Annotated in this window: 42 protein-coding genes, 2 rRNA genes and 2 pseudogenes (2 of these 46 running past the window's edge); 32 read left to right on the plus strand and 14 right to left on the minus strand. The window is 46.9% G+C overall.

Features of this window, described 5'->3' with window-relative positions; translation table 11 throughout:
• From ACRRS0_RS02965 to ACRRS0_RS02990, 6 genes are all read left to right on the plus strand, one after another.
• Positions 1-1,071 (plus strand): 23S ribosomal RNA (locus ACRRS0_RS02965) (it extends 1,817 nt beyond the left edge of the window).
• A gap of 110 nt (positions 1,072-1,181) precedes the next feature.
• Positions 1,182-1,297, plus strand: a 5S ribosomal RNA gene (gene rrf / locus ACRRS0_RS02970).
• A 990-nt stretch (positions 1,298-2,287) separates the two neighbouring features.
• Positions 2,288-3,154, plus strand: a complete 867-nt coding sequence (locus ACRRS0_RS02975) for a DUF2608 domain-containing protein (RefSeq protein ID WP_432454704.1) — start codon at positions 2,288-2,290, stop codon at positions 3,152-3,154.
• 139 nt (positions 3,155-3,293) lie between these two features.
• On the plus strand, positions 3,294-4,283 hold the full coding sequence (locus ACRRS0_RS02980) for a hypothetical protein (protein WP_432454703.1): 990 nt from the start codon (positions 3,294-3,296) through the stop codon (positions 4,281-4,283).
• Positions 4,284-4,386: 103 nt separating this feature from the next.
• Entirely contained in the window at positions 4,387-7,440 is a 3,054-nt protein-coding gene (locus tag ACRRS0_RS02985) for an ExeM/NucH family extracellular endonuclease (RefSeq protein ID WP_432454702.1), read from the plus strand.
• A 49-nt stretch (positions 7,441-7,489) separates the two neighbouring features.
• A complete protein-coding gene (locus tag ACRRS0_RS02990; protein ID WP_432454701.1) occupies positions 7,490-8,734 on the plus strand; it encodes an endonuclease in 1,245 nt (414 codons plus the stop codon).
• Positions 8,735-8,946: 212 nt separating this feature from the next.
• Here the strand turns inward: ACRRS0_RS02990 and ACRRS0_RS02995 are convergent, their stop codons facing one another.
• Both ACRRS0_RS02995 and uvrA read right to left on the minus strand, forming a co-directional pair.
• Positions 8,947-10,854, minus strand: coding sequence for a Wzy polymerase domain-containing protein (locus ACRRS0_RS02995; RefSeq protein WP_432454700.1), 1,908 nt, complete (start codon positions 10,852-10,854; stop codon positions 8,947-8,949).
• Between the two features lie 40 nt (positions 10,855-10,894).
• Complete coding sequence (gene uvrA / locus ACRRS0_RS03000; protein WP_432454699.1) at positions 10,895-13,726, minus strand: excinuclease ABC subunit UvrA; 2,832 nt, start codon at positions 13,724-13,726, stop codon at positions 10,895-10,897.
• A gap of 170 nt (positions 13,727-13,896) precedes the next feature.
• Here uvrA and ACRRS0_RS03005 point away from each other — a divergent pair, with 170 nt between their 5' ends.
• Complete coding sequence (locus ACRRS0_RS03005; RefSeq protein ID WP_432456106.1) at positions 13,897-15,261, plus strand: MFS transporter; 1,365 nt, start codon at positions 13,897-13,899, stop codon at positions 15,259-15,261.
• 53 nt (positions 15,262-15,314) lie between these two features.
• Complete coding sequence (locus ACRRS0_RS03010) at positions 15,315-15,944, plus strand: single-stranded DNA-binding protein (protein ID WP_432454698.1); 630 nt, start codon at positions 15,315-15,317, stop codon at positions 15,942-15,944.
• 198 nt (positions 15,945-16,142) lie between these two features.
• Here the strand turns inward: ACRRS0_RS03010 and ACRRS0_RS03015 are convergent.
• Positions 16,143-16,276 (minus strand): annotated as a pseudogene (locus tag ACRRS0_RS03015) (transposase); the annotation flags it as partial.
• A 500-nt stretch (positions 16,277-16,776) separates the two neighbouring features.
• Here ACRRS0_RS03015 and ACRRS0_RS03020 point away from each other — a divergent pair.
• From ACRRS0_RS03020 to ACRRS0_RS03030, 3 genes are all read left to right on the plus strand, one after another.
• Positions 16,777-18,018, plus strand: coding sequence for a TRAFs-binding domain-containing protein (locus tag ACRRS0_RS03020; protein ID WP_432454697.1), 1,242 nt, complete (start codon positions 16,777-16,779; stop codon positions 18,016-18,018).
• Positions 18,019-18,020: 2 nt separating this feature from the next.
• Complete coding sequence (locus ACRRS0_RS03025) at positions 18,021-18,425, plus strand: TIR domain-containing protein (protein ID WP_432454696.1); 405 nt, start codon at positions 18,021-18,023, stop codon at positions 18,423-18,425.
• 120 nt (positions 18,426-18,545) lie between these two features.
• Positions 18,546-18,935: a TIR domain-containing protein gene (locus ACRRS0_RS03030; protein ID WP_432454695.1), complete on the plus strand. Its 390-nt coding sequence runs from the start codon at positions 18,546-18,548 to the stop codon at positions 18,933-18,935.
• Between the two features lie 359 nt (positions 18,936-19,294).
• On the opposite strand, the gene ACRRS0_RS03035 is transcribed toward ACRRS0_RS03030, so the two are convergent.
• A complete protein-coding gene (locus ACRRS0_RS03035) occupies positions 19,295-20,335 on the minus strand; it encodes an IS91 family transposase (protein WP_432451860.1) in 1,041 nt (346 codons plus the stop codon).
• Positions 20,336-20,337: 2 nt separating this feature from the next.
• Positions 20,338-21,219, minus strand: coding sequence for a site-specific integrase (locus ACRRS0_RS03040; protein ID WP_432454067.1), 882 nt, complete (start codon positions 21,217-21,219; stop codon positions 20,338-20,340).
• A 209-nt stretch (positions 21,220-21,428) separates the two neighbouring features.
• Between ACRRS0_RS03040 and ACRRS0_RS03045 the strand changes: the two genes are divergently transcribed.
• Entirely contained in the window at positions 21,429-22,439 is a 1,011-nt protein-coding gene (locus ACRRS0_RS03045) for a hypothetical protein (RefSeq protein ID WP_432454694.1), read from the plus strand.
• 78 nt (positions 22,440-22,517) lie between these two features.
• Here ACRRS0_RS03045 and ltrA read toward each other — a convergent pair.
• Positions 22,518-23,847 (minus strand): annotated as a pseudogene (gene ltrA / locus ACRRS0_RS03050) (group II intron reverse transcriptase/maturase).
• Between the two features lie 648 nt (positions 23,848-24,495).
• Here ltrA and ACRRS0_RS03055 point away from each other — a divergent pair.
• The 8 genes from ACRRS0_RS03055 (at position 24,496) to ACRRS0_RS03090 (ending at position 34,128) form a co-directional block, all read left to right on the plus strand.
• Positions 24,496-24,816: a hypothetical protein gene (locus ACRRS0_RS03055; protein WP_432454693.1), complete on the plus strand. Its 321-nt coding sequence runs from the start codon at positions 24,496-24,498 to the stop codon at positions 24,814-24,816.
• Between the two features lie 786 nt (positions 24,817-25,602).
• Complete coding sequence (sseB, locus tag ACRRS0_RS03060) at positions 25,603-26,400, plus strand: enhanced serine sensitivity protein SseB (RefSeq protein WP_432454692.1); 798 nt, start codon at positions 25,603-25,605, stop codon at positions 26,398-26,400.
• A gap of 79 nt (positions 26,401-26,479) precedes the next feature.
• Positions 26,480-26,968, plus strand: coding sequence for a GNAT family N-acetyltransferase (locus tag ACRRS0_RS03065; protein WP_432454691.1), 489 nt, complete (start codon positions 26,480-26,482; stop codon positions 26,966-26,968).
• Positions 26,969-27,885: 917 nt separating this feature from the next.
• Entirely contained in the window at positions 27,886-28,599 is a 714-nt protein-coding gene (locus tag ACRRS0_RS03070) for a substrate-binding periplasmic protein (protein ID WP_432454690.1), read from the plus strand.
• 808 nt (positions 28,600-29,407) lie between these two features.
• Positions 29,408-31,000 carry an ABC transporter substrate-binding protein gene (locus ACRRS0_RS03075; protein ID WP_432454689.1) on the plus strand — a complete coding sequence of 531 codons (1,593 nt, stop codon included), beginning with the start codon at positions 29,408-29,410 and terminating at the stop codon, positions 30,998-31,000.
• Positions 31,001-31,011: 11 nt separating this feature from the next.
• Positions 31,012-31,965: an ABC transporter permease gene (locus ACRRS0_RS03080; protein WP_432454688.1), complete on the plus strand. Its 954-nt coding sequence runs from the start codon at positions 31,012-31,014 to the stop codon at positions 31,963-31,965.
• Entirely contained in the window at positions 31,962-32,771 is an 810-nt protein-coding gene (locus ACRRS0_RS03085; RefSeq protein WP_432454687.1) for an ABC transporter permease, read from the plus strand. Before ACRRS0_RS03080 ends, ACRRS0_RS03085 begins: the two co-directional genes overlap by 4 nt.
• On the plus strand, positions 32,746-34,128 hold the full coding sequence (locus ACRRS0_RS03090; RefSeq protein ID WP_432454686.1) for an ABC transporter ATP-binding protein: 1,383 nt from the start codon (positions 32,746-32,748) through the stop codon (positions 34,126-34,128). The genes ACRRS0_RS03085 and ACRRS0_RS03090 overlap by 26 nt, the downstream gene beginning before the upstream one ends.
• A gap of 420 nt (positions 34,129-34,548) precedes the next feature.
• On the opposite strand, the gene ACRRS0_RS03095 is transcribed toward ACRRS0_RS03090, so the two are convergent.
• Positions 34,549-35,166: a TetR/AcrR family transcriptional regulator gene (locus ACRRS0_RS03095; protein ID WP_432454685.1), complete on the minus strand. Its 618-nt coding sequence runs from the start codon at positions 35,164-35,166 to the stop codon at positions 34,549-34,551.
• 228 nt (positions 35,167-35,394) lie between these two features.
• On the opposite strand from ACRRS0_RS03095, the gene ACRRS0_RS03100 reads away from it, so the two are divergent.
• The 7 genes from ACRRS0_RS03100 to ACRRS0_RS03130 all read left to right on the plus strand — a co-directional run bounded on the left by ACRRS0_RS03100 (position 35,395) and on the right by ACRRS0_RS03130 (position 45,045).
• Positions 35,395-37,239, plus strand: coding sequence for an ABC transporter ATP-binding protein (locus ACRRS0_RS03100; protein WP_432454684.1), 1,845 nt, complete (start codon positions 35,395-35,397; stop codon positions 37,237-37,239).
• A gap of 92 nt (positions 37,240-37,331) precedes the next feature.
• Positions 37,332-38,999, plus strand: a complete 1,668-nt coding sequence (locus ACRRS0_RS03105; protein ID WP_432454683.1) for an ABC transporter ATP-binding protein — start codon at positions 37,332-37,334, stop codon at positions 38,997-38,999.
• On the plus strand, positions 38,999-39,940 hold the full coding sequence (locus tag ACRRS0_RS03110; RefSeq protein ID WP_432454682.1) for an ABC transporter permease: 942 nt from the start codon (positions 38,999-39,001) through the stop codon (positions 39,938-39,940). The genes ACRRS0_RS03105 and ACRRS0_RS03110 overlap by 1 nt, the downstream gene beginning before the upstream one ends.
• Complete coding sequence (locus ACRRS0_RS03115; RefSeq protein ID WP_432454681.1) at positions 39,937-40,887, plus strand: iron chelate uptake ABC transporter family permease subunit; 951 nt, start codon at positions 39,937-39,939, stop codon at positions 40,885-40,887. Before ACRRS0_RS03110 ends, ACRRS0_RS03115 begins: the two co-directional genes overlap by 4 nt.
• A complete protein-coding gene (locus ACRRS0_RS03120) occupies positions 40,884-41,660 on the plus strand; it encodes an iron ABC transporter ATP-binding protein (protein ID WP_432454680.1) in 777 nt (258 codons plus the stop codon). Before ACRRS0_RS03115 ends, ACRRS0_RS03120 begins: the two co-directional genes overlap by 4 nt.
• Positions 41,657-42,664, plus strand: coding sequence for a siderophore ABC transporter substrate-binding protein (locus ACRRS0_RS03125; protein WP_432454679.1), 1,008 nt, complete (start codon positions 41,657-41,659; stop codon positions 42,662-42,664). The genes ACRRS0_RS03120 and ACRRS0_RS03125 overlap by 4 nt, the downstream gene beginning before the upstream one ends.
• Before the next feature lie 113 nt (positions 42,665-42,777).
• Positions 42,778-45,045 (plus strand): TonB-dependent receptor, encoded by a 2,268-nt coding sequence (locus ACRRS0_RS03130; RefSeq protein ID WP_432454678.1) that lies wholly within the window; start codon positions 42,778-42,780, stop codon positions 45,043-45,045.
• A gap of 389 nt (positions 45,046-45,434) precedes the next feature.
• Here the strand turns inward: ACRRS0_RS03130 and ACRRS0_RS03135 are convergent, their stop codons facing one another.
• Positions 45,435-45,908 carry a GNAT family N-acetyltransferase gene (locus tag ACRRS0_RS03135; protein ID WP_432454677.1) on the minus strand — a complete coding sequence of 158 codons (474 nt, stop codon included), beginning with the start codon at positions 45,906-45,908 and terminating at the stop codon, positions 45,435-45,437.
• Between the two features lie 589 nt (positions 45,909-46,497).
• On the opposite strand from ACRRS0_RS03135, the gene ACRRS0_RS03140 reads away from it, so the two are divergent.
• A complete protein-coding gene (locus tag ACRRS0_RS03140) occupies positions 46,498-47,391 on the plus strand; it encodes a LysR substrate-binding domain-containing protein (RefSeq protein WP_432454676.1) in 894 nt (297 codons plus the stop codon).
• 525 nt (positions 47,392-47,916) lie between these two features.
• Positions 47,917-48,804, plus strand: a complete 888-nt coding sequence (locus ACRRS0_RS03145) for a LysR family transcriptional regulator (RefSeq protein WP_432454675.1) — start codon at positions 47,917-47,919, stop codon at positions 48,802-48,804.
• Positions 48,805-49,030: 226 nt separating this feature from the next.
• Here the strand turns inward: ACRRS0_RS03145 and ACRRS0_RS03150 are convergent, their stop codons facing one another.
• The 5 genes from ACRRS0_RS03150 to ACRRS0_RS03170 all read right to left on the minus strand — a co-directional run bounded on the left by ACRRS0_RS03150 (position 49,031) and on the right by ACRRS0_RS03170 (position 54,485).
• Positions 49,031-50,836: an ABC transporter ATP-binding protein/permease gene (locus tag ACRRS0_RS03150; protein WP_432454674.1), complete on the minus strand. Its 1,806-nt coding sequence runs from the start codon at positions 50,834-50,836 to the stop codon at positions 49,031-49,033.
• A gap of 417 nt (positions 50,837-51,253) precedes the next feature.
• A complete protein-coding gene (locus ACRRS0_RS03155) occupies positions 51,254-51,679 on the minus strand; it encodes an NUDIX hydrolase (protein ID WP_432454673.1) in 426 nt (141 codons plus the stop codon).
• 320 nt (positions 51,680-51,999) lie between these two features.
• Entirely contained in the window at positions 52,000-52,407 is a 408-nt protein-coding gene (locus ACRRS0_RS03160) for a cytidine deaminase (RefSeq protein WP_432454672.1), read from the minus strand.
• Between the two features lie 973 nt (positions 52,408-53,380).
• Positions 53,381-53,848: a Fur family transcriptional regulator gene (locus ACRRS0_RS03165; RefSeq protein ID WP_432454671.1), complete on the minus strand. Its 468-nt coding sequence runs from the start codon at positions 53,846-53,848 to the stop codon at positions 53,381-53,383.
• A gap of 28 nt (positions 53,849-53,876) precedes the next feature.
• The gene (locus ACRRS0_RS03170) at positions 53,877-54,485 is read right to left on the minus strand and encodes a DUF1826 domain-containing protein (protein ID WP_432454670.1); all 609 of its coding nucleotides are present in this window, start codon (positions 54,483-54,485) and stop codon (positions 53,877-53,879) included.
• 312 nt (positions 54,486-54,797) lie between these two features.
• On the opposite strand from ACRRS0_RS03170, the gene ACRRS0_RS03175 reads away from it, so the two are divergent.
• Genes ACRRS0_RS03175 through ACRRS0_RS03185 form a run of 3 tightly spaced genes read left to right on the plus strand, consistent with a single transcriptional unit; the run spans position 54,798 to position 57,332 of the window.
• A complete protein-coding gene (locus ACRRS0_RS03175) occupies positions 54,798-55,532 on the plus strand; it encodes an ATP-binding cassette domain-containing protein (protein WP_439025079.1) in 735 nt (244 codons plus the stop codon).
• On the plus strand, positions 55,525-56,421 hold the full coding sequence (locus ACRRS0_RS03180) for a metal ABC transporter permease (RefSeq protein ID WP_432454668.1): 897 nt from the start codon (positions 55,525-55,527) through the stop codon (positions 56,419-56,421). Before ACRRS0_RS03175 ends, ACRRS0_RS03180 begins: the two co-directional genes overlap by 8 nt.
• Positions 56,418-57,332, plus strand: coding sequence for a metal ABC transporter substrate-binding protein (locus ACRRS0_RS03185; RefSeq protein WP_432454667.1), 915 nt, complete (start codon positions 56,418-56,420; stop codon positions 57,330-57,332). Before ACRRS0_RS03180 ends, ACRRS0_RS03185 begins: the two co-directional genes overlap by 4 nt.
• Before the next feature lie 171 nt (positions 57,333-57,503).
• On the opposite strand, the gene ACRRS0_RS03190 is transcribed toward ACRRS0_RS03185, so the two are convergent.
• A protein-coding gene (locus ACRRS0_RS03190) for a helix-turn-helix domain-containing protein (protein ID WP_432454666.1) crosses the window boundary here: on the minus strand, positions 57,504-57,671 show its final stretch. It continues 789 nt past the right edge of the window; the window shows 168 of its 957 coding nt (coding positions 790-957); its start codon lies off the right edge, out of view; it ends in the stop codon at positions 57,504-57,506.

A 57,671-nucleotide genomic window follows, 5' to 3' on the forward strand; every position in this document is an offset into this window, starting at 1 on the left:
TGCCCGGTGCCGGAAGGTTAATTGATGTGGTTAGCGCAAGCGAAGCTATTGATCGAAGCCCCGGTAAACGGCGGCCGTAACTATAACGGTCCTAAGGTAGCGAAATTCCTTGTCGGGTAAGTTCCGACCTGCACGAATGGCGTAATGATGGCCAAGCTGTCTCCACCCGAGACTCAGTGAAATTGAAATTGCCGTGAAGATGCGGTGTACCCGCGGCTAGACGGAAAGACCCCGTGAACCTTTACTACAGCTTGACACTGAACATTGACCCTACATGTGTAGGATAGGTGGGAGGCTTTGAAGCGTTGTCGCTAGATGATGTGGAGCCGACCTTGAAATACCACCCTTGTAGTGTTGATGTTCTAACGTTGTCCCGTTATCCGGGATGCGGACAGTGTCTGGTGGGTAGTTTGACTGGGGCGGTCTCCTCCCAAAGAGTAACGGAGGAGCACGAAGGTTGGCTAAGTACGGTCGGACATCGTACGGTTAGTGCAATGGCATAAGCCAGCTTAACTGCGAGACAGACACGTCGAGCAGGTACGAAAGTAGGTCATAGTGATCCGGTGGTTCTGTATGGAAGGGCCATCGCTCAACGGATAAAAGGTACTCCGGGGATAACAGGCTGATACCGCCCAAGAGTTCATATCGACGGCGGTGTTTGGCACCTCGATGTCGGCTCATCACATCCTGGGGCTGAAGTCGGTCCCAAGGGTATGGCTGTTCGCCATTTAAAGTGGTACGCGAGCTGGGTTTAGAACGTCGTGAGACAGTTCGGTCCCTATCTGCCGTGGGCGTTTGAGAATTGAAGGGAGCTGCTCCTAGTACGAGAGGACCGGAGTGGACGAACCGCTGGTGTTTGGGTTGTTATGCCAATAGCATTGCCCAGTAGCTACGTTCGGAACTGATAACCGCTGAAAGCATCTAAGCGGGAAGCAGGCCTTGAGATTAATTCTCACTAGGACTTTAAGTCCTCTGAAGGGCCGTTGGAGACTACAACGTTGATAGGCAAGGTGTGTAAGTGCTGTGAGGCATTGAGCTAACTTGTACTAATTACCCGTGAGGCTTAACCATACAACACCTAAAGGGTGTTGCTTATAGATACTTTATTTTAGAACCAAGAGTGCTTGTTATACTCGTGGGATATATCAGTTTTTTCGAATGTTAAAGACAACAAGTTTTTGCCTGGTGGCAATAGCGTTGTGGAACCACCTGAACCCATGCCGAACTCAGAAGTGAAACGCAACTGCGCCGATGATAGTGTGGGGTCTCCCCATGTGAAAGTAGGTCACTGCCAGGCACCTATACTAAGCCCTCGTCTGACGACGAGGGCTTTTTTATTGCCTGAGATTTAGCAAGGGCAGTCAAGGCGAACCGATGTTCATGAACAAACCATGTGAAAGTCGGCTGGATATTGCCAGACGTCTATTGAGAGAAAGCCTATCCTTACGGATAGGCTTTTTTTATGCCTAAAATTGCCTATGTGAAAGTCGGTTTGATATTGTCAGGTGCCTATTGAGAGAAAGCCTATCTTTACGGGTAGGCTTTTTTTATGCCTGAAATTGCCTATGTGAAAGTCGGTTCGATATTGTCAGGTGCCTATTGAGAGAAAGCCTATCCTCACGGATAGGCTTATTTATGCGTTTCGTTATGGCGTTCTTATAACAGACAAACCACATCGATGAGTGAGCCTATTTTGTTAGTCATATCGCCAAGTGAATTTGACTAAATTGTGCATCAAATTTCACCGAGGATTCTGATCTTGAGGATTGGGTATTTAGATCCTGAATGATTTTTGAAATGCTTTGACTCTAAAGTAAGTTGAATATTTTGTAGGGCTGGGCTGCTTAGAAATTACGCCTGAAAAGAAAATCTTGATTCAGCCGCTAGTTCAGCTAAGCAGCAACTTTTATTTTTATGGACTTATATCGTTCATAAGGGAATAAAACGAATATAATTCAATATCAACATTATTGGTGATGATTGGTTGTAAATTTGACCGTGAGCTTAATTTTTATATTAAATCGCTTTACATTTTTTGCTTGCTGTATCTGGTGATTAAGATGCTCTATATCAAAATATACGTAAGCTCAGCTTAATGTTAGAAGTGTGATCTATATCACGTTAATGGGTGGTATTGCTTACTTTTCATTAACAAGAAGGAGATATAGGATAGTTGTATAAAAGCTCTAAACATAATATTGACTTGAGTTTTTATGCATTTGGTTAGTAATGGATGTACGGGTGTTTGACTAAACAATCACTCCAAAATTTTAGGGAAATCGAACAAATGAACAGCAAATTGTGTTTAATTGGTGCGGCATTGTTATTTTCTTCAGGAGTGACAGTCGCAGCCACTGAAGTTATCGATTTAAATAGTTATGCAGATATCACTTCTAAAGTTGCAAGCGAACTAAAGCAGTACCCGGTCGACAAGACGCTTATCGTGATGGATATCGATAACACGATTTTAACCAGTAGTGTCGATCTCGGTGGCGATATTTGGTATCAATGGCAGCGTGGTAAATTAGCGGTCAAACCTGCGGCGGAGCAAAAGGTGGCTTGTCTTTTTGAAGACACCATTGGTCTGTTATATGAATTGAACCCTCAGGTGTTGACCGAAGAGTCTGTCCCTAGTCTTATTAGTCAGTGGCAAAAAGACGGTTATACCATGATGGCTTTGACTTCTCGCTCACCAAAGTATCGTGCGGCCACCGAGCGCGAATTACTCAATAAGGGAATTGACTTCAATGTGACCGCCTTAGCACCAGCAGGGCAAACGTCTCCGGTCTATCGAGAAGTCACTAAGCGTGAACTGAGTTATGCCAAGGGTGTGATGATGACCACCGGGATGAACAAAGGCACCATGCTTGAATACATCCTCAAAAAGACAGGCCGCAGCTTCGATAAGATTATATTTATTGATGACTCCGCGAAAAACATAAAAAATGTTGATGCTGCCTATAAAGACAGCAAAGACGTTGACGTGAGTTTATTTCATTACACCCGTGTTGAACATCTACGTGAACAACAATTCGGCAGCGTACTTACCCAAGCTCAGGCCGACAAAATGGCTGCAGACTGGGAACAGTTAAACACCACTCTCAATACTGTGTTTCCCGCTCGTGACTCCGGCAAGTGTCTCAGCGTTAACTAAAGCCTCTTTACATTTAGCTTGGGCGGTTTAACTCCCGCCCTCAAATCAGTCTTTTATTCATACTCGCGCTTCCTTGTTTACTCAAGGTAGTCGGGCTTGCTCGTCCATTCAAAGGACAACTTTATAACAGGAAGTTACTATGAAACGTTCAAATCTATCTTTACTTATTTGCTCACTATTTGCGGCGGGCAGCTTAAATGCGGCCACCATTTATCAGGGAGAAGATGGTGATTCCATTGATCTTATTGGCAGCTTTGAAGTCGGCGGCTACTTAGGGAAGGACTACAACGATAACGGTGAAAAGTGGGACTACGATAGCTTTTATTCCGATGATACGTTTATGTCTTTTGGCTTCGTGGTTAAAACCGGGCAGATTTTCGCTCATATTGATTTCGATTATGAGCGTACGCCTTGGACGACCAAAAACGAATTCCAGCAGGTGTTAGATAAGGCCTATGTTGGCTGGGAGTTTGAAAACGGCGATAAAATAGAATTTGGCCGCACTGATACTGCCTATGACCATTACGATCAAATGGGTGATTTCTCAGTGGATGGTGCCGCAGAAGTTCGCGAAGCCGGTGATCAGGACAGTACCGCTAAATACCGCGGCAGTATTAATAACTTTAAATACGGTATTTCTTATTCAACTCAAGGCTGGGATAACTACAAAACAGACTCTCGCGAAGGCGAAGTGATTAATGGTTACCTCGGTTACTTTAATGACACGGTTGACGTATTGCTTGGCGCAGAAACCGTTGACCAACGTGGTGAGATCTATTCAGTACACGCAAGAGGCTGGGTTGGTCCAGTTCGACTCGGTGGTTTGGTATCTTTATCCGACCGTGAAGAAGAGCAAGGTTATGATTCGAAAGATGCGCTTACTTATGTTGCATCAATTGGTTATGACATCACCGATAAAATTGAAACCAATCTGGTTTACTCCATCGTTGATGTTGATACCGAGAACAGAGATATGGGCGATGACGGCTTTCGTACCTGGGTTGATGACTCTTGGGTTGCGATCAGTCTGAATTATAAGTACCGCCGCAATATCGTGCTGAAAACCGAGTTTGTGACTGGTGGCGAGCAAGGTAGCTACGGCTACGGCAAAGTGTATTACTGGTTCTAGTCTGTCACTTGTCCCTGCTTGTATCAGGCAGCAGGACGTTAGTTGAGGAAGGATGCGTCATAAGTTAAGCATTCTTTAAGTCATATCTCTTGCGGAGAGAAACATGAAGAAGTTTTATTATCCTGCAATGATGGCGGCTTTGTTACCCATGCTATCCCACGCCGATATTTATATATCTGAAGTGGTAGAAGGCTCGAGTAACAATAAGGCCATTGAAATTGCTAACAGCGGAACCAGTGCTGTCACACTTACCGGTTATGAGTTAGCCAGCGAGTTCCAAAATAAATGGCAAAATCGCTACGACTTAAGTGGTGTTACCCTACAGCCGAATGCAGTCTGGGTAATTGCGAATAAAGATGCCGGTGATGCTTTGCTCAGCTTAGCTGACGTAACATCGACTTCATACTTAGTGAAATATAACGGTGATGATGGTGTTGCACTGCTGCATAACGATGTTGCCATCGATGTTGTGGGCGATCTGTACGATTTAGCATACAACAAAGACGTCACCCTACAACGCTGTGATCTTACGCCGAGCGCGACTTATGTCGATTGGCAGTGGAAGGTCTTAGCAAAAGACGATATTAGTAATATTGGCCAATTTAATGCGGCCGACGATAGCTGTGTCGCGCCGCCAGCACCGACAGCACCAGCTGCAGGTGACTTTACCGCTAGTACAATTATGGCCTTGCAAGGGACGGGTAGCCGTTCGCCCATGATTGAAGACGGGAGTTTTACCTCACAAGATGTGTATCTAGTCAAAGGAGTTGTGACCGCTGTTCAGGTTGGAGCCTTGGGGAATGACTTACCGAAGGGGTATTTCATTCAAGATGAGAGCGGAGACAGTGATCCTCTAAGCTCTGACGGTATTTTTGTGAAAGGTTCCGTTTCGGCCTTAATTAATAGTGGTAGTGCGGAGAGTCAGGATCTGAGTGTGGGTGACGAAGTCGAAGTATACGCCAAAGTCACCGAGTCTTATGGTTGGACTATGCTGCTTCCCGAGCAGTCTGAAGGCTACGATCTGAGCTTTGTCACTGGTGCTACAGGTGAGATTGCAGCGACGCCTTTGCGAATGCTGGATAGTGATGTGTCGGTACAGGATACTTACGAGCGTTACGAAGGGATGTTGACCAAGCTTGACCAAGAGTCAGATATTGTTGTGGCACGAACCTTCGGTTTTGACTACGACTCCTATCGTAACAATATGATTGCCGCGCATAGTGGGTTGCTGTTCCAGCCAACCCAGAAATATACGCCAGGAAGTGCGGACGCAGAGGCGGAAGTAAAGAGTAATGCGCAGCGCCAATTGTATATCGAAAGTTTTCAGAGCGCGCCGAATGGCGTGGTGCCTTGGTTCCCCAATTTTGGTCGCGATGATGGCACTGGTACCAGTGACAGCTATCTACGAATTGGAGCTAATCTAGATGGTTTTGAGGGAGTCATTACCTATTCTTATAGCGCTTATCGCTTCTTTGTCACCAATCAGCTTGATAACAGCAACTTTACCTATAGCCATATTCCTGACCGAACACCGGCTCCCGATGTGGAACGCGGTGACTTAAGCATTGCCACCATGAACGTGCTCAACTACTTCAACTCGCCGTTCGGTGGTGACGAAAATCCCTTGAAAGATAATCGTGGTGCAACCGAGCTAGAGGAGTTTGAAGTTCAACGCGCTAAGATTGTGGCTGCAATTCTAGGTTTAGATGCGGATATCGTTGGTTTGATGGAAATCGAAAACAACGGTTTTGACAGCGACTCGGCGGTGGTTGATTTGGTAAAAGCACTGAATGAGAAGCTACCGGCAGCGAAACAATACGTGATAGCCAAGCCTGAAGGTGCTAAATATGTCGGTACCGATGCGATTACCAGCATGGTTATTTATCGCAAAGCGAAAGTAGGTCTAGATAAGATCGACATTTTGAATATGCCTCGTCAGGCTGTTCCAGCTGAAGATTATCCGGTGTATTTTGATGGCGATTTTGAAGACTTCCGTCCAACCACCAAGTATATGCGTGACAGCTTGATCCCAACCTTCCAAATTAATGGTCCAAGGGAAAAAACTTTGTCGGTTGCGGTCAACCATTTCAAATCGAAAGGCAGTACTTGCTGGGAAGATTTGCAGGCTAAGTCGGTGGATGAAAATGGCCATACGGTGTACGCCGTAGAAGATGATGATCTGCAGGGTAACTGTGAGCACTTCCGTACGGCAGCGGCAGACTATTTAGGTCGTCAGTTAGAGAACTATGATGGTTACAAGGTGATTATTGGTGACTTAAATGCCTATGCCAAAGAAGACCCGTTGTTAGTACTCACTAATCGTAATAGCGCCCCTGCGGGTTACGCTGTTGAGGCTGGACGTAATGTGAAGGTGGGGAGTGAGGAACTTACCGGTAACGCAGGTGAAGTCATTGATCACAGCTATGGCTACATCAATATTGTGCCAGAGCTACATCCCGAAACCATTAGTTATTCCTATAACGAAACCGTTGGTACCCTCGATCATATTCTGATCTCGCCAGACCTGCGGGCCTATGTGAAGGATGCTGCCGACTGGAACATTAACTCAGCAGAGTCAACGTTGTTCCAGTATGAAGGCCAGTATACAGGAAGCCTGCCAAAATTTGCCGATCCGTATCGTTCTTCCGACCATGATCCGGCGCTGCTCAGTCTAGATATTATTGACGGGGATGGCGAAGTGGTTGCGCTTGCTCAGGGGGCGATGATTGCTTTACCTGAGTCGCCACTCAACATGCCTGCTGCAGCAACACCAATCGCGGGTGAAGGTTATCAAGCGGTGATGGACTTAACCAAGCTGGCAGTTGGTTCTATTGCCGTTGGTGATGAAGTTTCCTTAGTGGTTTCCGATATGAACAGCAATGGTGTGGTGACGCAATCACAGGTCGCGCATATCAAACTGACGGAGCAACAGATTACTCAAGGTTGGCTTGCTCATACCTTCCAAGCGGTAGTTGTCGGTGATTTTGTGGCAGATAGTTATTACGGCGATGCACTGGTCACAGAACAACATTCAACGGTCACCGAAACGGGTAGTTTTGGTGAACGTTCCAGTGCAGGCTCTAGTGGCCCATGGGTATTGCTAAGCATGTTGAGTTTACTGCTTTTTCGACGCAGAACCGCTTCGCTCCAATCATAAGGAATAATGCAGTAAACAGTTCTGCTGTTTACTGCTGGAAAGGATGATTATGAATATTTTTAAAATAGCTTTAGTTGCAGCACCGCTATTACTCGCAGGCTGCGGGTCTAACGACCAGGAAAGTAAAATTGATGCTCGTTTGGTCATCAATACCGACCGCAATGCATCGGAGTTGAGTTGGACGATTACCAACAGTCGTCTAGAAGTGGTGGCCTCTGGTAGTGGTTACGAGAATAGTACCCATTATGACATCGACCTTGGTTTTGACCCCGGTGGTTACCGAATCGATTTTAAAGATGCCGGGAACGATGGGCTTTGTTGTTCCTACGGTGAAGGTAATATTGAACTCTATGTGGCTAATCAGCTTATTCTTAGTGATAACGGCGACTTTGGTGAGTTTACCGACCTCTTGAGTCAAACCTTTGTAGCAGGCGATTACCAAAATACTTATCAGCAAGAACTCAGTGGCTACTATGCCGATGCCGATTTGCTCGATGGTTACTTACTCAAAACCGCCTTGCATCGCATTATCAAACAAGGCTACAACCAGCAGAGTTATAGCGGCGTCTGGGACTTTTTTGCGCTAGGTGGCTCAGAAGATAAGTATTATGAGCAAGATGCTTCAATTCTAGATATCTATTCAGAGGTGCCAAATGGCGCTGATCCTTACAATTACACCATTGGTGACGATCAGTGTGGTAATTATAAAGGTGAAGGCGATTGTTATAACCGTGAGCATGTGATGCCCAAAAGCTGGTTTGATGACGGTTATCCGATGTATTCCGATGTAAATAATTTGTATGCAACCGATGGTTACGTTAATGGGATACGTGGCAACCTACCTTACGGTGAAGTGGATCCGTCTACCGTGAATTTCACTTCTGGAAATGGTTCGAAGCGCGGTATGGGGCATGATGAGCTGGGTTATACTCAAGCGGTGTTTGAACCCATTGATGAATTTAAAGGGGATATTGCGCGAGTTTATTTTTATATGGCGACTCGTTATGAAGATGTGATCAACGTCGCCAACCAGAGTGATGACTGGTACGAGCAAAGCGATGAGACCTACGCGGTGTTTGAGCAAAATAGCTCTGACCAGGTTTATCGTCGTTGGTTTGTGGAAATGATGATGCGCTGGCATCAACAAGATCCGGTTAGTCAAAGAGAGAAAGACCGTAACGAGAAAGTGTTTGAGTTCCAAGGGAACCGTAATCCTTTCATCGATCATCCTGAGTTTGTTGAGCAAATTTGGGGTAAAGAAGGTTTTGAAGCGGCCAAGTACTACTTTAACTAGTATTTTACGCCATTGGTTCAGCCTCATCAAAGGCTGAGCTGAACATAAACTCAGACCTGCTTTTCTGATAGGTCTGAGTTTTTTTATCTTGCATCTAGGTTCCCATTTTCCCGCTTGCGCATATTTCACAAAATGACTTTTCCACTCACTTGCGGTTAACAACGCCAGCAGACATGCTTTTTATGAGCGTAACCATCAACCCTGAGCGGCGGTCATGATGAACCCATTGGCTTGGTATAAGGCTTTAGGCTTGGAATGTTTCGCAGCTTCAATTCGTTTGGTAGTCGTTGGCTTGCTTGTTGTTGCACTCGAAGTGCTTCATCGATCCGTCCTAAAAGCACTAATCCATTAATTTGATGGATATACAACGCTGCATCTGGCTTGTCTTTCAGCTGTTGTTTATTCCAGATTAAATATGCTTGTAGCGCTTTTTCTCCGGTTCTCATCGCAAAGATGTAGCGAAAAGAAACCCGCTCTGTATCTGGATAAATAAATAGGGCTTGTTGGTATGTTTGCTCGGCCTGTTTGATGAGGCCTAGTGCTTTAAACGCTTGGATCCTGTTGTAGTAGTTTTCGGTTCGAGTTTTTCGTCTCATTAACGAGTCTGACCAGCTTAAATAATTTTTAAGCTCATCGCTTAAATGCAATTTACTGGCAGCATTGAGTCGGAAGGTCATCGCATCAAATTCGTAACGACTAAGCATGGGCAGAGGATTAATGATCCCCTCAAGTAAGCTGACATCACTTGAGCCAGTTCGTTCGAAAGTACTGATGTGGTGAATGGTTTGTAAGCCGGTGAGCATGAATAAGATGGTAAACAGCGGAATTAATCCAGCAAATACCTTTGGCGCAAATTTGGCAGGGAAAGGCTTTGTGCAAAGGCCTTCTGCTTCGGTCGCGATTTTACTTACAAAAAAGCAGAAGAGTAGCCAAACGATTGCAGAATGATAGAAGGGCAGTTCGGTCATGGTATGTAATAGGCAAGGAAAGAGCAGTCCGAGATGAAAGCATGCTTTGGTCCATGTTTGCTTAAAGATGCTATAGATAAAGTAGCCAGCCAGAAATAGCAAGGTGAGTAGTGGTAGTAATCCGCCTTCTACGGCCCAATAAGCAATTTCATTATGTGGATGAGCAACATTGAAGTGGTAGCCCTTGATAAGACCTTGCGCGTTAAATGCCGCTTGCGCATTATGATAAATGCCATCATAAGCACCGTAACCCCAACCCATGAACGGCTGTTGTTTAAATAGTTCCCAGCTCACCTTAAGCATCGTGACTCGGTAAGCGGTGGTTTCTCCACCAATAGCGTCGCGCGCGACACCATCATTCAACAATTCTGGTAGCGCCGGTGCTAAACAACCGAGGGCGATGCAGATTAACCAGCCTCGTAATAAATGCGGTTCTGCGGAATTTTTGAGGTAAGGAAACAATAGAGGTAACAGCGCGAATAGCGCTATCAACACCGTTCTTGAGCCACTCACAATGGCTGCCCACGCGGCAAAAAAGCAACAGCCAAACACGATAATTTGTTGTAGTTTGCTACGCACAGCCTTTTCTGAAATTAGCCAAGCCGAGGCTAACAAACCAAATAGAACAAAGGTTCCTAATACATTGGGCTGTTGGAATATTCCGGCTGCTCTGGTGGCATTCACATTAAAACCGACCCAGTTACCTTGGGTCAGTAGGTAGAGCTGAACCAGTGCATAGATACTCTCGATGAGTACGCCTGCGAGTATAAAATAGAGAATGTGGTGCCAGTGCTGGCGACTCAGTTCCAGTTGCATTATCGAAAAGATAATCAGTATGCCAGCGCTTAAGCCGAGGAGTCGGTCTATTGCAAACTCGCCAAATTCAGCATTAGGATAGAGTAAGGGGAGCCATAACAATATTGTGGTGAACAGCATCACTAGCAAGCTGCGGTTATAGCGTAAACGCTGTGAATGACTGACTTTGAGTAAACCCAAGCCAATTAGCAGACTGGCGAAGCACCATACCACTAAGTTAAAAGGAAGCTCTAAGCCACTGCCACCTTGATTGTGCTGAAAGTAGTGCATGCCAATGAACATCAACACGGCAAACACATAGCTAAAACAAGCTTCGAGAGTCCACTTAGACGACATTTTGCTTCCTTGAAAATGGAGGGTGTTGCCACCCTCTGGCTTAATGCCCGGCGAGCATCGGTTTTAAGAATCGAGCGGTATGTGAGCGAGCCTCTTGGGCCACTTTTTCCGGTGTGCCTGCAACAAGAATTTCTCCTCCCCCTTTGCCTCCCTCTGGACCAAGGTCGACGATCCAATCGGCGGTTTTGATCACATCCAAATTGTGTTCAATCACCACAATCGTATTGCCGTGGTCGCGTAAACGATGGATCACGTCCAGCAGTAATTGAATATCATGGAAATGTAGGCCAGTGGTTGGTTCGTCCAAGATATAAAGAGTTTGTCCGGTATCACGTTTGCTTAATTCTCGGGCTAATTTAACTCGCTGAGCTTCACCGCCCGATAGAGTGGTTGCCGATTGCCCTAGTTTGACGTAGGTCAGCCCGACATCAATTAGCGTTTGTAGCTTTCTGGCGATGACTGGGACGGCATCAAAAAATGGTCGGGCTTCCTCTATCGTCATATCGAGGATCTGGTGGATGTTTTTACCCTTGTATTTGATTTCCAAGGTCTCACGGTTATAGCGTTTGCTTTTGCAAACATCACAAGGAACGTAGACATCAGGTAAAAAGTGCATTTCTACTTTAATGACGCCATCGCCCTGACAAGCCTCACAACGGCCTCCTTTTACGTTAAAGCTAAACCGTCCAGGCTTATAACCTCGAGAGCGAGATTCTTGGGTCGCCGCAAATAGTTCGCGAATTGGGGTGAAAATACCGGTGTAAGTGGCGGGGTTCGAACGAGGTGTACGACCAATCGGGCTTTGATCGATATCCACCACTTTATCCAGTTTGTCGAGGCCTTCAATGTTTTGGTAGGGGGCGATGTCTTCACCCGCTGCGCCATTGAGTTCTTTTTGGGCGATTTTATAGAGTGTATCGTTCACCAAGGTTGATTTGCCGCTGCCGGATACCCCAGTGATGCAGGTTAACAAGCCCAGAGGGATCGCTAAGTCGACGGTTTTTAGGTTATTGCCGCTGGCTCCGTTGAGTTTCAACCAGTCTTTTCCTGCTGGGTGGCGGAGCTTAGGAATTGCAATTGATTTGACACCACTCAGATATTGACCGGTGAGAGAGTCGGGAGTGTCGAGGATCTGCTGTATCGAACCTTGCGCCACCACTTCACCGCCATGCACACCCGCCCCTGGGCCGATATCGACGATGTAGTCGGCGGCGCGGATCGCGTCTTCATCGTGTTCCACTACAATCACGGTATTGCCCAGATCCCGCAGATGATTCAGGGTAGCAAGTAAGCGCTCATTATCACGCTGGTGTAAGCCGATAGAGGGCTCGTCGAGTACATACATTACGCCGACTAAACCTGCTCCGATTTGACTGGCGAGGCGAATTCGCTGAGCTTCTCCCCCTGATAGGGTGTCGGCACTGCGCTCGAGGGAAAGATAATCAAGCCCCACATTGACTAAAAAATTTAAACGCTCGCATATTTCCTTAAGGATCTTGTCGGCGATTTGCGCGCGTTGCCCCACCAGTTCCAGTGAGCCGAAAAACGTCATCGCTTCACCAATTGATTTGCGGCTAACTTCGGGCAGGTTGGTGCTACCAATAAACACGTTACGCGCTTCTTCGCGGAGTCGACTGCCGCCACAGCCAGGACATTCTTGGTTACTGATAAACTTAGCTAACTCTTCGCGAACCGCATTTGACTCGGTTTCTTTATAGCGACGGCGCATATTTGGAATGATGCCTTCGAAGGGGTGCTTGCGCACCGTGACATCCCCTCGGTCATTCATATATTTAAATTCGATGCTGGTCCGACCGGAACCATGTAGCACTAACTTTTTATGTTTGTCGCTGAGGCTGTCGAAGGGCTGCTCTAAGTCAAACTCGAAATGTGCAGCCAGTGACTTTAACATTTGGTAGTAATAGAAATTACGCTTGTCCCAACCACGGATCGCGCCACCCGCTAAGCTGAGTTTGGGGTTGAGGATGATTTTGTTATCATCAAAGAACTGGTCAACGCCTAAACCATCACAGACCTGACAAGCGCCAGCGGGGTTATTGAAAGAAAAAATTCGCGGCTCTAATTCGGTCATACTGTAGCCACACACTGGGCAGGCGAAGTTTGCCGAGAATAGTTGGCGGGTATCTCCGCTGTCCATGTCCACCAAAATTGCCGTGCCGTCGGCAAGTTCTAAGGCAGTTTCGAAGGATTCAGCTAAGCGCTGGGCTAAATCCTCACTGACACGAACTTTAAAGCGGTCGATCACCACCTCAATATTGTGTTTTTTATGTAGCTCCAGATCTGGGGGATCACTTAAGTCACAGACCTCGCCATCGATCCTGGCGCGAATAAAGCCTTGTGCAGCGAGGTTCTCCAGCGTTTTAAGGTGCTCACCTTTACGGTCGCGCACAATTGGCGCCAGCAACATCAGTTTACTGTCTTTGGGTTCTTCAAATACCTTATCGACCATTTGGCTAATGGTTTGCGCAGCTAAGGGTTGATGATGATGAGGGCAACGTGGCTCTCCCACTCGCGCATACAATAGCCGCAAGTAGTCGTAGATTTCGGTAATGGTGCCCACGGTAGAGCGTGGGTTATGCGAGGTCGATTTTTGTTCAATGGAAATCGCCGGGGATAGCCCTTCGATATGATCCACATCGGGCTTTTCCATCAGTGACAAAAACTGTCTGGCGTAAGCAGATAAAGACTCGACATAACGTCGCTGCCCTTCGGCATAAAGCGTATCAAAGGCGAGGGAAGATTTACCCGAACCCGATAAACCAGTAATCACAATTAGCTTGTCACGAGGAAGAGTGAGAGAAATGTTTTTCAGATTATGGGTGCGGGCACCTCGAATATCGATACTGTCCATTGTTACCTGATAAATGCTGCGCTAAATCGCCCAGTATTACATATTGTTGAGATAATTGCGTAGTAGATCCTAAGGATAATTATTCACACTGGGTGACAATCTTAAGCTGGTTTGACCCAGAGTGCTTGTGGTAGCATTACCGGTTCTTTATTGGTGAATATTTGATGGGTATGGCTGTAGAAGAACACTTAAATAACACCGAGAAACGTGGCGCATATTCCTTAGCTTTGCTATTTGCTTTACGCATGGCTGGCTTGTTTATGTTGATGCCAGTGTTAGCCGTATATGGCCAACAGTTAACAGATTTCTCTCCGCTATGGGTGGGGATTGCCATTGGAGCTTATGGTTTAACCCAAGCGCTGTTCCAGATCCCTATGGGCTGGTTATCGGATCGCTTTGGTCGAAAGCCGATCATTTTCATTGGTCTGAGTCTGTTTGTCTTGGGCTCGGTGGTCGCAGCGCTTGCAGAATCTATTCATGGTGTCGCGCTTGGGCGAGCCTTGCAGGGTATGGGCGCGATTGCCAGTACCGTGATGGCTTTGGCTGCTGATTTGAGTCGCGAGACGCAACGCGCCAAAGTGATGGCCTTTATAGGGGTGAGTATTGGTTTATCTTTTGCGGCCTCTTTGGTTCTAGGTCCGGTCATTTCTGCTTTCCTAGGCCTGTCGGGTTTATTTTGGTTAATTGCCGGTTTGGCGGTGTTGGCCATGTTGGTGGTGCAGTTTGTAGTGCCAAACGCAGAAGTGAAGGCGCCCAGCGGTGAAGTGAGTGTTAACCTGCGGCAAATGCTAGGATTGTTACGTAACCCTCAGTTATTGCGTTTGGATTGGGGCGTGTTTAGCTTACACTTGGTGATGACCGCGTTATTTGTGGTGATGCCACTACGTTTAGTGAATGCCGGTTTAGCCCCAGCTCATCATTGGCAAGTCTATTTACCAGCGGTACTGGTATCGTTTGTGCTGATGGTGCCGCTACTGATTATTTCGGCGAAGCGCAATCAGCAACGAGGTTATTTTATTTTTGCCATTTGTTTATTGTTGTTGGCGAATGCTTTGTTATTTGTCGACTTTCAATCGGTTGGTTTATTAGGGTTGGTATTGGCGATATTTTTCATTGGCTTTAATTATTTAGAGGCCAGCCTACCCGCCTTGATTTCAACACTGGCACCGCCGGGGAACAAAGGCGCGGCGCTTGGGGTCTTTTCCACCAGCCAGTTTTTGGGTGCATTTATTGGTGGTAGTAGTGCTGGTGCGCTATATATGGCGGGTGGCATGCATGCGGTGAGTTTGTTTTCTATCGCAGTATTGTTGATTTGGCTACTGGTCAGTTTAGGAATGCGTGCGCAGGCAGGTATAAAAAATTATTCCTTGGCGATATCATCAAGCCAACAACCTGCTCATTTATTGGCAAAACTTCAGGTTTTACCGGGGGTTGTAGAGGCAGTGGTGATCGCACAAGACAACACTGTTTACTTAAAAGTAAAAACAAAAGAATTTGAATTGGCTAGAGCATTGGATTTGCTGCGTGCAGCCTAGTATTATAGCGGGTCTTTTCTCGCCACAACAGATAGATTATAGGAGCGATATACATGGCCACTCGGGGCATTAATAAAGTAATTTTGGTTGGTAACTTGGGACAGGATCCCGAAGTTCGTTTTATGCCAAACGGAGGGGCCGTCGCCAACATTACCATTGCTACTTCAGAGAGTTGGAGAGACAAGCAAACCGGTGAACAGAAAGAGCGTACCGAATGGCACCGAGTGGTGCTATTTGGCAAGTTAGCCGAAGTAGCTGGCGAGTATCTTCGTAAAGGTTCACAAGTCTATATCGAAGGTCAATTACAAACCCGTAAGTGGCAAGATCAGAATGGTCAAGACCGCTATTCGACCGAAGTGGTTGTACAGGGCTTTAATGGCGTGATGCAAATGCTCGGTGGTCGTCAAGGTGGGCAGGGGCAATCCATGGGCGGCGCACCGCAACAAGCACCGCAGCAAAATAACTGGGGTGGACAGCAGCAACAACAAGCTGCGCCTGCTCCGGCCCCTCAGCAAGGTGGTTTCCAACAAGCAGCACCACAACAGCAACAGGCACCACAGCAACAGGCTCCTCAGCCGCAACAAGGTGGTTTTCAGCCACAGGCTAAGCCTGCACCGCAAGCCGCGCCTGCGCCACAGTTTAACGAGCCACCTATGGATTTCGATGACGATATTCCGTTCTAGACAAAGACAAATTTAGAAATGTTTAAAAATAACAGTAAAGGCCGCTAATAGCGGCCTTTTTTGTTTGTTAAGAAAAATAAATGTGTATTTTTGTATTTAGGTTTAAGGTTTGTTGCACATGGGTATTTTTATGTACGTCAGAAGCTTGCGAAAACCCTCACCGAATAAAAACATCTTTAAGTTTGCTAGCGTCAAAGTTAATCGTGCTAACTGAATGCGCCGCAATACGTGTTTGGCGTTACCCCGTAAAAACCATAATCTCTCACCCGCTGTAAGCCCTTGGGCAATACATGCTGCAAGATAAGCTTTAAGAATGTGAAGGTCGGCAAGGTCATGTATGTCGTGCTGGGTAAGCATGCATCTAATGAAGAATGATGACTAACTAATAGTTTTTGTCGAGTTATCGCAACACTAACGTGCTTTTGCCCCAAAGTGAGTTACCCCCTCCTTGGAACACCACTGTCACACGAGGCTCTTGCCATAGCAAAACTAATGGTTTTGAATCTCGACTTTACTAGTTGTTAACGAGAAAATTTTGAATTAGTTGAGCTTCCAAGGTTTGCGCACTTTTTAACTGTGTATTTGCACAGTGTTTCTGGTTTTGTTTGCGTCATTTGTCAAAGCAATCAATGAAAGAAATGGATCGACGATTGATTGATGCCGAGTAAAAAACTATGGTAGACAATGGGTTAATATCAAATCACTAATTGATGAGCGAATGTGATGAAGGTCATGTTTTTTGTGATAGGCCGCGCGCTCATTGAACGGGATAGGCCGCACGTGCGACCTACTTAGCGTTATGAGTTAATCACAGAGTTCACAAGGAGTTATCGTGGCAAAATTAAAGAAGATATGTTTTGTAATAATGGGATTTGGGAAAAAAACAGATTACTCTACAGGCAAAACATTAGATTTAGATAAAACATATAAGAATATAATTCAACCAGCAGTTGAGTCCTCTGGATATCAATGTGTCAGAGCTGACGAAATACAAGATGCAGGTTTAATTGATAAAAGCATGTATGCTCTTCTTATGCAGGCAGAGCTAGTAGTTGCTGATATTTCAACTTTTAATCCAAATGCTATATATGAGTTAGGTATCCGCCACGCTGTTAGACCATATTCAACTATCGTGATAAAGGAAGAAGAAGGAAAAATTCCTTTTGATTTGGATCACACTCGAATATTTCATTATAAACACTTAGGTGAAGATATTGGTGCAGATGAAGCTCGACGTTGTCAAACAGCATTGGCTGAAAAAATTGACAAAGTAACTAAAAACTCATTTATTGACAGTCCGTTATATGATTTCATTAAAGACATCAATCCTCCTAAGATCCCACAAGCTGAATATAAAAAAATTATTGGTGATTTAGCGGAAAGAGAAACACACATTTTTGCCATCGTTGAAAAGGCAAAAGATCATATGTTGGACGATGAATTTGTTGAAGCTACAAAATTGTGGGAAAAAGCAGCAGAAGCAGTACCATCTGAAGATTATTTCCTTCAACAACAAGCCTTATCTATTTATAAGTCAAAAGTACCTTCTGAGGCAACCGCTTTGGCAGATGCTCTAAGAGTTATTGAAAAACTAGCCCCTGATGGGGAATCAAATGATCCTGAAACACTAGGCTTAACTGGTGCGATTTATAAAAGAATGTGGCTTGCTAATTCTGATATTGAGTGTTTAAAAAGAGCTATAAAATATTACGAAAAAGGATTCCAGATAAGAAATGACTATTATACAGGGGAAAATTACGCGCTTTGTCTAGATATGATGTCTGATGTTGAAGAAGATGAAGATGAAAAAATCTATTATATAATTGCAGCTAAAAAAGCTCGCAAGCAGATCATTAAAATTCTAGAAAATGTAGAAGATTCTGTTCATGATGGTAACTGCAGTTCGGAAGTCAAATGGGCAGTAGCCACACTATCTAATTGCTATTTCGGCCTAGGTGATGATGATAAAGGTGAAATGTTTGAAAAATTATTCTTGTCACTAGCTGAAGCGCAATGGGAAAAGGATACTTTTCAAGAAAATAAAGCAAAATTAATCGAGTTAACAAGGAGTTAATAATGGCAAAAACATACCATATTTTTATTAGTCATTCATGGCAAAATTCTGATGTATTAGAAAGTTTACGTGATTTATTAAATGAGCGAGGTTACTTTAATGTAGAGTTTGAAGAAGTTAGTAAAGATGAACCAATAAACTCCACTAACGCCTCTTACATCAAACAACGATTAGCAAACAAAATTGGAAATTCAAATATCGTTCTTGGACTTGCAGGTATGTATGCAAGTCACAGCGATTGGATGGAGTGGGAGTTGGACAAAGCTATAGATCTTGATATTCCAATTATTGGAGTCATACCTCGAGGGCAAGAAAGAATTTCAACAACGGTATCTAGTCGTTCTATAGTTGACGTGCGTTGGAATACTGAAAGTATTGTTGCTGCAATTCGAGATTATGCGAAATAAATATAAGTTACTCAAACGGACGCTAAAATATTGGCTAGAGCTAGCTCCTCGAAAGTTTTATCGAATTATTTAGCGCCCTTAGTAAATAGTGATGTTTGTAATTATATAAAGGAGTATGAAATGGCTAATCGAATTTTCGTTTCTTACAATTTTAATGATCGAGAAATAAGTCGTAGCATTAATAGTTTTACACAGTCACATGGAGGCCCTGTCAGAGGTAGTTTTGTTTTTGTTGAAAATGACGTCTCAGCATATGGGGATCATGCTATAGATAAAGAAATAAAAGACGTAATGACGGGCTGTGACTCTGCATTATTTATTGTTGGTGATAACAACCATAATAGTCCTTGGATTAATAGAGAAGCTGTTCTTGCAATGTCGAAAGGTCTTAAAACCGTGGTATCTCGCTTTCCTAATACTAATGGTGGAATGCCCCTCCAATTAAGAAAAACACCTCATACAGAAGTAAAGTGGAGCCCTTTCAATATAGCTAAAGAATTAAATAAGTAGGTGCTGGTTGGGAGTAATTACATATTTGTCCAACTTTGTTGTTAACTGTGAACCAGCTTTCTCACGAGAGCACACCGAATGGCCTGTATGAAAAAACTCATAACAAATAAGAATAGGTGTCGCGTAGCCGCCACCTTATTCGGGTGTTGAACAAGCCCGATGCTCCCTTCTATAGTAAATAACGGTATTGATGTTGGCGGGGCCAAGGCCTTGTTACTTTTTACAAGGCGAGTTTGGCTAAGACTGGGTGAATGGCGTTAAGCCTTTACCTGTCATACATGATGCTAAGCTGTTATTTTTTTTATGTATTCATCCTCATGTTAAGCCCTGCCATTCTCCTTATCCTGTTCGCCTTTCGGCTAGCTCGTTCGACTCACGCCTGTGCAGTGCATGGGGTGCTGGCAGCAAGGGCATGGCCGGGTCGCGCTGTGCTTGTCGGTTTGGAGCGCGGCGAGGTTCACGCGTTGCGGCACTCGCAGGAGTAACTGAATGCGCCGCAATATGTGTTTGGCGTTGCCCCGTAAAAAACCATAATCTCTCACCCGCTGTAATCCCTTGGGCAATACATGCGCCAAGATAAGCCTTAAGAACCTTAAGGTAGGCAAGGTGCGGATTTTGGTGGTGTGGCTTTGGCTATCTAGATACCTAAAACTCACTTGGTCGTTATTGGTACTGATGATGTCGTTATCGGATAAGATCCCGCGATACAAGTAGCGAGATAAGTACTGTAGCGCGGGCAGCCCAAAACCTACGTTGCGACAATCGACCACCCATTTGGTGGGGATATGCGGGGGCAACTTGATGTTTGGGTGTTGATTGAGCGCATCTAGCATTCTCCCTCGCCATACCTTGGCCAGCGCAAAGGCGTTAAACAAGTACTTCTTGTTGCAGTGATGCCACTGCTGCTTCGCACGGTGATAGCGCCCACCGGCCACCAATACATGTAAGTGGGGATGCAGGTTACGCTGGCGGCTATGGGTATGCAGTACGGCGGTAAACCCTAATTCCCCCTGGTTCTGGCGTTTGGCAAAGTCCTTTAACAGGCTTGATACCACCTTGAACATGATTTGGTATAAGGCTTTAGGCTGCACGCGGGCTAAAGCCCTTAGCTCATGAGGCAGGGTGAAGGTCACCATAAAGTAAGTCGTGGGTAGCAGCTTGTGTTGTTGGCGAGTTAACCAGCCAGTGGTGCAATGGTGTTGGCACTGCGGGCAATGCCTATGGCCGCAAGACAGCGTCAATTGGTCTTGATGCGGGCAATGTTCACACTGCCAAAGGCTGTGACCTTGTTGCTCAGTTTTACAACGCAGCATGGCATACATTGCCCGTTTAGCATCCGCCCTTAAAAGCGGTGCAAGCTCGGCCTCATGTTGGTGAAGTAAATCAATAAAGGTGCTCATGGTTACGGCCACATGAGTGTGAGAGAGTCAGTGAGTTTATTCACTGCCTTTACGGCATCTAATTGCTTCACTTGGGTCAACTGGGTATAACGTGCAGTGGTATTTAAACTGGCGTGTCCCAGCAAGTGTTGCAAGGAGCGTAAATCCAAGCCTTGTTCAAGCAGATGGGTGGCATAACAATGGCGCAGCGAATGCGGGCTAATAGGTTTATGAATACCGCAATCGCGCAATACCCGCTTCAAGGCTTTTTGTACGCCGCCTTTATCCATAGGCACATCCACCTGTTTACCTTGGCGTGGAAACAGCAGACGAGCATGGCGATGGCTTTGCCAATGGTGACGTAAAACCTGAAGGGTGCGACGCGGCATGGGCACGAAGCGGTCTTTGCCGCCTTTAGCATCCCGCACATGGATTTGCATGGCCTGACTATCAATATCATGAATACTTAAGTGTAAGCCCTCGCTCAATCGCAGCCCCATGGAATACAACACCAAGAAGAAGACTTGATAGCGCGGTTGCGACGTCATGCTTATCACTAAGCCGACTTGCGCAGGGCTTAAGATATCGGGTAAGCGCTTCACTTGAGGAGGCTTCACAATGTTTAGCCACTGCCATTGTTTCTCGAGGGTGTAGCGATAAAAAAATTGCAAGCCATTGCGGTCTAGCTTCACGGTGCTCCAAGAATGGCTGCGAATCAGTTGAGCAAAATAGGCCTTTAAATCAGCGGTGCTTAAGGTATCGGGGGAGCGGTCAAAGTGGGCAGAAATCCGACGTACCGCACGCGAGTACGCATCAATGGTGGCTGGTCGTTTCCCTTGTAAGGTTAAATTGGTAAGGTGTTGTTTATATAAAACATGATAACGATGTTGTTGGGTAGGGTTCATGCTGCATACTCCGGTTCATCACGACCGATTGGCCGTGTCACATTGAGTATGAGATATCAGGTGCTATGCACTCTGCCGCAGAGCGGCTTCGTTCAACAAGTTAATCAACTGGACGTATTACGGTTGTCATCATTTTTGCAAAAGAAAAAGACGCAAAAATAACACCAACCTACACGCCAGTTATTAAGGCGTTATGAGGCAAAGTTAACATGGAGATTCGTTTGAATTTGGAAGAGACCGTAGTCTCAGCAGTAAAAGACTTTGCAATATCTATTAACTCTAGTAGTAAAGTTGTTGCTGATATGTCACGTCTTATAAATGCAACTTCTAGTTTGCCCTTATCCAACTTTGATTATTGGGAAAGATTAATTCGTAGTGAGTTTTCTTCAGCAATGGAAACTTCAACGCAACCAAAGTGGAAAATTTGGTTAAACTCTGCACCATTTTTGACGTGGGTTGACTTGTGTAATTGGGATGGTTACAAACGAGAAAAGGCATTACGTACTTTATCAAGTGGCGCTCCAAATAGCTTTTTCTTTACCTTAACTCTCCGTAGGTTAAATGACTGGGTTCCAGAAGTCAGAAAAGCAGCCAGAGAAAAACTACCTCACATAGCAAAACTCACAGATCCTATCCATGTCGCTGAGTCTTTATGTCTGGTCTTATCAAACTGGAATTCTTGGGGGCGAATAGAAGCATCTGATAAAGTGGCTTTGCTTGACATTATTTCCCAAGAAGAGGTTGCGAATGCAATTAAATCAAAAATCATATTTGATGTCTCTGGACCTTTAACTACTATACTCGCTCAAATTGGGCGAACCTCTGTACTTGACGAAAGCTTAAATGAAATCGCTAATGCTTCAGTCCAGCCTGCTGTTCGTGCTAAAGCGTATAGGTGTCAATTTGAAGGTAAAATGACCTGGTTTGAAGGAAGGAAGTGGGAGTGGACTGATATTAGGTATTGTGAAGGCCGTATGATGCCAATTATTTCAGAGAGAGAGTTATCCGTAAGTTTTGAATTTTTGAGTGTATTGAAAAATGCATCTGTTGATCGTTCTTCTATAGTGAGGAGAATTGCTGCTGAAATGCTCATAAAAGAATTAGATAACCTAGGTGATTACTCATTGAAACTTGCAAATATCTTTTCCTCGGATTCATCAAGTACAGTTTCTGAACGGGGAATATTTGCATTAAAAAAACTAAAAGAAAAACAAGTGTAAAGCCTCATAATCGGGTAGCCGGAGGTATCTAGCCTCCAGCCCCCACAACACCCTGCATGCGGCTCCGCACAGGGCGTTTCACTTAGAATAGTGAAGCTTTATCCATCCATCTCGTAGCGCAAATAGACCTTGGGATTTCAAGTAAGCATTCGATAATGCTTGTTGGATCCCCGGTGTTTTCGAGCTCCTCCATGGGCCTTTACTGGTGATACCACACGCCACTGCGGCTTGAACATGTACCCCTCGGCGCATGAGATTCCTCACTTTGGTTCTCGGTTTTCGCCATTGTCGCCAATAGGCCATTCGTACTCTGCGTCTTACCCAATGATCAAGATCGACACACAGTTGATAGCAATTCGCGATCCCAAAGTAGTTTATCCAGCCTCGGAGATATTGGCTCACTTTAGCGAGCTGGTAAGTCATCGAGACGCCCCAGTTTCGGTTGGTGAGGCGCTTTAGCTGTTGTTTAAACCGGTGTAGCGTTTTGGCATGGATTTGCAGCCGTCCCGCTGAAAGTAAACCCTAAGAACTTACTCTTCGCCGTTTTAACCACCTGACTTTTGGCTGTATTAACCACAAGTTTTAAGCGCCGTTGCAAGAAGCTACTAATGCTCGTAAGCACTCGTTCACCCGCACGCTGACTTCTCAGCAAAATGGTAAAATCATCGGCGTAACGAGCAAACTTATGCCCTCGCTTTTCCAGCTCTTTGTCCAATGGATCGAGCATGATATTGGCCAGCAAGGGCGATAATGGTCCGCCTTGTGGTACACCTTCTCGAGTTTGCTGATAGCACTGGTTATGGATAAAACCCGCTCTTAAGTAGTGTCCAATCAGCTTAAGTAAGCGCTTATCTTGCATTCGGTGACCCAGTTTACTCATCAATAAGTCATGATTAACTCGGTCAAAGAATTTAGATAAATCCACATCTACCGCAAAACGTCGGCCTTGCTTGATGATGCTTTGCACTTGTTTCACCGCTTGTTGCCCATTCTTGTTTGGTCTAAATCCAAAGCTGTTCGCTGAGAAGCTAGGGTCAAAGATAGGCGTTAGCACTTGGGCAATGGCTTGCTGGATGACACGGTCGAGCACGGTTGGGATCCCCAGTAGGCGCTTCCCGCCATCGGGTTTATCTATCTCCACACGGCGTACCGGTTTAGGTTGATACTGGCCGTAGCGCAGTTCCGCCGCCACCTGTTTCCAGTGTGCTTTTGCCCAAGCAGGGAAGGCGTCAATGGACATGTTATCTACGCCAGCCGCCCCTTTATTGGCTCGAACACGCTGCCACGCACGCAGAATATTTTCACGTTGTAGCATGTGTTCAAATAGATGTTGGCTAAAGGCTGGCTGCGGGTTAATACGCTGAATCGCATCTACGCCGGTCGGCGAATGGGTGTTCAAGTTTAACAAGGCTCCTCCTTTATTCTAAGTGTTCAGGCCTTCACCGTGTCCCAACCATTACGATGGGCGTTGGGCTACTATGCCGTCTGCTGACTTCTACTTAATCACCAATTGAGTTGCCCCAACTAGCGCTATCGTTGTTCATCGAGTTTGCTCACTTAAGTTGATGAGGCTTAAGTGCCGGGCCTGTTGAACTAGCGGCCAAGCTAGTGAGTTAAACGATCGCTTGTTAAGCAGATCTCCCCACTCTTTGTTTATAAGAAGTAGAACATGCACTTTCTCTTTCTCTGCACTGCTGCATCATTTACGGTGGCCGTTAGATCACATGGCTTCGTTGTCTTGTGCCAACTCGCCTCCAGCCTACGCCTCATATGATGTTCTTGTTCATCAGCTCGCAGGTTTGCGTCCGGCTTCCTTCAGACATTCCCTCGCAGTTATGCCCTTGCCATTCGCTAGTAGTTAGCGTTTAATAATCAAAGTGTTATTAAACGGTGACCTTCCTACAGAGGACTTTCACCTCATTAGTTCATGCCCATGCTGGGCGTACACAAGTCACTCAAAAGGACAAAAAAACAGTTGGTTTTTGCTCCTGCGTCGCTTATTTTAACCAACTATTTTTTGCCTCTTAGTGAGGCGTTATGGTTCAAGGAGTATGAAGTGAAAGAAGTGTTCCCAATAATGTTCGGAGTCTTATTTTGCTCGGTATTTGTCTGGTTTTTCCTTTGCTACCGACTATTCAAAATATTAGAAACTAGGCATCCCGAAAAATATGAATCTATGGGTAAACCAAGCCTCATCATGAATAATTCACTTTCTAGCAATATTACGTTCATGAAGTTTATCTTTAAAAGAGAGTGGCGAGAGCTAAATGACTCAGGGCTGGCAACGTTGGGCAAATTTATGTTGGTTTTCTTTGCCATCTACATTGTTGGTTTTCTAACATTATTATTTTCGGTGCCACTAGGCTATGCACCATAATCGGGTAGCCGGAGGTATCTAACCTCCAGCCCCCACAACACCCTGCATGCGGCGCCGCACAGGGCGTTTCCTGAAAACGGTTAAAATACAACGGCCGATTAGCTCCTTTGCATTCCAATGATGGCTTCTGTTTTTTTGCGCCACCGTTCCTAAGTCCGGTCGGATACGGAGACAATGAGCTGCACAGGCTCCTCATTGATTTTCAGGTTCAAGCCTTCACCATGTCCCAACCATTACACAATAGAACGGCATTGGGACTTTTTATCTAAAAAAACGCCGTCTGCTGATATCGCCATGGAGTGAGTTAAACGATCGCTTGCTAAGCAGATCTCCCACTCTTTGTTTATAAGAAGTAGAACATGCACTTTCTCTTTTTTCTGCGCTGCTGCATCATTTACGGTGGCTGTTAGATCACATGGCTTCGTTGTCTTGTGCCAACTCGCCTCCAGCCTACGCCTCATATGATGTTCTTGTTCATCAGCTCGCCCTCTCTTTAGATAAAAAGGCGTCCGGCTTCCTTCAGACATTCCCTCGCGGCAATGCCCTTGCCATTCGCTAGTAGTTAGCGTTTAATAATCAAAATATTATTAAACGGTGACCTTCCTACAGAGGACTTTCACCTCATTAGTTCATGCCCATGCTGGGCGTACACAAGCAATTTAAGAGTGATTCAGCACGCTTGGCATTTTTGGTTTGGGTTGAATTCAGTGTTTACGTTAGTCAAATTGAGTTCTGCGGCAGCGTGCTTCACACCTTAATCGGGCGTTGATGCCTAAAGGAAGAATCGTGGAAATAACCGAAGAAAATAAACTAGAAGAGATTTTAAGGTTAGCTGCTGACGAGCCAGCCCATCGGCCACAATTCTGTGAAGTACTACTAAGCTCACAGATATTTGTGCTTGGTACAACTGGAATGTCGGGCTCGGACGGAGAAGTGAATCCCGAAGCGGTTGATAAAATTCAAATACAGCATTGGGAAAAGGCAGATGGCTCACCTGTAATTCCGTTCTTTTCCTCGCTAGAAGTGTTGCAAAAATCAATCAATAGCGAAGAATCATATTTGGCCCTACCAGTACGCTCTTTGTTTGAAATGACTCAAGGAGCTACGCTATTTCTTAACCCCAAATCAGATTACGGAAAAGAGTTTGTTCCTGAAGAAGTGGCACACTTGTTATCTATAGGCATAAGTCAGGCTCCTTCTCAGAGAATGGTAGAGAAAGAAACTAAGGTTCTGCTGGGGCAGCCTTCTAATTACCCGTCAAAAATGGTTGACTCACTTACCCAGCTATTGGCAAAACATAGCAATGTTAGAAAAGCTTATCTAGCACTCATGCATGACACATCTATTGACGAGAAACCACATCTAATAGTTGGTATAGAGGCAGATGGTGATATTGAAAAGATTATGAGAGAAGCAGGCAACGTAGCTGGCGATACCGCGCCCAAAGGCGAGCCTGTTGATCTCTACAGAGTCAATGAAAATGATTCTGGTCTTAGCCAATACTTTATAAATCAAACTAAGCCATTCTACGAAAAAAAATGGAGCTTAAAGCTCAAATCGTGGTTTGGTGTAAGCAAGGCATAAAAAGTTACTGCACTCGGACACATACTGCTACGCTTCGTTTTTGTGTCGGTGAGCAAAGCGTTAACTGGCAAGGACTAAAATGGAAGTTTCTCTAGTAAAAATTGGAGCAAAATCTCGTCATATTCTTGAGAGTCTGTTCCCATATTATATTTATGATATGTCTGAGCATATGGGCTGGTCTCCGAATGAGAATGGTCACTTTACGTTTAATAAAAGCAGCTTGGATGTATATTGGAAGCAGGAAGATCATGTTCCATACTTTATTTACGCTGATACTGAGTTAGCTGGTTTTGTTCTGGTTCGAAAGTACCCAACTAACAGGCAATTTTACGATGTTGAGCAGTTCTTTGTACTACGAAAGTTCAAGGGAAAAGGTGTCGGAAAACAAGCTCTGAAATTGGTGACAGCGCAGTTTTCAGGTCAATGGCAAATCCGAGTGCTAATTGGCAATGAAGCCGCTCTAAAGTTTTGGCAGTCTGCAATTTTTGGTTTAGTTGGGGGAAATTACACACTGTCTGAGCAAGTTGATATTGATTTACTTATGCACTTTCTCACGTTTGAAGTTTAGCCAGTTAATCGGGTAGCCGGAGGTATCTAGGCTCCCTCCCACAACACCCTGCATGCGGCTTCGCACAGGGCGCTTCCTGAAAATGTTTAAAATACAACGGCCGATTAGCGCCTTTGCATTCCAATGACGGCTGCTGATTGATTTTCAGGTTCAGGCCTTACCAATTGAATAAGTGAATGCTCTAGCAAGCTTTTGTCCAAAAGTGTGTTTGGGGGGCGGCAGATATACGAAATGCACTATGCCATACTATGGTTCCATTTTATGTCAAACTATGGTTCAAATTTTGGATTTGCATTAGATGTAACGCAGGTCCTTATGTCACTTTATAGTTCCAGCGACAGTTGTTACGGGGCTTTTTTATTGCTGAGGTTTTTAGTAATGGCTAAATTAATCGGTTGTCGTTATCGGGAGCTGGTGGCACTTTTTGGCAGTAGAGCATGTCTATTAAGCGTTGTTCCTAAAGATGATGAGTGTTAGGAAAATATTAAACGCTACTATATGCTTTCAATTTTTTACGAAAATAATTTGAGTTAGAGTGGCGTTGTTGAGCATTTTCAAAGGTGTAATGCAGTTATCTCGGGTTCTTACCTTTTTTATTCAGTGACCTGACCGACAGGCATGCCTAACTTGGTGTCATTTTTGTTCGGTTTCTGCAACGGCAAGGGCCGTTTATATTCTGTTTCTTTTATTTCTTATTTCCACAAGCCATTGGATCCTTTGCTCATAATGTGAGAGTGAGTCTCTTCTCTATCTTTCTGACCTTAATGGAACATCCGTTGCATTGGTTAAACGCTAAAAAGTAAACAAGGAATTTCTGCTTGGAATGAACTATTAACTATATAGGGAAGAGCTGGTGTCTATACCAATTCGTACCAGCGCGAACGATAAACAATGCAAATAAAAAAAGAGATATGCTCATGAAATATCACTTGTTGGTCATTGCTGTGGTGAGTGTTCTACTGACAAGCGCTGGAGTTGCACACGCGCAACAAGTCGTTATTTCGACCTTCTTGGGTGAAAATGCCACTAAAATCGTTGCCGAGAAAGTGATGATGGAGGCCTACAGGCGAATTGGTATCACAATGGTGTTACGACCACTCCCCGGCGATCGAGCCCTTCGGAGCGCGAATGATGGTAATGTGGATGGAGAGCTGTTCCGCAAGGCAGGGATAGAGCACTTATATCCCAATCTACTCAGGCTCCCAGTTCCCATCTCGGTGACTGATTTTGTGGCGATTACAAAAGACAAGCGATTCCTGGTCGACGGCTGGAAAAGCCTCCTCCCTTACCGAGTGGGTTATTTACGTGGGATCAAGTTGATTGAAGTAAACCTTGTTGAAGGGACAATATCGGAAGCAGTGAAGACATATAGGCAAGCCTTTGGGAAACTTGAGTCTGGAAGGAGTGATGTCGTGGTGACATCACGCGCTACAGGATTGATGACACTGAAAGAATTAGGGCTGACAGGGTTGGTTATTTTGGAGCCAACGTTAGTTTCAATTCAATCGTTTCATTACCTTCACGTCAAGAATAAACACTTGGTCGCTCCCCTCACAGCCGCGTTGCAACAGATGGAAAAAGAGGGAATCATTCGTAACATTCAAGAACAAGCCCAAGCCTTCCAACATTAGCTTATGCGAGGCGTTAACCCTCATAGGAGTCGCATAAAATTATTATTCATTGCACTTAACTTCACAGGAAACAAAAACATTCAAAGCATGGGCTGGCTGGTGCTCACGAGGGGCCAGCGCCTGCGGGGGCTCTGCGTAGGTCACCGAGCATGCAAAATTGATCCACTTGGTATTATCCAAAATATTTGGACTATATAGATTGGTATTCAGTAAATCAGGAACTTCAATGGACGAGTTTTCTAGACAGCTTACTATTTGGGATATGTGGAGCGAAAATAATCGAAGAGTGGTTGCTCCTCTTCTGTAGACACTTCTTTCAAATAGCCATTTAGTGTATCAAATGCTAGCTGTCTTACCTTTGCATACCATTAATTGTATCTGTTAGGTGTGATTTAGTTCAAAATGTTATAGTATAACATTTTTATATTCTTCCATTGTATTTATCGTGTTTAATTTCAGCAAGTTCCAACTCAATAAATTGCTATTACTCGTGATGCTCATACTCCCTATTGGGCTGAGTAGTCTTTCACTTGTCCATGCAATGGAGGTGGACCATGATGTTCATGAAAATCACCAGTGTGAAATTTATGATGCGATACAGAATGCCTTAAGCTGCACTATCGATTCAGAGCCTTGTTTAGATAGTGGCCAATGTTTCCTTCGGTTTAATACCTTGGAGGCAGTGGTTTGTTATAAAGAGCTTCCACGAACTCGTTCCCCACCACCATCGGCCTAACTTTTTCTCACTCGAGAACACTTAAAAAATATTCATTTATATAGCGTTAAATTAAACACGTTAGGACTTGTTATGACCGAAATATCTTATGTACGACACAAGAAACGTAAACTTGGCCTTTTGTCTGCCATGCTTATTGTCGCAGCAATCATTGCCATCACTACATTTACCAGCTCTGAAAAATCAGCAGAGTTAATGGTAGCCAATAAAACTAATACCTTGTCGATTAGTGGCCCTTGGGAGATCTCTAGCTTAGATCCTTCTAAACAAGGCTACATTTTAACGCGTCTGCAAGTGATTGAAACGCTGCTCAATGTGGACGCTCAAGGCACTCTTACAGCTGGTTTGGCAACACACTGGCAAAGAAGTGATGATGGTTTGAGCTGGCAGTTTGTTCTGCGTAAAGGCGTGAAATTTCACGACGGAAGCGAACTCGACGCGCAAGCCGTGGTGCGCTCTCTTCGTTATGCACAGCAGAAGCACGGCAGTTTGAATAAAGCTCAAGTGACGCATATTAGCGCAGTGAAAAGTAACGAAGTCAAAATTGACTTAGCCAAGCCTTATGCCGCCTTTGCTGCTTTGCTCACCAACTACTCCAATGCCATTTTATCTGAAAAATCTTACAAGCCTGATGGGACGATTGATGCGCTTTATGGCTCAGGTCCCTATCAAATGGAGAGCTTTTCACCACCTCATAAACTGATGGTGAAAAAATTTGCTGGGTATTGGGGGCAGAAGGCACAGATCAGTTTTGTAAGCTACTTAACGGGTCATCGTGCGGAGAGCAGAATTTTGCAAGCAAAATCGGGAGAAGCCGATATTGTGTTCACTTTAGACCCTTCGATGCTTAGTCAACTTGAAGGCAGTGGTGAAGTTAAGGTTCATCATAACCTGATCCCACGAACCATGTTTGTGAAGCTCAATGCAGGCCATCCATTCCTGCGGGATCCGAAGGCTCGCCAAGCGTTGAGCATGGCGCTGGATCGAGCTGCAATTGCTAAAAATGTACTGCATGCAGAAGGTTCAGAGACTGCGCAGCTGATGCCCAGCTCGATGTCACAGTGGTTTATTCAAGGTATTGATAACAATCCATACCATTTAGAGCAAGCACAGGCGATATTGGCAAAATTGGGCTGGCAACGGAATGAGTCAGGCTTATTAGAGCGTGCTGGTCAGCTATTTAAACTAACCATGATGACTTACGCAGATCGCCCAGAGTTAGCCTTGGTTGCCACCGTGATCCAGGCGCAATGGGCCAAATTGGGGGTCGCGCTTAAGGTCGATGTGACCAACTCCAGCATGATCCCCGCAGGCCATACGGATGGCTCCTTAGCAATGGCGCTTATCGCACGTAACTTCGGTTTTAGTGCCGATCCGCTACCGATTATCAGTAGTGACTTTGCCAATGGAGGGGGAGATTGGGGAACCATGAATTGGAGTAACCCAGGTGTAGACCGCGCGATTGCTAAGCTGCTTGAATCAAATGACGCTGAGCAATCATTTGAGCTGAGTCAGAAGGTTGCGCAAGAAATCTATCAAGATGCACCGGTGTTACCCATTTCAAGCTACAGCCAATATACATCGGTTAATACACGAGTGAAGCACTTTAAGTTTGACCCTTTTGAGCGCAATTATTTTATTAATCAGATGTACTTCGAGCAATAGGGAAGCAAGTCATGTTGTGGGATCTAGCTAAGAAGCGCTTATATCAATTGATCTTGGTTGCTTGGGGGGTCGGTACACTGACCTTTATTTTAATGCGCAGTTTACCGGGAGACATGGCCTATCGAATTGCGGCCAGCCGTTACGGGCAAGATAATGTTGATTCAGCGGCCGCAGAACTTGTTCGCCAAGAATTGAATCTGGATCAAGCTTGGTTTGGTCAGTACCTCAGTTGGTTATCAGACCTTATGCAGTTCAACTTAGGCAATTCACTGGTGAGTGGCTTGCCTGTGAGTGAAACGGTACTGCATCAATTGGGTCACTCATTACTGCTTGCTGGTTTTGGCATTGCATTATCAGTGGCGATTGCGCTGCCTTTAGGCACTTTAACCGCCAAGGAAGTATTCGCGAAAAAGCGCGGTGTATTGAATTTATTGGTGGTGTGGTTCTCTACTTTCACTCGTGCGATGCCAGTATTTGTATTGGGCCTGATCCTGCTTCTGTTGTTGGCGATTGAATGGCCCTTATTACCGGTTGCTGGTTTTGGTACTTGGCGACACCTTGTTCTGCCAAGTCTTACCTTGGCGATCAGCTTGGCCGCCGTATCAAATCGAGTGGTTCACCGCAGTGTTGGTCAGGTGCTTGGTTCGGCTTTTTATCAGTTCTCTCGGGTAAAGGGTTTAAGCGAAGGGCAAACCTTTTTCCGCCATGGGGTGAGAAATATGGCGCTGCCAATTGTTGCCTTTATCGGTATTCAGTTAGTGAGTGTGATCGAAGGGATTGTGATGATCGAATCTCTGTTCTCTTGGCCCGGAATTGGGCATGGACTTGCGCATGCAATCTTTGCTCGAGATATACCGCTTATCCAAGGTTGTGCGCTGACAATGGGTGTTCTGTTTGTTGTACTAAACAGCCTGATTGATGTGCTGTGTTATTGGATTGATCCCAGAGGCTTACAAGAAAAATGATGAAGCAATTTAATATCAATCAAAAGATTGGCTTAATGATATTACTGGGCTTGTTTATTTTCTCGATACTGGTGGGGGGCTTATCTCCCTATAGTATTGATGAACAAAACCTCTCCAGTCGTTTACTCTATCCTAATGCTGAGCATTGGTTGGGCACCGATCATTTTGGCAGAGACATGATGACGCGTTTAGCCAGTGCGATTGGTCTGTCATTCACGCTGGGGCTGCTGTGTGTCTTTAGCGCTTCAATTTTGGGGGTAACACTGGGGGTTTGCGCCGCTTGGGCGGGGGGACGTATTGAACAAGGCCTGGATATTTTAGTGAATATCTTGCTGGCTCTACCTGGCTTGGTACTTGTGTTATTGCTGTCCGCGATAGCTCCGGGTTCGTTTTTGGTGATGTACCTTGCCATCTCATTGGTTCAATGGCTTGAGTACTATCGCGTGACACGGGCCATTACTCGAACCTTAATAGATAGCCCGCAAAGACAAGTATCGGTCATGATGGGCTTTGGTAAGTGGTATCAGTTTAAGCGCCATATCTGGCCTGCAGTTGCACCTTCGGTCTCGACGATGGCGGCCTTTGGGGGAGCCAACGCGATCTTAATGATGGCATCACTTGGTTTTGTGGCTGTTGGGATTCAGCCCCCACTAGCAGAACTGGGGTTGATGAGTGTTGAGTTATTCCCATTCTATATTGAAGCGCCGTGGATATTGGCTCAACCGCTGCTGGTGGTCGCTCTATTGGTGCTAGGTTTTCATTTATTGGCAGGAGCGAGTCGTGAACCTCTTAATTCAGCTGACTGATCTTTCGATTAAAACAAAACAGCTAGAGCTGCTGCAGCCCTTGTCATTTAAGCTATATCAAGACAAACCGGTGACGATTCTGGGTCAAACTGGCTCAGGTAAAAGTTTATTAGCTCAAGCCATTGTTGGTTTACTCCCCAGTGAATTGTCACAGCAAGGTCAGGTTGAGGTCTTCGGTCAAACTCACGACCGCAAGTCGCTGATAAGCTTATGGGGGAGGGAGGTGATTATGCTGCCTCAAGAACCGTGGCGTGCCCTCGATCCTTTAATGCCAGCTTACCAGCAAGTGTCAGAGGTGTACCAGTGCTTACATGATTTAGATGAAGAGGCTGCATTTTATCGCGCGCTAAAAGATTTAGAGCGAGTTGGCCTAAAAAGCAGTGCCTTAAAACGGCCAGGACAACTCTCTGGTGGTATGGCACAGCGCTTAGCTGTGACCTCTGCAACGGCGGGAGGCGCAAAACTTGTTTTGGCCGATGAGCCGACCAAGGGGCTTGATGTTAGTCGTCGAGATGACATTATTCAAGTCCTGATGAACAGTGCCCAAGGTGGCGGTTTGCTTACCATCACTCATGATATTGAAGTTGCTCGTCAGATTGGCGGGGACATTATTGTGATGAAGGAAGGGGTGGTGGTTGAGCAGGGAAGTGCGCAACAAATCTTAAATCATCCACAGCATGCATACACCCAATTACTGATTGCGGCAGATCCTCGTCATTGGAAAGCGCGTGACTACCCGATGATTGAGAAGAAGCCAGTACTTGAAGCGAAGCGTTTAGCGATCGGTCGCAATGGCCTTGCGCTGTCAAATGGGATCAACTTTACCATTCACTCTGGAGAGGTGGTGGGCGTGGTGGGTGATAGTGGCTGTGGCAAGAGCACCTTAGGTGATACTTTGCTGGGCTTGCTAAAGCCGATTGAAGGTTCGGTCAAGCGCTTGAGTGAAGAGGCTAAACCTTATCAATGGTTGAAGCTGTTTCAAGATCCTCCCGCTGCATTGACTTGCAGTGTCACGCTTGGGGTGTTGTTGGAAGACTTGGTTAAACTTCATCAGATTGAGCGCCAGCGAGTTGCGATTTTAATGAGTAAATTAAACTTAGCGCCAGAGCTTTTAGAGCGCCGCAGCACGGAAGTTTCCGGGGGAGAGCTGCAGCGTTTTGCCATTTTGCGCGCAATGCTGCTCGAGCCGGTATTCTTGTTTGCGGATGAGCCGACGTCTCGTCTTGATCCGATCATTGCCAAGGAGGTGATTGAACTATTGGTTGATTTAGCGAAAGAGCAAGGTTGTGCGCTGTTATTCGTTAGTCATGACCCCTATCTGATTGAAAAGCGCTGCGATACGGTGCTGCGTTTGTAAACGACTGGAAGAGCTGTGCTCAGAGTCGAGGTGATTTAGGCGGGCGCTTCAATCATCTCGACTTCACATCGGCTCTGCTGAATTAGGACTTTTAGTTCACCAGCAGGGAGCATCGAAGAGTCATTCATGTGTGAGTGCTGACTTGCATCGGGCGATAGTTTTGAATTCAAGTCGGTAAGTTCTATCTGTCACTCATTGTCAATTGGGGCACTCTCGGTGCCCCAACTTAAGTACATGCCGCGCCAATTTTTGTCATCCTTTCAAGCTCATCGTGAAACCGCCAGTGACACGACAATACACTAACTAAGCATTGCCGATTTTAATGCTGCAAAACATGTGAATCTTGCTATTGCAGTCTTTAGGGGCGACCAGAGCCTGGCACGTCATGGCCTTTAGGACCAGCGCCGTGGTCGCGCATGTTTAAACTGCGGTCCCGTTCTCCAGCATCACCAGAGCACCGACGATGAGTGCATGCATCCCGCGAATCAGTTCTTGCTCCATTTCGCTTTCTTCTGCATCGCGGTCTGCATTCTCGATAGGTTCTCGATCGGCGACCGAATATACCGTGTCCGACACCGCGATGCAGTGAAATGCCACCGTGGCGAGCAGCCAGCGAGCCTGTTCCTTTGAAAGATCATAGCTGCCTGCGATGTGGTTTTGGTGCTCATCGATCTTTGTGATCATGGGTTGAGTAGCCGCCAACCGACGGAACACATAGGGTGCCAGCCCAGGATATGCCTTGATGAACTTTCGGATTGATGCGGCAAACGCGATCAGATAGTCCTTCAGTTCTTCGGGCTGTTTGTTGTCGGGTTGTGGGATTTGCCAGCGACTGAATATCTCCTCGGCGACCAGCGATTTGAGCGCTTCTAAACTCGGCAGGTGCTTGTACAGCGCCATATGACTCACCCCCAGGGCGGCCGCAACACCGACAAAAGTGATGTTTGGCAGGCCTATTTCAATGCCGACCTCGGCAATTCGTTGGCGTGTGATGGTTGGTGGGCGTCCCCGCGTGGCACGCTGTTGTGGTGATTTCATCTCTGCTCCTCGGTCGTAGCGGCAGCTACGATCTCATTCTAACCCATTTTTTAGCTATTTAGTTTAGTGGTTGCAACTAATTCGATAATTAGTTTATAGTAATGAAACTAATTATCATTCGTATGTAGTTGGTGTGCCGATCAAGATAAGGTTTTTTGTTACAAAACCGCTTGCTGGCTAGAACAAAACGCCTGTTGATGGCGCGTCTTTTTAGCTCGAATCACGGGCTTGTTTGGTTTTTATTTATTGTATTTATTGGAGTTTTATTTCTTGAGCACGAATAAGGTAGCTGTAGTCAAGACCAAAGAACCGAGTCCAATCAGCCAAGTATTGAGCCCCATTCGTGGACAATTGGCCGTGGCCGCGATACTCGCTGGCGTGGGCAGCATGCTGACGTTGGTGCCGCTGGCTGGTATCGCGAATATCGCTAAGATCGTCCTTGGCGATGAGCATCTCGCGGCAGCTGGACAAGCGCAGGACGACATTTGGTGGACGCTTAGCATCAGCGTGCTCTGCATGTTTGTCGGTATGGCGCTGCTGTTTGCTGCTGAGCTCAGCGCCCATCTGGCCGACAATCGCATTACCTATCACTTGCGTCTTGCCACCGTCGATCGTTTGACACGGGTGCCGCTGGGCTGGTTTACAGGCCGAGCGTCGGGCGAGGTTAAGCAGGCGATGCAAGACGACATCGCTACGCTACACAGCTTGAGCGCACACTTTTTCACTGCTGTTGGGCGTGCCGTAGGCGCCATTTTAATTTCGCTTATCTATCTGTTGGCACTGGATTGGCGGATGGCCATCGCCGCACTGTTGCCGTTTCCGGGCTTCTTCTTATTCTTGCATTTCGCCATGAAAACCGGTGGTGCCAACATGCAGCAGTTCGTCGCTCGACTGGCACGGATCAATGCCGCGACGGTCGAGTTTGTGAATGGTATTCCTGTGGTGAAAGCATTCGGCGCAGCTGGTAAGGCGCACGCCGGTTATCGAGAGGCCGTGGATGCCTTCGCCGATGCCTTCGTTCGTTTCACCCGTCCGCTGGTCGCAGCGATGGCTCATGCTCATGCGATGATCGCCCCAGTAACGGTGTTGGGCATTGTGTTGGCCTTTGGTGCGGTGTTTGTGAGCCTTGGCTGGCTTGAACCGGTAGAGGTGCTGCCGTTTGCCTTAGTGGCACCGGGGATCTGCGCGCCGCTGCTGCTATTACACACCTTGCTGCACGATCTTGGCAGCGCCACGGGGGCTGCGCAGCGGGTGCTGGCATTGCTAGAAACGCCGGTGCTGGAAACGCTGGAACCGGACCAGCAGCAGCTCCCGACCAGTCATCAAGTTTGCTTCGAGAAAGTCAGCTATTGCTATGGGGAGAACTCTCAGGCTTTGACGAATCTCAGTTTTACGCTGGAGCCGGGCACTGTCACGGCGATTGTTGGCCCCTCGGGCGCGGGTAAATCGACTCTGGCGCGCTTACTGCTCCGCTTTTTTGACCCGAGCGAGGGACGGATCACCCTTGGCGGTGTGGACTTACGGCACATCGAGACTTCGCAACTCTATCGCCGCATTGGCTTTGTGTTACAGGAGGTGAACCTGATCCATGCCAGCGTGCGCGATAACATTGCGCTGGGGCGGCCAGCGGCCAGTCAACAGGAAGTTGAACACGCGGCGCGGGCCGCCAACATCCATAAGCGTATTCTCGCTTTGCCGCGTGGCTACGACTCGGTCGTGGGTGAGGATGCTCAGCTTTCCGGGGGGGAGTGCCAACGGCTCAGCATTGCCCGCGCCGTGCTACTCGATCCACCGCTGTTGGTGCTCGACGAAGCAACGGCGGCGGCTGATGCCAGTAACGAAGTGGCGATCCAAAGTGCGCTGTCACGCTTCGCGCAGGGCCGTAGCTTACTGGTCATCGCACACCGGCTCGACACCGTGATGCACGCCGATCGGATTTTGGTACTCGAAGACGGCGCGATTACCGAACAAGGCACCCATCAGCAGCTACTCGCGCAGGATGGATGCTATGCGCGGTTATGGGCTAAAGGCGATTACCAAGGGTCAGCAGTATCGGAGGCGCAGCCATGTTAAAGACATTGATTGAGTTGTTGGGCGAGGATGCTCTGGTATTGCGGCGCTACATTTGGATGGCGGTTATTTATGGCGTGCTCTGCGGGTTGACCATGACCGCATTGGTGCCGGTGCTGCTCCACCTGTTGGGCGGCGATGTGCCGCAGATGGTGCCATGGTTAATCGTGCTACTGAGCTGCTTAGTTATTTGCTGGGTCTTGCGGCGCTACGTGGAGCAAGCTGGTGTTCGAGTGGGGGTGGCCATCTTGCGGGGGGCACGCCATCGCCTCGGTAACCATGTGGCAGAATTGCCAGTCGGCTGGTTCTCGCCACAGAATACGGCTCGACTTAGTCACGTTGTTACGCAAGGGATGATGGCCGTGGCTCAGCTTCCGGCACATGTGTTCACCCCAGTCATTGCTGGCGTGGTTACGCCGATGGTGCTGGTGGTCGCTTTGTTTATGCTGCACTGGCCATTGGGCTTGATTGCGTTGTTGGCCTTGCCACTACTGACGGGAGTGCTTGCCCTCACCGCGAAGCTCTCGCGCCGCGCCGATGATGCCTTTCATCGACATTTTGCCGATGCGAGCCAGCGGGTGGTGGAATTTGCTCAAGCTCAGTCTGTGTTACGTGCCTTTAACGGTGAAGGTGGTGGCATGCGCTTGCTGGAGCAAGCGCTAGAGAAGCAACGCCAATCGGCAGCGCGATTGATCTGGCTGTCGGCCGGGTCAACGGTCCTTAATACTTGGGCCGTGCAGGCGGTGTTTGCCGGCTTACTGCTCGCAGCATCGTGGTGGTTGAATAGACACCTTGAGGGAGGCATGGCAACCAGCAGTATCGCTGCGGTCATCGTCGCCCTGTTGCTGGTCAGCCGCTTTATCGACTCGCTGCTGGAAGTGGCCAGTTATAGCGAGGTGTTGCGAAGCGCGCGTGGCCAGCTGGATACGATTGGTGAGTTGTTTGCGGTTGAAGCCTTACCGCAGCCTCACATATCGCAGACACCGCGCGATGCCTCGGTGGAACTGCGAGCAGTACATTTCTGTTATGCGCCAGGCGAGCCTGATGTATTACGCGGGGTGAGCATTCGTCTCGAAGCGGGCAGTATGACCGCGTTGATCGGTGAATCCGGCTCCGGAAAAACGACCCTGGCTCGGCTCGTGGCGCGTTTCTTCGACACGACTCAAGGCAGCGTACTGGTTGGTGGCGTGGATGTTAAACAGATGTCCAGCACACAACTGACAGCGCAAATCAGCCAAATCTTTCAGGACAACTACTTATTTATAGGCAGCATTGCTGAGAATATCCGCATTGGCAAACCCGATGCCTGTGATGCAGAGCTGCTCGAGGCGGCGCGCTTGGCTGGTGTCGTCGAGATCATTGAGCGTTTACCACAAGGGCTGGATACCCCTGTTGGTGAGGGCGGGACGCGTTTGTCCGGTGGAGAGCGACAACGCATCGCCATCGCCCGTGCGCTACTCAAAGATGCGCCAATTTTGCTGGTCGATGAAGCGACTGCTGCGCTAGACGCGGAAAATCAGGCAGTGATTGCCGAGGCTTTGGCACAGCTGCGCGGCCGATGCACGCTGCTTGTGATCGCCCATCAGCTGTCTACGGTGGCAATGGCTGATCAAATAGTGGTACTGGAAAAGGGCCTGATTGTCGAGCAAGGAACACCGCTGCAGTTGCGCCAGCAGCAAGGACAATACACGCAGTTCCTCGGTCAGCGCAAAGCAGCAAAAGGTTGGCGTATTGCTGCCGCATCAGATGGCGTGGATTACTGATGCGTGCCAGCCTATTTGGCGTGTTCTGCCTACTTTGTGGTACATCGTTGCTGCTCGGTGCCCAGCAAATGGCATGGTCTCAGGTGTTTTCGCTATCCAGTGATACTTGGCTGACCTTGACCGCGAGTCGGCTGCCACGCTTGGCGGCGTTGGTGCTAACTGGCGTCGGGCTGTCGGTCTGTGGCGTGATCCTGCAGCACATCGTGCGCAACAAGTTTGTCGAACCAGCCACCTCGGGTGGGCTGGATGCAGCCAAGCTCGGCATTTTAGTGGCATTAACCGTGGCACCGAACACTGGGACTGTAGGGCGGATGTTGTTCGCGCTGGCCTTTTGCTTCGCAGCAAGCTTGATCTTTGTGGCGATTATCCGCCGCATTAAATTAAAAAACTCGATCCTGGTCCCTGTGATGGGCTTGATGTACAGCGGTGTGCTCAGTGCTATCGCCGAATTCTATGCTTATCGCAACAACATACTGCAAAGTATGCAGGGCTGGTTGCTGGGTGATTTTTCTAAGATTGTTCAAGGTAACTACGAAATCATCTACTTGATCCTCCCGATCGTGGCATTAAGCTACCTGTACGCGCAACGCTTCACGGTGCTGGGGATGGGGGAAGGCATGGCGACAAGCCTAGGACTGAACTACTCGGTCACGGTGAGTCTGGGCTTGATGCTGGTGGCCGTCACCGTGTCAGCCACAGTGATTACCGTGGGGGCAATTCCCTTCGTTGGTCTGGTTATTCCCAACCTAGTCGCACTGCACTATGGCGACAACCTCAGTCACAGCTTGCCTGTGGTTGCGCTGAGCGGTGCATCACTGTTGCTGGCCTGTGACATTCTCGGTCGGGTGCTGATCTATCCATTCGAGGTGCCTATTGGCTTAACCGCAGGCGGCGTGGGTGGCGTGTTATTTCTGGTGTTGATCTTCAGGAGGCTGCGATGAAACGCATCACTTCTGGCTATGCTGTGTGGATGATAGTCATCGGATTGGCTATCTGCTTCTTGTTTTTCCGCTCGGGACTCGATTTTGATTATGTGATTCCTAAGCGCTGCTCCCGATTGGTGGCGATGCTGATTGGTGGCGCCTGTGTTGCCTGGTCATCGATCGTGTTCCAAACCATCACCGGCAACCGGATCTTGACGCCAGCGACCATGGGCTACGAGGCGGTCTATCTGCTATTTCAATCGCTGCTGATCCTCGTCATGGGGACGCAGAGTCTGGTGGTACTGGGTGCAAACGGCAACTTTTTATTATCTATCGGCTTGATGCTCGGCTACTCCTGGGTCATCCATCGCTGGCTATTCCGAGAGGGTCAGCATGATGTGTATTTGCTGTTGTTGTTGGGGCTGGTACTCACGATGGTGATCAGCACCTTCACCTTATTTGTTCAATTCCAGGTCAGCCCTGGTGAGTTCTCGGTACTGCTCGGCTTTAGTCAGGCGTCTTTTGGCAAGGCAGAGCCTGAGCAGTTACTGGTTGCGTTGATGCTGGTTGGCGCGGTGTGGATCGTTGCATCTAAGACCTTGCCAACGCTGGATGTGCTTTCCCTAGGGCGTGAGCAAGCGGTATCTCTTGGCGTAGATTACCAGCGCTCGGTGCGGCTCTACCTTGCTTTGATCGCCGTACTGGTGGCGGTTTCGACGAGTTTGCTTGGGCCTACCGCCTTCATGGGCATCTTCGTTGCCAATACCAGCTATGCACTGGCTGGTAGTTTCAAGCATCGGGTCACCTTAGCGACTGGCTGCGCGATTGCGGTTGGCATATTTATCCTGGCCCAGCTTGCAGTTGAACACATTTTTAATTACCGAACTACCGTCGGCATCTTGGTCAACCTGGTATGCGGCGTCTGGTTTCTGGCGCTGATGATGCGCAAGCGAGGAACGACATGATTACCGTTAATCACCTTTCCAAAGCTTATGGTGACAGAACCGTACTTTCCGATGTAAATCTGCGCTTCCCAGCGCAGCAGCTCACGTCGCTGATCGGCCCCAACGGCGCGGGTAAAACGACCTTGTTGATGACGATTGCCCGGCTACTGAAGCCAAGCCATGGCGATATTTTGATTGAAGGTTGTCGAGCATCGGAGCTGCCTATTGGTGACTACGCCAAGCGTGTCGCTACCTTGCGCCAGTCACCGGATTTTAACTTGCGGCTAACGGTTGAGGAACTGGTCGGCTTTGGCCGCTTTCCTTATAGCCGAGGCACGCTGAACGCTGATGATTATCGGGTGATCGACGAGGCCATCGCCTTCTTGACGTTGGAGCCGCTCCGTGAAGCTTATCTCGACGAACTCAGTGGCGGGCAGCGTCAGATGGCTTTTTTAGCCATGACGATCGCTCAGCAGACACCGTGTCTGCTGCTGGATGAGCCCTTGAATAATCTCGACATTAAGCATGCCGTGCAAATTATGCGTGCGCTGCGTCGTTTATGTGACGAGCAGGGGCGCACAGTCATTTTGGTGGTACACGATATCAATTTCGCAGCCAATTACTCCGACCACATTGTGGCGATGAAGGGCGGTGCGGTGCATTGCTCCGGCTCGGTGTCGGAGGTTGTGACCGAGGCGCGGTTGGGTGAGCTATACGAGCTAGATTTTGAGATCGCGCAAAGCGAGCGCGGATGCCTATGCAACTACTTTAACCCATTAGGAGAACTGAAATGAGTTTCAACCACCGACAAAGGCATTGGGCCTTGGCTTTGCTGATGAGCGTCACGTTCGCCATACAGGGCTGCCAGCCGCAAGCCGAAGAATCGGTAGCCAAAAGTGCACAGTTAGCAGCGACTAGTCAGTCTTCGTTACCCGCCTATCAAGCGATTACGATCCAGCACCAACTGGGCAGCACCGTGATCAACAAGTTACCGCAGCGGGTGGTTGCTCTAGATATGAATGAAGTTGATTTTCTCGATCAATTGGGGATTCCGGTTGCAGGTATGCCCAAGGATTTTGTTCCACATTTTCTTGCGAAGTATAAGAGCGCTTCGCAAGTGGTGGATACAGGCGCGATAGTTCAGCCCAATCTGGAGCGGGTACATGCGGCCAAGCCCGATCTGATCCTGATCACTTCACTACAGGCCAAGCATTATAAAGAACTGAGCGAGATCGCCCCGACCATCCACTTCGACGTGGACTATCGGGATAGCCGAGTTAGGCATATCGAGGTTGTTAAGGAACACCTTCTGAGCTTGGGGCGAATCTTTGGCAAACAAGCACTGGCCAAGCAGAAAGCCCTTGAGTTAGAAGCCAAGGTTGAAGAGGCTAGGCGCATCATCCAAGGTCGTCCCGAAAAGGCCTTGATCGTGCTACACAACAACGGCGCTTTTAGTTCCTTTGGGGTGCAGTCCCGCTACGGCTTTGTATTTAATGCGCTGAATGTAAAGTCGGCCAGCCCGAAGGGCGCAACCGGCTTACATGGTCAACCAATTTCCAGTGAGTTCATCCGGCAGGCCAATCCAGACGTGATCTACATCGTGGATCGCACCGCCGTGATGGAGCACCGATCAGCTTTGAACGCCGAGACGCTCGGTAATCCCTTACTGCGGCAAACCAATGCTTGGAAAAATGGGCGCGTCGTTTTTGCCGATAGCGAGGCTTGGTATGTCACGGCAGCCAGCCCTAGCTCTTTAGCGCTGATTATCGATGATGTCGTTGCTGGCTACCAAAACTGAGTCATTTTAGCGGGTCTCGCGGAGCGTACCCAAAGTGTAACAATCTCATTTGAAAGCATATTTTTATCACCTAGCGGTGAGCTAATTCAATTTAAACTTGAAAGGAGTCAGACATGACAAAACGTCGATATAAGCATCGTAAGCAAGGCCTTGTGCGGCAGACCGCGTCTGCAAATTCTATATTTGCCGCTCATTCTCCCGCTGTCTTGAACCAAAAAAAACTGCTACTCGGGCTCACGCTCAGTGCCTTGACTGTGGTGGCATCACCAGCACTGGCGCAAACCAGCGATAAGGAAACCAATGCCAATAAGCAACAGACCTCGTCTCGTGCTGCTGAAGATGTGACCGTTTTATCCCCGCTGAAGGTGGTTGGGGCAGCCCCCTACGCCGGAGGACAAGTGTCTACTAGCGGTCGTATGGGTTTGCTCGGCGACAAAGATTTTATGGATACACCGTTTAATACGATTAGCTATACAGAACAGTTTATCGCAGATCAGCAAGCCAGGGATATTAGTGAGGTGATCGCTAAAACCGATCCCACGGTGTTTATGAGTGGCATCCCAGGTGAAAGTAACGAAGGCTATTCGATCCGCGGTTTGCCATCCAGCGTTGGTGATGTGACGATTAACGGCTTGGCTGGCATGGCGGCCTATTATCGCAATTCGCCGGAAATGTTCGAACGTGTCGAAGTACTCAAAGGACCTTCTGCGTTGCTTAACGGGATGCCGCCGAAGGGATCTGCGGGGGGCGCAGTTAACTTGGTCACCAAGCGTGCCGGTAACGAGGCATTAACGCGTTTTACGCTTAATTACATGTCTGACTCGCAGTTCGGTGGGCATGTCGATCTAGGTCGTCGCTTCGGCCAGAAAAAGCAATTTGGGATCCGTTTCAATGGTGTGTATCGTGATGGCGATACTGCGGTGAATACGCAAGACAAAAAAGTCTCGCTAGCTTCACTCGGGCTGGATTGGCGCGGCGATCGGGCGCGGCTGTCGGTCGATCTTTATCGTAGTATGGAGCGCTCGAATGGTTTGACTCGGGGGATCACTCTAGCCCCCGGTTTGGCGGTACCCACACCACCAAGCCCCGATGTTTCGTGGAACCCGCCCTGGGCTTTCTATGAAAGTACCGATAAAGGTGCCATGCTGCACAGCGAATACGATCTAAGTGACCAACTCACAGCTTATGTGGCTGGGGGGATTAGCAAGACCGAATTTGACTCAAATATGGGCGCTGCTCAAGTATTTAATGAAGCGGGAGACTTTCGGATTAACTTCAGTGGCGTGTCCGACAAAGTGGAGAGAAAGTCGGCAGAAATTGGACTGAAAGGTCAGCTTCGAACGGGTCCGGTGGGCCATCAGTTTGCGCTTAACAGTACCTATTACGATGAAGATTATCAGTTGAACGGTTTTAGAAACCTTTTGCCGAATGCTTGGGTGACAAACATCTACAACCCGGTATGGGGTCCAGAAGTCGAACGTCCTAGCAATATCCCAGCGCTTACCAAAACCGATACTCGCTTGACCAGCTTTGGCTTAGCGGACACATTGTCGGTTTTTGATGAGCGGCTACAACTAACGCTTGGCTTACGCCGTCAACAGGTGAGCAATGACAGCTATAACGGTGCAACCGGACAGCGGATAGGGCTTGCTTATGACGAAAGCGCCATCACGCCGGCAGTGGCTGTTCTTGTTAAAGCCACCGAGAAAATGTCTGTTTATGCGAATTATATTGAGGGGCTTAGCCAAGGTGCGATGGCACCCAATACAGCGGCAAATGCGGGTGAAGTGTTCGCGCCCTTCAAAACCAAGCAGAAAGAGTTTGGATTTAAATTCGACTTCGGTGAATTTGCCCACACGCTTAGTTTGTACGAAATTGAGCGTCCGAGCAGCTATACCGACCCCGTCTCTAACGTTTTTTCTTTCGGAGGGGAACAGCGTAACCGCGGAGTGGAATGGGGTTTCTTCGGTTCACCGCTGGATAGCGTACGCTTGATGGGGGGGATTGCCTACTCGGATCCAAAGGTGATGAAGGCTGCTGACCAAGCCAATGAGGGCAAACAGGCAACGGGCGTGCCTAAATGGCAGGCGAAGCTGGGAACGGAGTGGGATATACCAAGAATGCAAGGTCTAACATTGACCGCCAATCTAAACGCGGCTTCCAAGCAGTATCTTAGTGCAGACAACTCGCTATCGGTTTCTGGCCGTACCGTGTACGACCTCGGCGCACGTTATGTCACCGAGCTATCGGGTCGTCGACTAACCATGCGAGCAGCGGTTACCAATTTGACCAACAAGGCGTATTGGGCAAAGCCTAACTTCACCAGCTTGGCGATGGGCGCCCCGCGAACCTTCCAGCTATCAACAACGCTGGATTTCTAGCTAAGCCATTAATATCGTCACCAAACTGGCATGGCCGTGAAGCGAAGCATCGGCAGCTTTTGTTTGCCATTGCGGGAAAACGCCAGCGGCCACTGCCTTTCATGGTGCCAAGGTGAACGACCGGCACTGGGTGGCTAGTTTATCGCCTATTCGTCGGCGATAGTTCGTCGGCGATAGTTCGGCCGCTGTGCTTGCTTGGTTAAGCGGGATCTAAGGTGTTGTTTGTTTATTTGGTGATTTCTACGGTGGGGCTTAACGGGCGTAACTTGAGTTGCGGGAAAGGTGAGCCCCACACGCTGATTCTGCCTCATCAACGAATAGCAATGTATTAGACCCGCTGCTCTAACCGGTCTATTAACGATTGAAAAAGTACTTTAAGGCCCAGCTGATTATGATAGCTGTTGGTCTGCGAGCTCTTTTGTCATAAAGCGACTATTGGGATCTTCTGTGTAGTCGGAGAAAGGCCCACAATAACTAAATCCAAACTTCTCGTATAGGCTTCGAGCCGGTTTGAAAAACGCCTGTGAACCCGTTTCTAAGCTTACCTTCCGATAACCATTTTCAGTGGCAACATTTAGCACATGAGTGAGGAGTTTGCTGGCAACACCAGACTTCCTGGCAGCATGAGCAGTTCTCATCGATTTTAGTTCTATATGTTCAGATGTAAGTTGTTTGATGGCCAAACACCCTTGTAACTCGTTGCCTAACCAAGCGCTGAAAAATGTTACTTCAGGCACCTTGAGACCGTCGACATCAAGCGCATGGACACTTTCGGGGGGAGAGGTGGCATACATATCTGCAAGATGCTCTTCCAATAACTGAATGACCTCACCACCGGATAGATCGTCAATGATTATTTCCATCTTTTGGTTTTTACTCCATTGGTATAATTTTTATTGGATAGCGAAGCTTATTAGATAGCGAAAGTAACAATTTGTATAGCTATGATCTGGGCAATTTCGTTAATGCTTAAAGCCGTCGCTTATTCACATGAGCCAAGCAAGCTACCAGCATTTTCAATTGAGTCACAGAAATGAGTCCACCTACGCCAGACAATATCATCTGTAGAGGCTCGCCTAAGTGCTAAAATCCCTTGTGGAGACGCAAAGCCCATCATCAAGCGTTTGGCTTGCCAAGCCCCAGTAATGCTTCTGCTTAACCCCCATTAGTTCAAATTATAAAAAGCTAGAAAAATGTGTTGTTTGTTCCGCTTCAGTATATAGCCCTATATCTTTTTTAATATAAGCGTTTAACTGGCTGATCAGAGTTCTATTTTTATTTGTTTTTATAATAAAACACTTAAGTTTCAATTGATTAATCAGATTTATTCTCTTGGCTTGCCTACGTGCCAGCATCAATTTAACCTTGATTCCGTATTAGATATGACTATTATCAAGCTAATAAAGGGCGATTACGAACAACAATTTATGACAGGAACTATAAGTACAGCTTATGGACAATCGACTGCGTTATCTTTCCGCACTTCGCTACTTTGAAGCGGCATCTCGACTAAAAAGTTACAGTAAAGCTGCCGACGAATTGTTTGTCACTCAAGCCGCAATCAGCCAAAAATTACGACAGTTGGAAGAGCGCTTAGGGTGTAAATTGTTTATTCGTCGTGGGCGTGAAATGCAGCTAACCGACAAGGGACAAATACTTCAAAAGTATGTCACCGATGGTTTTAAAAATTTAATCACCGGACTGAATCGAATTCAAAACGAACCCTTGGAAGGTGTACTCAATGTGAGCGCTCCTCGTTCATTTTCGACACGTTGGTTGATGCCTCGATTGTGGAAATTTACGATGGAGTACCCACATGTTCCAATTCGAGTGCAAACGGTCAAAGCGATCGATATTCGCCACACCGAAACCGATGTATTAATTTGGCAGGGAAATGAGAGTGTTGCGCACCTTGATTTAGAGCAAGAAACACTATTTGAAGAAGCGATTTTTCCTTATTGTTCTCCACAACTTGCTAAATCAATGCAGTTTGAGCACCCAGCACAACTGCTCGATTGCTGGCTGATTGATTTTCATTCTGCCTCTTTCAGCTGGGATCAATGGTTTCATCGTGCAAAGGTGAGTGCTAAAAGAGAAGCACTTCAATGGATGGAAGTGAGTACTTTTGATATGGCTATCAACGCCGTTGTCGGCGGCCATGGTGCATGTTTAGCGACGGAAAGCATTTCCGCAGATTTTGTTGAACGAGGTTTATTAGTTAAGCCATTTGATATTGGATTGAATCCAGGTATTTGCTATTCCGTGATTAGCGATCCTTCTTCCTCACGTGTGCGACGAATCCATGCGTTTAAATTGTGGCTACACAAAGAACTAAATGGCCATTAGTGGCGTTGTTGAAAGTGGTTGCTGTAAGCCATATAGAGCTGCCTGGCTATCTAAATAATCTGGCCAGTAACTCTCCGTATAAGTTGTCCATTTGAACGTTTAAAGTTCATCGCTTTTGATGAACTTTTGTACCTAATGGCAAATTTGCCATAAACATTAAACGCTGACGGGTGTGACCGATATCTTCCAGTATATGATCATCACAGCTAAGCAGAGCTAATAATACATGTCTGCGCCGATAGGCTGCATAGCAATCCCTCAATGTCTGAATACATCGCAGTAGATGTCGTTTTGCTAGAGCTTTTTCTTGTCTAGGTCTCGTTACAATGGCTGATTGCTTGGTTATCACACGGTCATCTTTAGGCATAGTTATGTCCCTTCTTCTCACAATTAATTTCCCACAGTATTTATGGTTAACAACAGACGATTGAGTCGCGTTCCTTGATTAGATGATGATTTTCATTCATTGTTTAATCAAACTAAAAATACTAAACTCATCGTTCAGAAAAACTTAAGGGTTGTCACATGGCTTTGCTTGCAAACACGCCGCCATTATTAGAGTTCGATTTATTAAGATCTTTTGTAGCAATAGCAGAAAGTGGTAGCTTTACCCGTGCGGCAAAGCAGGTTTTCCGTTCTCCTGCTGCTGTTAGCATGCAGATTAAACGTCTTGAAGAAACACTGGGTAAAAGCTTATTTATTCGCGAGGCGAGGCTGGTTCGTTTAACTCCGGAAGGAGAGTTATTACTCAGCTATAGCCGTCGTTTACTCAAATTGAATGAACAGGCAGTAAGCCAGTTTATTGCCCCACCTATTGAGGGAACGGTCTGTTTTGGTTCACTAACAGATATGGCGGTTGGCATATTGCCAATGGTATTAGCTCAGTTCGCGCGTTCTCACCCAGCTGTCGCGGTAAATGTCATCGCAGGTAGCAGCACCGAGTTGTTGCAGCGCTTAGATAGAGAAGAGCTCGATATGGCTTTGTTTACTGCTGGAAATATTGGTCAGGATCCAACTCGTGGAGAAATTGTTTCCACTGAATCGTTAATTTGGGCTAACCGTAGTGGAGGGCTGGCTGCTGGGAAACACCCTTTGCCTATCGCTGTTGCCAGTCATGGTTGTTGTTGGCGCGCAATGGCGCTCGAAGCTCTGGATAAGCAAAGCATTGATTACCGTATCGCTTATACTTGCGACTTTAGTGCTGGCATGTATGCCGCAATGGAAGCCGATCTCGCCATCGCGGTTATGCCACAAAGCCATCTGAGAGCGCCCTTTGTTCAAGTTGATGGGAGCCATGGTTTGCCTAAGCTTGGTGAGTATCAGTTACGATTTGAACACCGTAAGGACTTAGGTTCTGCGGGCAATGTCTTAGCAAGTTATATCGTTGATGCCTTGAAAACTCAGATGGTTTAGCAGATAAGCGCGACGGCTCTGATGAGGCCATTGAATTTACGACGTATTTTCCTCATAAAGGCATCTTAAATCTTATTCATGCTCATCAGCTCACTTCAGTAAACACAATTACCTAGACACGCAATCGAAATGTTCATCGGCCCCTTTTGTATTAAGTAACTATTGGGATGGCTGCTTGGATACCCTCGCGGTTACGGTTGGCTTCCAGTTTAAGCCCTATAAGCGGTTATTGATTATGCTTAAATTGCAGCGCGACTAAGCGTTGGTATAAGTCGCAGCTTTTCATTAACGACAAGTGATCGCCGGTGTTGACTAAACGGCCTTGATCTAATACCGCAATTTGCTCGGCATGCTGAATGGTTGCAAGGCGGTGTGCAATCATTAAGGTGGTTCGGTTGCGCATCAATTCTTGTAAGGCTTGTTGCACATGGTGCTCACTCTCGCTGTCTAATGCGCTGGTGGCTTCATCAAGTAGCAATATACTGGGGTCTTTTAGTATGGCTCTGGCGATAGCGATACGCTGGCGTTGGCCACCAGAAAGCCTTACTCCCCGCTCTCCAAGGTGGCTTTTATAACCTTGGGGTAAGTTCATGATAAACTCATGAGCATGCGCCTTTTTGGCGGCTTCAATCACTTGCTGGTCGCTAGCTTGCGGGTTGCCGTAACGAATATTATGAAAAACATCGCTACTAAATAACGCAGGCTGCTGTGGCACCAATGCCATTTGTTGGCGCAGCGCTGTTGGATCTAGCTGGCGAATATCGATGCCCCCAAGCGTGACCTTACCGGATTGAGGGTCGTAAAAACGTTGCAGTAGTTCAAACAGGGTGGTTTTACCTGCACCAGAGGGGCCAACTAGCGCCACCACTTTACCTTGTTCGGCAGTTAAACTGAGTTGCACAGTGGCCGCTTGATCGGGCCGCGAAGGATAGTGGAAAGACACCTTGTGAAATACGACTTCGGCCGCTAGCCCCGCCGTTGAGATAATATTTTGGCTCGGCGCTACAATATGACTGTCGACTTGGAGTATTTCTATTAGCCTTTCTGTTGCCCCCGCGGCGCGTTGCAACTCGCCTAACACCTCAGAAATAGTTGCCAAGGAAGATGCCACCATAATGGCGTAGAATACAAACGCGGCTAAATCACCGGCAGACATGACGCCGTTTATTACATCGCTGCCGCCAACCCAAAGCATTCCTGCTATGGCACTAAAGACAATCAGAATCACGCCAGAGATTAAAATGGCGCGTTGTTTTACACGCTGGCGACCTATCTCAAAAGCCTTTTCTACTTGGTTGGCGAACAAGGCTTTTTCTTGGGCTTCGTTGCTGTAACTTTGTACGGTTTTAATGTGCTCTATTGCTTCGCCTGCGTAGCTTCCTACATCGGCCATAGAATCCTGGCTTTGGCGTGACAAGGCTCTAACTCGGCGTCCATAAATCAATATAGGCACCAGAATAAAGGGCACCGAGGCTAATACGATAAGGGTAAGTTTTATGTTGGTGGCAAACAGCATGATGATCGCGCCCACACACATTAATGCGCTGCGCATCGCCATTGAAAATGAAGAACCAATAATGCTTTGTAGCAAGCTGGTATCGGTCGTGATGCGAGACATCATGTCGCCACTGCCGTTGGTTTCAAAATAACTGGGGTGCAAAGTAATCACATGATTAAACACCGCCAGCCGTATATCGGCACTCACGCGCTCACCCACCGAAGACACCAAATAAAACCGAAAAAATGTGCCTATGGAAATAAATACCGTGAGCGCAAGAATAAATTTAATCGCGCTCCCCAGCTCTTGCAGCGATTGTTGGGCAAAACCTTCATCAATCAAAATTCGCACCCCATATCCTACCGACAGGGTGAGCGATGCGGTAAACATTAGCGCCAGCAGTGCCGCGGTTACTCGGCCTTTGTAGGGGCGAATGAATCGGACTAACTCAAACAAAATACGCAGGTTTTTGTCTTTTGCTGCGGTGTTCGTCTGTGCTGTTTGAGTGCTTGCATTGGTGGTTTGGGTTTGCATTGCTACGCCTTTATATGACCCAGATACAGAATGAAGATTACACTGCGGCTTAGGCAGCAAAGGTTTAATTTTATGGCTTTATCATATAGCAATGGGGCCATTGCCCCCAATAGCAAGCCTTAGCTTCGCAGAGTTGAAGGATTCATTACTTGAAGAGCCCCAATACACGCTTAAGTTATCGTAGTTCTGGGGATCAACGAATAGCCAACGGCTAACTGCAAGCGGTTTGGCTAAGGCATGCCTAGCCACTGCCGAAGCAATAAATAACACCCCTAGTTTAAATGTCCATCGTCACCTTTGTATTGACTAATCATTGGAATGGCTGTCTGGTTATTTTTCCGAGCACGCCCTGTGCAGAGCCATATGTAGGGTATTGGTAAGCTTAGATACCACTGGCTAGCCGATTAGGTGGATACGCTATCCTGTTTTAACTTTTAGTTGGCATAAAACTTTTTCTAATAGAAATGGTTGGATCTTTGGGTAGGTCAAGTTAGCTGGCATACGATTAAATGACTTTACTTCTGCAGTTTCAAAATCTAGTGAATCACCATAACTGTGAATTTCTGCGAAAAACAGCCCGCCAAAAGTAGTGGCGTCTTCAACGCTTACGGAGTAATTGCAGATTTCAAGAATAGAAAAATCTTTTGCCCCTGTTTCTTCTATAAGCTCTCGGCTTGCCGCCTCAAAAGCGGTTTCCCCGGTTTCAATATGTCCACCGGGGGCTTCCCAAGTATTCCTATTTTGATGCCTTACATAAACAAAACCATGCTGATCTTTCGCAATAATTACCGAAAATTTTAAGTCTACAGAGTTATCTAATTCGTGAAATTTAACTACCATCATTTGTCCGTTGGTTTAATGGCCGCCCTATGCGGTGGCTTTGTCGTTGATTGCTTTGTGGTAGTGTAGCGTTAAGCCGCAGAACGAGCGATGGAAAAGTCGCTCGCCGTATGGCAACTTTAAAAGACGGTTTTATTTGATAAAGAGCCCAATGCTGCTCACTCGTTCTATATCCGACCGGACTTAGCAATGGTGGCGCAAAATCAGAAGCCACCACTGGAATACTAAGGCTTGTATTTTAAACGTTTCAGAAAATGCCTTGTGCAGAGCCATATGTAGGGTTGCTGGTAAGCTTAGATACCACTGGCTAGCTGTTGATTGCTTCAATTATCAAGGATATTTCGCCAATAATAGGGTTGGACTTGCTCCAGTGTTTTGACTTGCCATTTTCGATTATCTTCTAAATTAGGGACCGCTATTTCTACAGTTTTACCCCACATAGCCAATCGCTCTTGGCAGGTTCCGCAAGGAGTAAGTATTATAAATTCATCTTCTGGCGTCGAACGAGATACACACACAGAAGCTGTAACTCGCAAATTTAAACGATTAGCCTCGCAATAGGCGCCAGTCTCATGACATAAATTTGCTATTTCATTTGGACAATCAAAACTAACGCTGGTTAATATCTTACCGTCTTCTGTATAAACAGCAGCTGCTCCCGCATAACCCGTTGGGAAACGTTCAAGGGCTTGTGTGATTGCGGCATCGACGAGTTTTTGATCTAGTTTCATAATTAATTACACTTAACGCCTTGTTTCGTGTCCGTTTGAGTCACTTAAGTAGGCCCTGTATGGGCATCAACCAATGAGGTGAAAGTCTTCTATAAGAAGCTCACCAATGAATAACTATTTTTTGATTAAACGCTAAGGGCTCGCGAATGGCAAGCGCATTACGGTGAGGGTATGTCTGAAGCAAGCCGGACGCCTTTTTACCTAAAGATTTATCTAAAGAGAGGGCGAGCTGATGAACAAAACATCATATGAGGCGTAGGCTGAAGGCTAGTTGGCACCAGACTTTGAGCTTCTGTGATCAACGACTCGTGTAAATGGTGCTGCCGTACAGAGACAGTGCATGTTCCTGTTTTTTGATGAAGAGTGAGGGGCTTGCGCCGCCTACTCGTTCTGTGTCCGACCGGACTTAGCAATGGTGGCGCGAAATCAGAAGCCACCACTGGAATACCAAGGCTTGTATTTTAAACGTTTCAGAACACGCCCTGTGCAGAGCCACATGTAGGGTGTTGTGGGGGCTGGAGGATAGACACCTTCGACTACCCGATTGAGTGCATGCTCTATCTACAGACAGTCACTGTAGATAGAGCATGCACCGAAAATTGTTAAAAACCAACTTGAAGGTAGAGCAAGAAGAAAGTAGATGATGCTTAAAGGTCTGCTACTTTTTAGGAACTGTAAAGCCGTTGCACCTATGAATGAGAAAAGAGCTAATACGCTATAGGCAATAAAAGCTGATCTAAAGTTGAAGCCATATGCGAACGGCAACCAAGTAATAATTGGCAGAAATGGCGCGACCACAACAACTAAATACAATCCTAGCTTCTTGTTACTTGGCTAAAAGTGGTTAAAGATTATGGCCATGGTTTTAACGCGATGCTTGGCCGCGAACAAAGCCATGATGCAAGCCGAAGCTTAGCCTGCTCTGCGAGATCGGGGAGCTCTTTCTAAACAACTTGAAGGTCGATATGGCTTACTAGACTTGACTCGATTTGCAATTGTCGCAAATACATTCAAGCTCGAGCTGAGGGCTAAGAAGATGGTAGCCAACATCTTTTGCGCGAAGCCCTATTTCGTCGATTAGATGCTGGGGAATGGTGATTTCTTTCACCTGTTGGCATTCTCGACAGATCAGAAACTGGGAAATTTGATGGTGACATTGGTCGTGAATATGCGAGCAGGCAACAAATTTGTTTTGCGAACCTAGTTTATGAACTAACTGATGTTGCTCGAGAAATTCAAGGATCCGATATACCGACATGGGCAGCATAGACTGCTCGGTTTGTTGGTTATACAGATCGAGTATTTCGTAGGCCGACAGTGGCTTGTTGGCGTTTAGCAATACCCTAAGGATCTGCTCTCGTTTTACGGTTAAGCGAGCACCGGAGTCTTTGCATCGGCTTATCGCACAACTCACAATGGCTTCATTTTTTTGTTGCGTCATAGTGACCTTAAATTATCTGTAAACCAAGCTAACTCGCAAAATCTAAACTTAGTAATAAGCGAGGATAAAGCTCATTTGAGGTGGGCGAGCGGTGGAACAAACCATGCTCGCTATCGTCCTCCCAACCTTGTCCTTTTAGCAGTGCAACGGCAAACAAAGGAATATTATGAACCGCAGGTGCTTCTGTTGGACTGCTTGAGCCGTTACGGCTTGCTAAATCACGGTATTCTGTGCCTGCACCTAGGTAGCTGACCAGTAACCGACATGGTACCTGATCGCAATGAAATTTAGGACACATGCTTTGCTCAAGTTTGACCAAACGCAAACCGATATGCTCCAGTTCGAACAAACAGCTGAACATGTCGCAGATGAGCACCAGATCTTCAATCAGAGCTGCACGTCCTGGCCCCGCAGGTAACTTCTGGCTCATATAGTCCGACACTTCGCCAACGCTTAGGCGGGCAGTGATCCCCCGAAACATGCTGTGACTGGCAACCAGCGTTTGTGCATAGTCGAGAATGTCTGAGTCGGTATCGCGCAGCCACACCGTAAGTTCGCGTTTGCTGTCATAGATTTCGGTTAATACCTCGGGGGTGTTTGCTTTACTGGTCAGCGTGTCGCTGATTTGCGCATTCATTGTTTCAAGCCCGCTTTCGATTGCCGTTCAAGATCTAGGCAATGCTGGAAGCCAAGCCCATGGGTGATTGGTTGTATGTGGATGATTGGTTTTTTGGCAAACGTGGGATAGTTAAATATCAAGGCTTCATCCTCTTTACTTTATGATTGATTGAATGATATGTTACATCGTAACATTATGTAAAGAGATGGTGAAGTCATGCATTTTTATTTTCACGGTATTATTACTCGGCTATTCCCTTTTGTCTTGCTGGCGATTGGCCTGAGCGTATTGACTTACTGGGTCGCTTAAAGCATGCAAGCAATCATTTCTATGGATCATTTAAGCATTGGTTATCAACCACATCAGCCGATTGTGAGCGACTTAAATGCTGCTATTCCAAACAATGGCATGTTGGCATTGGTTGGCTCTAATGGCGCAGGAAAGTCTACTTTGCTTAAAACGTTATTGGGGCTGATTAAGCCCTTGAGCGGTCACTTGAGTTATCAGATTAATCCACGACAAGACATCGCATATTTGCCGCAGCATTTAAGTGTAGAACGGAGCTTTCCGATCGACCTTAAGGCCTTTGTGAGTACTGGCTTGTGGTCTGAAACAGGTTGGTGGCGTTCGATGCGGCCTTACCAGCAACAGGTGCAACAAGCACTGGCACAGGTGGGCATTGAAGATTTAGCCACCAGGTTACTAAGTGAGTTGTCGGGTGGCCAGCTGCAGCGAGCTTTATTTGCTCGCATGTTATTGCAGCGCAGTAAGCTGTTACTTCTCGACGAACCCTTTAATGGCGTAGATGAACCTACGGTTGAAGTGCTACTTCATCAGCTTAAATGCTGTCAGCAAAATGGTGCCACAATCGTGGCTGCAGTGCATGATCTTGAGTTGGTGAAGCAGCACTTTGAACACTGTTTGTTGTTTGATGCTGGTGGCATTACGCAAGGTCGTAGCCTGCAATTATTCAGTTCAAGTTGCTCTGGGCAGGCGGATCATCCGCTGCAGGAGTTAGCAGGGTTTACGCCTAACCAGCCATTATCGGGAGCAGAGTATGCTTGAGTTGAGCGAGATACTTTTTGCCCCGTTTATTGACTATCAATTTATGAGCAGAGCGCTGTTAGGTTGTGCAACATTATCGCTGGGCTCTGCGCCGATCGGGGTATTTTTGATGTTGCGTCGTTTGAGTTTAACTGGCGACGCTATGGCTCATGCAATCCTGCCTGGTGCTGCCTTGGCTTATTTAATGTGCGGGCTTTCCGTGTTAGCCATGACCATTGGCGGTTTAATTGCGGGTTTGCTGGTGGCCATGTTAGCTGGCGCAACCGCGCTTAAAACCAATAGCAGTGAAGACAGCACCTTAGCCGCCTATTATTTAGGCTCGTTGGCCTTAGGGGTACTGTTAATTTCAGCCAAAGGTAGCAGCATCGACCTGCTGCATGTGCTGTTTGGCACCGCGCTAGCATTAGACAATACCGCGTTAACGCTACTTTTACTGATCTGTTTGTGCAGCCTGCTCATCCTCACTCTTATCTATCGGCCACTGGTTCTCGAATCATTAAACCATGACTACCTGGATGGCTTTGGCAAGAGCGGAAAAATTGCACATTTGGCATTTATGTTTTTGGTGGTTGCGAATCTGGTCGCTGGTTTTCATGCCCTTGGAACATTAATGGCAGTCGGTTTAATGATTTTGCCTGCCTGTATCGCGCGATTTTGGACCCGTAAGCTCGAACCCATGTTGTTACTGTCGATAGCACTGAGTATCAGCGCTTGCTGGGCTGGCTTATTGTTTTCCTATTATTTTGGCTTTGCCACGAGCCCTAGCATTGTTCTTTTACTCACCGTTGGCTATTTGCTTTCGGTAATTTTTAGTCCACAAAATGGTTTGTTGATGCGTCATCAATGCAAGCAAACCCCTGCCCATCAACATAAGGATATGCAGTTATGATTCAGAGATACCTTGTCACCGTATTCATTTATTTTTCTATATTTATACCGACCTTAAGTATTGCCGACCCAGTGAAGGTGGTGACTAGCTTTAGTGTGTTGCAAGATCTTGTTCAGCAAGTTGGAGGTGAGCAAATACAACTCACGAACCTTGTGGGTGCCAACGGTGATGCCCATGTCTATCAACCGTCGCCTGCAGATGCGCAAGCCGTTGCAGAGGCCGATTTATTGGTCGTGAATGGTTTAGGCTTTGAGGGATGGATGGATCGTTTGGTTGGATCTTCAGGATTTCATGGACTAAAAGTCACCGCATCGGATGGCATTCATGTGATTCACCTTGAGCATCATCAAGATGGAGACAGTGAGCACCAAGAGCATCACCATGGAGACTTCGACCCCCATGCTTGGCATAGCGTGGTGAATGTGCGTACTTATGTAGAAAATATTCGTCATGCTTTAGTGACCGTGGCACCGCAGCATGAGGCTTATTTTAAGCAAAACGCTGCACTTTATCTAAAGCAACTGACTCGATTGCAAACTGAGCTTAAGGCGCAAATGTCGCAGATCCCAGAAGATCAACGTCAGGTGATTACTTCACACGATGCTTTCGGCTATTTGGCTCGAGATTATGGCTTTCACTTTACTGCACCGCAAGGCATGAGCACCGAGTCGGAAGCTTCAGCGGCTGAGGTTGTCGCTATTATTAAACAAATTCGTCAACAACATATCAAAGCGGTATTTGTCGAAAATATTTCAGATCCTCGTTTAATCAAACAGATCGCACGCGAGACTGGCGTGAAGATTGGTGGCGAATTGTATTCGGATGCTTTATCCGCAAAAGATCAACCCGCCGCAAGTTACATTTCGATGATGAAATATAATGTAAGCACCTTGGTGAATGCGCTTCGCTAGTGATGGTAAGTGGTTTGAATTATGAGTCATATTTGATACTTAAGTCCTGAATGAAGCATTTGTGTTTGAGTCTCTTTAATCAAAACTTGGGTATGGCGCATTTAGGTGCATCTATCTTGATTCTGTTGGGCTAGTGCGGTCAGCGAATTGAGCACTTGCCTTAGGGGAGGCCTATTTTGCGCAGAGCCTTTGGTATTGGGAGGGCGTTTGTTTAAGCCATCCTTTAAAGGCTCGGTTAAAGTTTGACAGGTCGTTATAGCCGCATAACCAAGCCGTTTCAAAGGGGGATACGCCTTCACGCAACAGTGTTTTGGCGCGAGTGCATCGCGCCTCATCTCT

Origin of the sequence: Agarivorans sp. QJM3NY_29, assembly GCF_050870835.2 — a bacterium.
Classification (GTDB): domain Bacteria; phylum Pseudomonadota; class Gammaproteobacteria; order Enterobacterales; family Celerinatantimonadaceae; genus Agarivorans.

What these genes read in the sequence shown, in the direction of transcription:
- ACRRS0_RS03005 (WP_432456106.1), top strand. Translation starts at nt 13,897, where the DNA reads ATGGCTGTAGAAGAACACTTAAATAACACCGAGAAACGTGGCGCATAT.
- uvrA (WP_432454699.1), bottom strand. Translation starts at nt 13,726, where the DNA reads ATGGACAGTATCGATATTCGAGGTGCCCGCACCCATAATCTGAAAAAC.
- ACRRS0_RS03155 (WP_432454673.1), bottom strand. Translation starts at nt 51,679, where the DNA reads ATGATGGTAGTTAAATTTCACGAATTAGATAACTCTGTAGACTTAAAA.
- ACRRS0_RS03030 (WP_432454695.1), top strand. Translation starts at nt 18,546, where the DNA reads ATGGCTAATCGAATTTTCGTTTCTTACAATTTTAATGATCGAGAAATA.
- ACRRS0_RS03065 (WP_432454691.1), top strand. Translation starts at nt 26,480, where the DNA reads ATGGAAGTTTCTCTAGTAAAAATTGGAGCAAAATCTCGTCATATTCTT.
- ACRRS0_RS03035 (WP_432451860.1), bottom strand. Translation starts at nt 20,335, where the DNA reads ATGAGCACCTTTATTGATTTACTTCACCAACATGAGGCCGAGCTTGCA.
- ACRRS0_RS03185 (WP_432454667.1), top strand. Translation starts at nt 56,418, where the DNA reads ATGATTCAGAGATACCTTGTCACCGTATTCATTTATTTTTCTATATTT.
- ACRRS0_RS02975 (WP_432454704.1), top strand. Translation starts at nt 2,288, where the DNA reads ATGAACAGCAAATTGTGTTTAATTGGTGCGGCATTGTTATTTTCTTCA.
- ACRRS0_RS03115 (WP_432454681.1), top strand. Translation starts at nt 39,937, where the DNA reads ATGAAACGCATCACTTCTGGCTATGCTGTGTGGATGATAGTCATCGGA.
- ACRRS0_RS02985 (WP_432454702.1), top strand. Translation starts at nt 4,387, where the DNA reads ATGAAGAAGTTTTATTATCCTGCAATGATGGCGGCTTTGTTACCCATG.
- ACRRS0_RS03150 (WP_432454674.1), bottom strand. Translation starts at nt 50,836, where the DNA reads ATGCAAACCCAAACCACCAATGCAAGCACTCAAACAGCACAGACGAAC.
- ACRRS0_RS03070 (WP_432454690.1), top strand. Translation starts at nt 27,886, where the DNA reads ATGAAATATCACTTGTTGGTCATTGCTGTGGTGAGTGTTCTACTGACA.
- ACRRS0_RS03010 (WP_432454698.1), top strand. Translation starts at nt 15,315, where the DNA reads ATGGCCACTCGGGGCATTAATAAAGTAATTTTGGTTGGTAACTTGGGA.
- ACRRS0_RS03110 (WP_432454682.1), top strand. Translation starts at nt 38,999, where the DNA reads ATGCGTGCCAGCCTATTTGGCGTGTTCTGCCTACTTTGTGGTACATCG.
- ACRRS0_RS03160 (WP_432454672.1), bottom strand. Translation starts at nt 52,407, where the DNA reads ATGAAACTAGATCAAAAACTCGTCGATGCCGCAATCACACAAGCCCTT.
- ACRRS0_RS03140 (WP_432454676.1), top strand. Translation starts at nt 46,498, where the DNA reads ATGGACAATCGACTGCGTTATCTTTCCGCACTTCGCTACTTTGAAGCG.
- ACRRS0_RS02995 (WP_432454700.1), bottom strand. Translation starts at nt 10,854, where the DNA reads ATGTCGTCTAAGTGGACTCTCGAAGCTTGTTTTAGCTATGTGTTTGCC.
- ACRRS0_RS03130 (WP_432454678.1), top strand. Translation starts at nt 42,778, where the DNA reads ATGACAAAACGTCGATATAAGCATCGTAAGCAAGGCCTTGTGCGGCAG.
- ACRRS0_RS03040 (WP_432454067.1), bottom strand. Translation starts at nt 21,219, where the DNA reads ATGAACCCTACCCAACAACATCGTTATCATGTTTTATATAAACAACAC.
- ACRRS0_RS03180 (WP_432454668.1), top strand. Translation starts at nt 55,525, where the DNA reads ATGCTTGAGTTGAGCGAGATACTTTTTGCCCCGTTTATTGACTATCAA.
- ACRRS0_RS03135 (WP_432454677.1), bottom strand. Translation starts at nt 45,908, where the DNA reads ATGGAAATAATCATTGACGATCTATCCGGTGGTGAGGTCATTCAGTTA.
- ACRRS0_RS02980 (WP_432454703.1), top strand. Translation starts at nt 3,294, where the DNA reads ATGAAACGTTCAAATCTATCTTTACTTATTTGCTCACTATTTGCGGCG.
- ACRRS0_RS03085 (WP_432454687.1), top strand. Translation starts at nt 31,962, where the DNA reads ATGATGAAGCAATTTAATATCAATCAAAAGATTGGCTTAATGATATTA.
- ACRRS0_RS03075 (WP_432454689.1), top strand. Translation starts at nt 29,408, where the DNA reads ATGACCGAAATATCTTATGTACGACACAAGAAACGTAAACTTGGCCTT.
- ACRRS0_RS03125 (WP_432454679.1), top strand. Translation starts at nt 41,657, where the DNA reads ATGAGTTTCAACCACCGACAAAGGCATTGGGCCTTGGCTTTGCTGATG.
- ACRRS0_RS02990 (WP_432454701.1), top strand. Translation starts at nt 7,490, where the DNA reads ATGAATATTTTTAAAATAGCTTTAGTTGCAGCACCGCTATTACTCGCA.
- ACRRS0_RS03170 (WP_432454670.1), bottom strand. Translation starts at nt 54,485, where the DNA reads ATGAATGCGCAAATCAGCGACACGCTGACCAGTAAAGCAAACACCCCC.
- ACRRS0_RS03145 (WP_432454675.1), top strand. Translation starts at nt 47,917, where the DNA reads ATGGCTTTGCTTGCAAACACGCCGCCATTATTAGAGTTCGATTTATTA.
- ACRRS0_RS03095 (WP_432454685.1), bottom strand. Translation starts at nt 35,166, where the DNA reads ATGAAATCACCACAACAGCGTGCCACGCGGGGACGCCCACCAACCATC.
- ACRRS0_RS03025 (WP_432454696.1), top strand. Translation starts at nt 18,021, where the DNA reads ATGGCAAAAACATACCATATTTTTATTAGTCATTCATGGCAAAATTCT.
- ACRRS0_RS03175 (WP_439025079.1), top strand. Translation starts at nt 54,798, where the DNA reads ATGGATCATTTAAGCATTGGTTATCAACCACATCAGCCGATTGTGAGC.
- ACRRS0_RS03105 (WP_432454683.1), top strand. Translation starts at nt 37,332, where the DNA reads ATGACCGCATTGGTGCCGGTGCTGCTCCACCTGTTGGGCGGCGATGTG.
- ACRRS0_RS03165 (WP_432454671.1), bottom strand. Translation starts at nt 53,848, where the DNA reads ATGACGCAACAAAAAAATGAAGCCATTGTGAGTTGTGCGATAAGCCGA.
- ACRRS0_RS03045 (WP_432454694.1), top strand. Translation starts at nt 21,429, where the DNA reads ATGGAGATTCGTTTGAATTTGGAAGAGACCGTAGTCTCAGCAGTAAAA.
- ACRRS0_RS03120 (WP_432454680.1), top strand. Translation starts at nt 40,884, where the DNA reads ATGATTACCGTTAATCACCTTTCCAAAGCTTATGGTGACAGAACCGTA.
- ACRRS0_RS03080 (WP_432454688.1), top strand. Translation starts at nt 31,012, where the DNA reads ATGTTGTGGGATCTAGCTAAGAAGCGCTTATATCAATTGATCTTGGTT.